Source organism: Ruegeria sp. O6 (genome assembly GCF_056535045.1).
In genome coordinates, this window is the sequence record NZ_JBQERM010000003.1 from 223815 (window position 1) to 281485 (window position 57671).

The 57671-nt window shown below is 57.2% G+C and carries 53 protein-coding genes and 1 tRNA gene (2 of these 54 cut by a window edge); 14 read left to right on the forward strand and 40 right to left on the reverse strand.

Going from position 1 to position 57671, the window contains the following annotated elements:
• On the forward strand, window positions 1-390 hold the end of the coding sequence (locus ACR0DY_RS06440) for a LysR family transcriptional regulator (protein WP_480545858.1). It extends 495 nt beyond the left edge of the window; the window shows 390 of its 885 coding nt (coding positions 496-885); its start codon lies beyond the left edge, outside the window; the stop codon is at window positions 388-390.
• A gap of 43 nt (window positions 391-433) precedes the next feature.
• Here ACR0DY_RS06440 and pheT read toward each other — a convergent pair whose 3' ends face one another.
• From pheT to ACR0DY_RS06475, 7 genes are all read right to left on the reverse strand, one after another.
• A complete protein-coding gene (gene pheT / locus ACR0DY_RS06445; RefSeq protein WP_480545856.1) occupies window positions 434-2830 on the reverse strand; it encodes a phenylalanine--tRNA ligase subunit beta in 2397 nt (798 codons plus the stop codon).
• Between the two features lie 78 nt (window positions 2831-2908).
• Entirely contained in the window at window positions 2909-3715 is an 807-nt protein-coding gene (locus tag ACR0DY_RS06450; protein WP_480483015.1) for a CE1 family esterase, read from the reverse strand.
• A 485-nt stretch (window positions 3716-4200) separates the two neighbouring features.
• The gene (pheS, locus tag ACR0DY_RS06455) at window positions 4201-5274 is read right to left on the reverse strand and encodes a phenylalanine--tRNA ligase subunit alpha (protein WP_480483013.1); all 1074 of its coding nucleotides are present in this window, start codon (window positions 5272-5274) and stop codon (window positions 4201-4203) included.
• Between the two features lie 71 nt (window positions 5275-5345).
• Entirely contained in the window at window positions 5346-6716 is a 1371-nt protein-coding gene (locus ACR0DY_RS06460; RefSeq protein WP_480483011.1) for a glutamate--cysteine ligase, read from the reverse strand.
• Window positions 6717-6782: 66 nt separating this feature from the next.
• Entirely contained in the window at window positions 6783-7310 is a 528-nt protein-coding gene (locus ACR0DY_RS06465; protein WP_480483009.1) for a hypothetical protein, read from the reverse strand.
• A complete protein-coding gene (locus ACR0DY_RS06470; protein ID WP_480483007.1) occupies window positions 7307-8152 on the reverse strand; it encodes a GNAT family N-acetyltransferase in 846 nt (281 codons plus the stop codon). The genes ACR0DY_RS06465 and ACR0DY_RS06470 overlap by 4 nt, the downstream gene beginning before the upstream one ends.
• Window positions 8149-8874 (reverse strand): 16S rRNA (uracil(1498)-N(3))-methyltransferase, encoded by a 726-nt coding sequence (locus tag ACR0DY_RS06475; RefSeq protein ID WP_480486558.1) that lies wholly within the window; start codon window positions 8872-8874, stop codon window positions 8149-8151. The genes ACR0DY_RS06470 and ACR0DY_RS06475 overlap by 4 nt, the downstream gene beginning before the upstream one ends.
• Before the next feature lie 11 nt (window positions 8875-8885).
• Here ACR0DY_RS06475 and ubiA point away from each other — a divergent pair, with 11 nt between their 5' ends.
• The 3 genes from ubiA to ACR0DY_RS06490 all read left to right on the forward strand — a co-directional run bounded on the left by ubiA (window position 8886) and on the right by ACR0DY_RS06490 (window position 12154).
• Window positions 8886-9848: a 4-hydroxybenzoate octaprenyltransferase gene (gene ubiA, locus ACR0DY_RS06480; RefSeq protein WP_480545855.1), complete on the forward strand. Its 963-nt coding sequence runs from the start codon at window positions 8886-8888 to the stop codon at window positions 9846-9848.
• A gap of 64 nt (window positions 9849-9912) precedes the next feature.
• A complete protein-coding gene (locus ACR0DY_RS06485) occupies window positions 9913-11832 on the forward strand; it encodes an OmpA family protein (protein ID WP_480897959.1) in 1920 nt (639 codons plus the stop codon).
• Window position 11833: 1 nt separating this feature from the next.
• Entirely contained in the window at window positions 11834-12154 is a 321-nt protein-coding gene (locus tag ACR0DY_RS06490; RefSeq protein WP_267365430.1) for a hypothetical protein, read from the forward strand.
• 55 nt (window positions 12155-12209) lie between these two features.
• On the opposite strand, the gene ACR0DY_RS06495 is transcribed toward ACR0DY_RS06490, so the two are convergent.
• From ACR0DY_RS06495 to pgsA, 3 genes are read right to left on the reverse strand one after another with little or no spacing between them, the layout of a single operon-like run.
• The gene (locus tag ACR0DY_RS06495) at window positions 12210-12653 is read right to left on the reverse strand and encodes a molybdenum cofactor biosynthesis protein MoaE (protein ID WP_480545851.1); all 444 of its coding nucleotides are present in this window, start codon (window positions 12651-12653) and stop codon (window positions 12210-12212) included.
• A 3-nt stretch (window positions 12654-12656) separates the two neighbouring features.
• Window positions 12657-12902, reverse strand: coding sequence for a molybdopterin converting factor subunit 1 (moaD, locus tag ACR0DY_RS06500; RefSeq protein WP_209506660.1), 246 nt, complete (start codon window positions 12900-12902; stop codon window positions 12657-12659).
• A 3-nt stretch (window positions 12903-12905) separates the two neighbouring features.
• The gene (pgsA, locus tag ACR0DY_RS06505) at window positions 12906-13574 is read right to left on the reverse strand and encodes a CDP-diacylglycerol--glycerol-3-phosphate 3-phosphatidyltransferase (protein WP_480494392.1); all 669 of its coding nucleotides are present in this window, start codon (window positions 13572-13574) and stop codon (window positions 12906-12908) included.
• A gap of 174 nt (window positions 13575-13748) precedes the next feature.
• On the opposite strand from pgsA, the gene ACR0DY_RS06510 reads away from it, so the two are divergent.
• Window positions 13749-14633 carry a DMT family transporter gene (locus tag ACR0DY_RS06510; protein WP_480482995.1) on the forward strand — a complete coding sequence of 295 codons (885 nt, stop codon included), beginning with the start codon at window positions 13749-13751 and terminating at the stop codon, window positions 14631-14633.
• Here the strand turns inward: ACR0DY_RS06510 and uvrC are convergent.
• From uvrC to ACR0DY_RS06540, 6 genes are all read right to left on the reverse strand, one after another.
• Window positions 14630-16492, reverse strand: a complete 1863-nt coding sequence (gene uvrC / locus ACR0DY_RS06515) for an excinuclease ABC subunit UvrC (RefSeq protein ID WP_480482993.1) — start codon at window positions 16490-16492, stop codon at window positions 14630-14632. The genes ACR0DY_RS06510 and uvrC overlap by 4 nt on opposite strands.
• Window positions 16493-16782: 290 nt before the next feature.
• Window positions 16783-17562, reverse strand: a complete 780-nt coding sequence (locus ACR0DY_RS06520; RefSeq protein ID WP_480482991.1) for an SDR family oxidoreductase — start codon at window positions 17560-17562, stop codon at window positions 16783-16785.
• A 21-nt stretch (window positions 17563-17583) separates the two neighbouring features.
• Window positions 17584-18546, reverse strand: a complete 963-nt coding sequence (locus ACR0DY_RS06525; protein WP_267365434.1) for a calcium/sodium antiporter — start codon at window positions 18544-18546, stop codon at window positions 17584-17586.
• A 171-nt stretch (window positions 18547-18717) separates the two neighbouring features.
• Window positions 18718-19515, reverse strand: a complete 798-nt coding sequence (locus ACR0DY_RS06530) for a S49 family peptidase (protein WP_480545849.1) — start codon at window positions 19513-19515, stop codon at window positions 18718-18720.
• 114 nt (window positions 19516-19629) lie between these two features.
• Window positions 19630-20391: an ABC transporter permease gene (locus tag ACR0DY_RS06535; RefSeq protein WP_480494402.1), complete on the reverse strand. Its 762-nt coding sequence runs from the start codon at window positions 20389-20391 to the stop codon at window positions 19630-19632.
• On the reverse strand, window positions 20388-21317 hold the full coding sequence (locus ACR0DY_RS06540) for an ABC transporter ATP-binding protein (RefSeq protein WP_480494404.1): 930 nt from the start codon (window positions 21315-21317) through the stop codon (window positions 20388-20390). Before ACR0DY_RS06540 ends, ACR0DY_RS06535 begins: the two co-directional genes overlap by 4 nt.
• A gap of 170 nt (window positions 21318-21487) precedes the next feature.
• On the opposite strand from ACR0DY_RS06540, the gene ACR0DY_RS06545 reads away from it, so the two are divergent.
• Window positions 21488-22576, forward strand: a complete 1089-nt coding sequence (locus ACR0DY_RS06545) for a CaiB/BaiF CoA transferase family protein (RefSeq protein ID WP_480545847.1) — start codon at window positions 21488-21490, stop codon at window positions 22574-22576.
• Window positions 22577-22657: 81 nt separating this feature from the next.
• Here ACR0DY_RS06545 and hemE read toward each other — a convergent pair whose 3' ends face one another.
• Window positions 22658-23692 carry a uroporphyrinogen decarboxylase gene (hemE, locus tag ACR0DY_RS06550; RefSeq protein ID WP_480482982.1) on the reverse strand — a complete coding sequence of 345 codons (1035 nt, stop codon included), beginning with the start codon at window positions 23690-23692 and terminating at the stop codon, window positions 22658-22660.
• A gap of 106 nt (window positions 23693-23798) precedes the next feature.
• Between hemE and hemC the strand changes: the two genes are divergently transcribed.
• Window positions 23799-24764, forward strand: a complete 966-nt coding sequence (hemC, locus tag ACR0DY_RS06555; protein ID WP_480482980.1) for a hydroxymethylbilane synthase — start codon at window positions 23799-23801, stop codon at window positions 24762-24764.
• Between the two features lie 223 nt (window positions 24765-24987).
• On the opposite strand, the gene ACR0DY_RS06560 is transcribed toward hemC, so the two are convergent.
• From ACR0DY_RS06560 to ACR0DY_RS06585, 6 genes are read right to left on the reverse strand one after another with little or no spacing between them, the layout of a single operon-like run.
• Window positions 24988-26259: an aspartate aminotransferase family protein gene (locus ACR0DY_RS06560; protein WP_480482978.1), complete on the reverse strand. Its 1272-nt coding sequence runs from the start codon at window positions 26257-26259 to the stop codon at window positions 24988-24990.
• Between the two features lies 1 nt (window position 26260).
• Window positions 26261-27364: a mandelate racemase/muconate lactonizing enzyme family protein gene (locus tag ACR0DY_RS06565; RefSeq protein ID WP_480897960.1), complete on the reverse strand. Its 1104-nt coding sequence runs from the start codon at window positions 27362-27364 to the stop codon at window positions 26261-26263.
• Window positions 27361-28467, reverse strand: a complete 1107-nt coding sequence (locus tag ACR0DY_RS06570; RefSeq protein ID WP_480897962.1) for a mandelate racemase/muconate lactonizing enzyme family protein — start codon at window positions 28465-28467, stop codon at window positions 27361-27363. The genes ACR0DY_RS06565 and ACR0DY_RS06570 overlap by 4 nt, the downstream gene beginning before the upstream one ends.
• On the reverse strand, window positions 28464-29042 hold the full coding sequence (locus tag ACR0DY_RS06575) for a dimethylsulfonioproprionate lyase family protein (protein ID WP_480539056.1): 579 nt from the start codon (window positions 29040-29042) through the stop codon (window positions 28464-28466). Before ACR0DY_RS06575 ends, ACR0DY_RS06570 begins: the two co-directional genes overlap by 4 nt.
• A complete protein-coding gene (locus ACR0DY_RS06580) occupies window positions 29039-30121 on the reverse strand; it encodes an alcohol dehydrogenase family protein (protein ID WP_480486535.1) in 1083 nt (360 codons plus the stop codon). The genes ACR0DY_RS06575 and ACR0DY_RS06580 overlap by 4 nt, the downstream gene beginning before the upstream one ends.
• Complete coding sequence (locus ACR0DY_RS06585; protein WP_480897964.1) at window positions 30121-32574, reverse strand: FAD-dependent oxidoreductase; 2454 nt, start codon at window positions 32572-32574, stop codon at window positions 30121-30123. Before ACR0DY_RS06585 ends, ACR0DY_RS06580 begins: the two co-directional genes overlap by 1 nt.
• A gap of 68 nt (window positions 32575-32642) precedes the next feature.
• On the opposite strand from ACR0DY_RS06585, the gene ACR0DY_RS06590 reads away from it, so the two are divergent.
• The 3 genes from ACR0DY_RS06590 (at window position 32643) to ACR0DY_RS06600 (ending at window position 35234) form a co-directional block, all read left to right on the forward strand.
• On the forward strand, window positions 32643-33530 hold the full coding sequence (locus ACR0DY_RS06590; protein WP_480897965.1) for a MurR/RpiR family transcriptional regulator: 888 nt from the start codon (window positions 32643-32645) through the stop codon (window positions 33528-33530).
• Complete coding sequence (locus ACR0DY_RS06595) at window positions 33527-34615, forward strand: aromatic ring-hydroxylating oxygenase subunit alpha (RefSeq protein ID WP_480897967.1); 1089 nt, start codon at window positions 33527-33529, stop codon at window positions 34613-34615. The genes ACR0DY_RS06590 and ACR0DY_RS06595 overlap by 4 nt, the downstream gene beginning before the upstream one ends.
• Window positions 34616-34850: 235 nt before the next feature.
• Window positions 34851-35234, forward strand: a complete 384-nt coding sequence (locus ACR0DY_RS06600) for a carboxymuconolactone decarboxylase family protein (RefSeq protein WP_480545833.1) — start codon at window positions 34851-34853, stop codon at window positions 35232-35234.
• Window positions 35235-35240: 6 nt separating this feature from the next.
• Here the strand turns inward: ACR0DY_RS06600 and ACR0DY_RS06605 are convergent, their stop codons facing one another.
• Window positions 35241-36860: a hypothetical protein gene (locus ACR0DY_RS06605; RefSeq protein ID WP_480482960.1), complete on the reverse strand. Its 1620-nt coding sequence runs from the start codon at window positions 36858-36860 to the stop codon at window positions 35241-35243.
• A 32-nt stretch (window positions 36861-36892) separates the two neighbouring features.
• The gene (locus ACR0DY_RS06610) at window positions 36893-37204 is read right to left on the reverse strand and encodes a hypothetical protein (RefSeq protein ID WP_480482958.1); all 312 of its coding nucleotides are present in this window, start codon (window positions 37202-37204) and stop codon (window positions 36893-36895) included.
• A gap of 68 nt (window positions 37205-37272) precedes the next feature.
• Between ACR0DY_RS06610 and ACR0DY_RS06615 the strand changes: the two genes are divergently transcribed.
• Window positions 37273-38214 (forward strand): YcaO-like family protein, encoded by a 942-nt coding sequence (locus ACR0DY_RS06615; protein WP_480482956.1) that lies wholly within the window; start codon window positions 37273-37275, stop codon window positions 38212-38214.
• 8 nt (window positions 38215-38222) lie between these two features.
• On the opposite strand, the gene ACR0DY_RS06620 is transcribed toward ACR0DY_RS06615, so the two are convergent.
• Entirely contained in the window at window positions 38223-39584 is a 1362-nt protein-coding gene (locus ACR0DY_RS06620) for a hypothetical protein (protein ID WP_480545832.1), read from the reverse strand.
• Window positions 39585-39615: 31 nt separating this feature from the next.
• Window positions 39616-41598, reverse strand: coding sequence for a phosphatase PAP2 family protein (locus ACR0DY_RS06625; RefSeq protein ID WP_480482952.1), 1983 nt, complete (start codon window positions 41596-41598; stop codon window positions 39616-39618).
• Between the two features lie 432 nt (window positions 41599-42030).
• Between ACR0DY_RS06625 and ACR0DY_RS06630 the strand changes: the two genes are divergently transcribed.
• Window positions 42031-42120: transfer RNA gene (locus ACR0DY_RS06630), tRNA-Ser, on the forward strand.
• 155 nt (window positions 42121-42275) lie between these two features.
• Here the strand turns inward: ACR0DY_RS06630 and ACR0DY_RS06635 are convergent.
• The 7 genes from ACR0DY_RS06635 to ACR0DY_RS06665 all read right to left on the reverse strand — a co-directional run bounded on the left by ACR0DY_RS06635 (window position 42276) and on the right by ACR0DY_RS06665 (window position 49482).
• On the reverse strand, window positions 42276-43016 hold the full coding sequence (locus tag ACR0DY_RS06635; protein ID WP_480482950.1) for an outer membrane protein: 741 nt from the start codon (window positions 43014-43016) through the stop codon (window positions 42276-42278).
• A gap of 211 nt (window positions 43017-43227) precedes the next feature.
• Window positions 43228-43983, reverse strand: coding sequence for an ABC transporter ATP-binding protein (locus ACR0DY_RS06640; RefSeq protein ID WP_209598733.1), 756 nt, complete (start codon window positions 43981-43983; stop codon window positions 43228-43230).
• Window position 43984: 1 nt separating this feature from the next.
• Window positions 43985-44833: an ABC transporter ATP-binding protein gene (locus tag ACR0DY_RS06645; RefSeq protein WP_209598734.1), complete on the reverse strand. Its 849-nt coding sequence runs from the start codon at window positions 44831-44833 to the stop codon at window positions 43985-43987.
• Window positions 44830-45741: an ABC transporter permease gene (locus ACR0DY_RS06650; protein ID WP_480545830.1), complete on the reverse strand. Its 912-nt coding sequence runs from the start codon at window positions 45739-45741 to the stop codon at window positions 44830-44832. The genes ACR0DY_RS06645 and ACR0DY_RS06650 overlap by 4 nt, the downstream gene beginning before the upstream one ends.
• Complete coding sequence (locus ACR0DY_RS06655) at window positions 45738-46796, reverse strand: ABC transporter permease (RefSeq protein ID WP_480486517.1); 1059 nt, start codon at window positions 46794-46796, stop codon at window positions 45738-45740. Before ACR0DY_RS06655 ends, ACR0DY_RS06650 begins: the two co-directional genes overlap by 4 nt.
• Window positions 46797-48392 carry an ABC transporter substrate-binding protein gene (locus ACR0DY_RS06660; protein WP_480486515.1) on the reverse strand — a complete coding sequence of 532 codons (1596 nt, stop codon included), beginning with the start codon at window positions 48390-48392 and terminating at the stop codon, window positions 46797-46799.
• 34 nt (window positions 48393-48426) lie between these two features.
• Complete coding sequence (locus ACR0DY_RS06665) at window positions 48427-49482, reverse strand: dipeptidase (protein ID WP_480486513.1); 1056 nt, start codon at window positions 49480-49482, stop codon at window positions 48427-48429.
• Between the two features lie 121 nt (window positions 49483-49603).
• Between ACR0DY_RS06665 and ACR0DY_RS06670 the strand changes: the two genes are divergently transcribed.
• A complete protein-coding gene (locus ACR0DY_RS06670; protein ID WP_480545829.1) occupies window positions 49604-50515 on the forward strand; it encodes a LysR family transcriptional regulator in 912 nt (303 codons plus the stop codon).
• A gap of 296 nt (window positions 50516-50811) precedes the next feature.
• Complete coding sequence (locus ACR0DY_RS06675) at window positions 50812-51210, forward strand: cupin domain-containing protein (protein ID WP_480482942.1); 399 nt, start codon at window positions 50812-50814, stop codon at window positions 51208-51210.
• Window positions 51211-51700: 490 nt separating this feature from the next.
• Here ACR0DY_RS06675 and ACR0DY_RS06680 read toward each other — a convergent pair whose 3' ends face one another.
• The 6 genes in view from ACR0DY_RS06680 to ACR0DY_RS06705 are tightly spaced (at most 20 nt apart) and all read right to left on the reverse strand, a layout consistent with a single transcriptional unit that may run on beyond the window.
• Complete coding sequence (locus ACR0DY_RS06680) at window positions 51701-53086, reverse strand: M20 family metallopeptidase (RefSeq protein ID WP_480486511.1); 1386 nt, start codon at window positions 53084-53086, stop codon at window positions 51701-51703.
• Between the two features lie 12 nt (window positions 53087-53098).
• Window positions 53099-54505 carry an amidohydrolase gene (locus ACR0DY_RS06685; protein WP_480897970.1) on the reverse strand — a complete coding sequence of 469 codons (1407 nt, stop codon included), beginning with the start codon at window positions 54503-54505 and terminating at the stop codon, window positions 53099-53101.
• A gap of 20 nt (window positions 54506-54525) precedes the next feature.
• Window positions 54526-55530: an ABC transporter ATP-binding protein gene (locus tag ACR0DY_RS06690; RefSeq protein WP_480473306.1), complete on the reverse strand. Its 1005-nt coding sequence runs from the start codon at window positions 55528-55530 to the stop codon at window positions 54526-54528.
• The gene (locus tag ACR0DY_RS06695; RefSeq protein WP_480897972.1) at window positions 55527-56504 is read right to left on the reverse strand and encodes an ABC transporter ATP-binding protein; all 978 of its coding nucleotides are present in this window, start codon (window positions 56502-56504) and stop codon (window positions 55527-55529) included. The genes ACR0DY_RS06690 and ACR0DY_RS06695 overlap by 4 nt, the downstream gene beginning before the upstream one ends.
• Window positions 56501-57424, reverse strand: a complete 924-nt coding sequence (locus ACR0DY_RS06700) for an ABC transporter permease (RefSeq protein WP_480472946.1) — start codon at window positions 57422-57424, stop codon at window positions 56501-56503. The genes ACR0DY_RS06695 and ACR0DY_RS06700 overlap by 4 nt, the downstream gene beginning before the upstream one ends.
• Window positions 57421-57671: the final stretch of an ABC transporter permease gene (locus ACR0DY_RS06705; protein ID WP_480547660.1), read on the reverse strand. 727 nt of this gene lie beyond the right edge of the window; only the last 251 of its 978 coding nucleotides appear in the window; its start codon lies off the right edge, out of view — the gene reads right to left on this strand; the stop codon is at window positions 57421-57423. The genes ACR0DY_RS06700 and ACR0DY_RS06705 overlap by 4 nt, the downstream gene beginning before the upstream one ends.

A 57671-nucleotide genomic window follows, 5' to 3' on the forward strand; every position in this document is an offset into this window, starting at 1 on the left:
GCGTCGGGGCATTTCTATGCAACCACAGAGTATCTCAACCGTGCGGGACGCCCGAAATCAAAGCAGGACCTTTCACGGCATGAGTTCATCAGCTTTGGCGACAACAATCAGATGATCGCCTATCTGAAGCCGCTTGGCATTCACCTGACCAACGAGAATTTCCGGCTTGGGTCTCAGAACGGAATAGTGGCTTGGGAATACGCCAAACAAGGCTTTGGCATAGCGCCCATGTCGCAGACCGTCGGTGATGCGGCACCAGGTATGGAGCGTGTGTGCCCCGGGATGGAGGCTATCACATTTCCGATCTGGTTGACCACGCATCGCGAGTTGCACACCAGCCGCCGCATCCGGCTGGTCTATGACTTACTGACCAAGTTCCTGTCCAAATAAAAAACGCGCCCGAAGGCGCGCTTTCCATTGGAGCCTCAGAGCTCTAACCGCGAAGGACCCCACCCGTCGCCTTGGCAACCTTGGCAATGATCTTCTCGGCCACAGCTTCGATGTCTTTTTCCTTCAGAGTCGCCTCGGTCGGTTGCAGGCGCACTGTAATGGCAAGGGACTTTTTGCCTTCGCCAAGGCTGCCGCCGATGAATTCGTCAAAGACACGCACGCCCTCAATCAGTGCCTTGTCAGCGCCTGCGGCTGCGTTTACCAGCGTCAGCGCTTCGACATCGGCATCGACGACAAAAGCAAAATCACGCTCGACCGCCTGCAAGTCGCGCAGTTCCAGCGCAGCGCGGGTGGCACCGGATTTGCGGGGCAAAGGCACTTCGTCCGGCCAGATGGTGAATGCCATTGCCGGACCTTTTATGTCCATGGCCTGCAAAATGCGTGGGTGCAGCTCTCCGAAGACACCCAGTACTTTTTTCGGGCCCAGACAGATTTTGCCATGACGACCCGGATGCCACCATGGATCGCCGTCGCGCAGAATCTGAACCTTTTCGGGCGCGCCAATGGCGGCCAGAACAGCCTCGACGTCTGCCTTGGCGTCGAACACGTCCACTGGGCGCGCAGCACCGTGCACATCCTTGGGGCCAGAACGTCCTACCAGCAGGCCGGTGATCTGGGTTTTCTGATCACCCGGCTCGCCATTGTGAAAGACCGGACCGACCTCGAACAGGGCGACGTCCGCGAATCCGCGCGCCTGATTGCGGGCGGCAGCCTGCAACAGGCCGGGCAGCAGATCGGGGCGCATATGGCTCATCTCGGATGAGATCGGGTTTTCCAGCATGGTCGTAGTATCGCCACCACCGAACAAAGCCGCCGAAGCCTGATCAATGAACGTATAACTGACGCATTCGTTATAACCCAGCGCCGCGCAGGTACGGCGCGCCATGGACTGACGGCGCTGCGCCGGGGTCATCACCGGTTTCGGTATCCCCTCGGTCACGCGCGGCAACGGCCGGCCTTGCAGCTTGGTCAAGGAAGCAATCCGCGCGACCTCTTCCACCAGATCAGCCTCGCCCAGGATATCCGGGCGCCAGCTGGGGACATGGGCCATCTCGCCTTCCAGACGAAAGCCCAGACGGGTCAGGGTCTGTCGCTGTTCGCTTTCGGGAATATCCATCCCGACCAGAGACTGCACCCTTTCCGCATTCAGCTTGTAGGCGCGCGCATGGTTCGGCGCTTTGCCAGCCTCAACCACGTTGGAGGCTTCTCCGCCGCAGATATCCAGAATCATCTGGGTCGCGTGTTCCAGCCCCTCGCGGGTGTATTCCGGGTCAACACCGCGCTCGAACCGATAGCGCGCGTCGGAATTGATCTTGAGCGCACGGCCTGTGAGCGCGATTTGCACATGATCCCAGAACGCGCTTTCGAGGAAAACGTTTACCGTTTCCTCGGTACATCCGGTTTCCTCACCGCCCATGATGCCCGCAATCGATTCCGGGCCTTTGTCATCCGAAATCACCATCATTCCGGGTTGCAGCGTGTATTCTTTTTCATCCAGCGCGACCAGCGTCTCTCCGCCTTTGGCGCGGTGCACCCGCAGGTTGCCCTGCACCTTGTCGGCGTCGAACACGTGCAACGGGCGGTTGTGATCGTAGGTCATGTAATTGGTGATATCCACCAGCGCCGAGATCGGACGCAGACCTATGGCCTTCAACTGATCCTGCAGCCATTGCGGGCTGGGGCCATTCTTCACGCCACGGATCAGACGACCGGTGAAATGCGGCGCTCCGTCCAGCGTGTCTTCTTCGATTGACACCTTGATCGGACACTCGAAATCACCCGGAACAGGCGTATAATCACGCTGCTTCAACGTGCCAATTCCACGCGCGGCCAGATCGCGCGCAATCCCTTCAACCCCCAGCGCATCCGGACGGTTCGGAGTGATCGCGATTTCGACCATCGGGTCGACTTTGGATGGGTCGTTTTCTGCAAGCCAGTCCACGAATGTATCACCCACTTCGCCCGAGGGCAGTTCGATGATGCCGTCATGTTCATCCGACAGCTCCAGCTCACGCTCGGACGCCATCATGCCAAAGCTCTCGATACCGCGGATCTTGCCGACGCTGATGGTCAGGTCCAGGCCAGGGATGTACATGCCCGGTTTGCAGACCACGACGGTGATCCCTTCACGCGCATTGGGCGCACCGCAGATGATCTGTAGCTCGCCCTCGTCCGTATCGACCTTGCAAACGCGCAGCTTGTCTGCGTCGGGGTGTTTTTCGGCGTGTTTCACATAGCCCAGTGTAAAACCTGCCAGCCGTTCGGCCGGGTTCACGATCTCTTCGACCTCAAGCCCGAGATCGGTCAGCGCCTCGGCGATTTCATCAACCGAAGCATCAGTGTCGAGGTGGTCTTTCAGCCAGGACAGAGTGAATTTCATTGCACGGGGCCTTTTTTGGCAAACATCCAGTCGGCACAGGCAATGGCAAAGAATGCGCCGGGGTGCAAGCTCTGCGCGTCACGGATACGTGGGGGTGCGGCCCAAAAGCTCATCCAGCTGCCATCCGATCCAGCCATGGGGGATGAAATGTCCACCGGGATGCGTGTCCAGCATCACCTGCCCCTGCGTGCAATCGGTCCATTCCACTCGGCTAAGGGTCAGGAACGGTTCCACACTCCAATCACCCCGCGGGGTGGCTGCATCGCAGCCGTATTTCTCACGCCACAGCGCCACCGGATACGTTGTATCGCCACCCGGACCAAACGGGAAATCCATCACCGTGTCATCTGTCCCATGGACATGCCGCACCTCTTGCGGGGCTTGCGGGCAGGTCTCGGTCTGGCGGAGTGTTCCGGCCACACCCAGCAGCGCCGCGATATCATCGCCGGTTTCGCAGACAAAGCGCCACGCCATCGCACTTCCAAAGGAATAGCCTGATACATAGATGCGGGTCGCGTCGATCGGATAGCGCCGGGCGACATCCTCAAGCACCCGGTCGGCAAAAGGCACATCATCCGAGCTTGCGGACCAGAAATCCCAGCTTTTGCCCAGACCGTTCGGGGCCACCAGCAGCACACCCCGACGTTTCGTGGCCCCGGCAATCCGTTCGTGGTTCACCACCACGGTCCCCTGCCGGGACCAGCCATGGAAATGCAGCAGCACCGGCAGAGGTGTTTCACCATCCCAGCCATCAGGTTCTAAAACGTGATACGAGCGGTCACCGAGATCACAGACAATATCGCCGTGGCATTCGGTTTTCCAGGGCCCCATGGCAAAGGCGGGCCCGGTCATCAGCAGAAGAAGGCAGAGCAATCGACAGATCATGCGCCCGACCCTAACGAGGCATTCCGCCCTGTCACTTAACATATCGGTGTGGTCCGAACGTAGGCCGGGCTTCAGCTCGGCACCCACCCATCGCACATGGCGGGCTGAAGCCCGCCCTACGTCAGGTCAAAGCATCAAGCCGCGCTTAGCAGCCAAACCAACTGCTCACCACCACTTCCAAAACCCGCAATTGCGTTTGTAAATGAGGTCCTGAGTTTTTTCTCTCTGAATTCTATCGCGCATCTGAAACACAGCAGGCCGCAAAAACTCGAAACCAGCAATTAGAATTCCGGGCAAGAACAGAAGTGCCGATGCAACAAAAGCAATCAGAACTGCAACCGGCTGGCTTTTCCAAACCCACAGCACAAAAGTTGGCGTCACAAACATCGCGAGGAACAAACACAAACACCAAAGCAGTGGATGCCTAGAAGCCTTTTGCCTCCACCAATCCTTATATGCGGTCAGCCAGTCGTCCGATGTGCTCTCTACCGCGACAAACCACCATGCAGGTTTGGCATATCCAGCGCTGCAAACCCGTAGTGGCGCAGCCAGCGCAGGTCGCTATCAAAGAACGCCCGCAAATCCGGAATGCCGTATTTCAGCATCGCCAGACGGTCGATGCCAATCCCGAACGCAAAACCCTGATAGACCTCGGGGTCGATCCCTCCAGCGGCGATCACCTTGGGGTGAACCATGCCGGAACCCAGAATCTCCATCCAGTCGTCGCCCTCGCCGATCTTCAGCTGGCCGTTATCCCACGAACAGCGGATATCGACCTCGGCCGACGGCTCGGTGAAGGGGAAGTGCGAGGCGCGGAAGCGCAGTTCGACATCATCGACCTCGAAGAATGCTTTCACGAACTCTTCCAGAACCCATTTCAGGTTCGCCATCGAGATGTCCTTGTCGATGGCCAGCCCCTCGACCTGATGGAACATCGGCGTGTGGGTCTGGTCGTAATCGGCGCGGTACACGCCGCCCGGACAGATTACGCGGATCGGTGCACCCTGTTTCTCCATCGAGCGAATCTGGACAGGCGAGGTATGGGTGCGCAGCACATGCGGCGGGCGGTCATCACCCTCGGCGCGGTGCATATAGAACGTGTCCATCTCGGCCCGTGCGGGGTGGTGACCGGGGATGTTCAGCGCGTCGAAATTGTACCAGTCGTCTTCAACACGCGGCCCTTCGGCCACCGAGAAGCCCAGTTCAGCAAAGATCGCGGTCAGTTCCTCGGTCGCCTGGCTGATCGGGTGGATTGACCCCTGACGGCGCGGGCGGGTCGGCAGGGTGACGTCCAGCCATTCGGTCCGCAGGCGCTCATCCAGTGCAACATCGGCCAGCGCGGCTTTCTTGGCGGACAGCGCCGAGTTAATCTCATCCTTCAGGGCATTCAGCGCCGGGCCTGCGACCTGACGTTCCTCGGGCGTCATCTTGCCCAGCTCGCGCATCTTCAGCGCGACCTCGCCTTTTTTGCCAACAGCCGCGACGCGGATCGCCTCAAGCGCGTTTTCGTCGCCTGCTTCGGCGATTTGGCCCAGATACTTTGCCTTAAGATCGTCCATGACGGCCCTCTGAATTTGGTCGAGAACCTGCTATCGGCCCCGCCCCGCGAATGCAAGCGGGACGGTGCGCATCAATAGCTGTATTCGGGATAAATCCGGGTCAGGTCGCCATTCCAGTCGCCATTGTAGTGTTCCAGCAACTCATCTGCCGGAACCTTGCCGGTGTCGATGCTTTCCTTCAACGCGTTCAGGAAATGCGTCTCATCCGGGACCAAACCACCAGCACCAGGGCGCGCACGGGCTTTCAGGCCCGCCTCGGAGATTGCCACAACTTCACGCGCCAGATCATGCATGTTGACGTTGCCAACCTGCGCTTGAAGCCCGTCTTTGGCCGCCGCAACACGCAGCGCCTCGCGCGTTTCAGCATCCCAGCCCTTGACCAGATCCCACGCCGCATCCAGCGCGGTTTGGTCATAGGTCAGCCCGACCCAGAAGGCGGGCAAGGCGCAAAGCCGTCGCCAAGGGCCACCATCCGCGCCGCGCATCTCCATGAACTTCTTGATCCGCGCTTCGGGAAAGGCCGTTGTCAGGTGATCGGCCCAATCCGACAGGGTCGGCGTTTCACCCGGCAATGCAGGCAACTCACCCTTGAGGAAATCTCGGAACGACATGCCCAGCGCATTAATGTACTGCCCGTCGCGGTAGACGAAATACATCGGCACATCGAGCGCGTATTGGACATAGCGTTCGAATCCAAAGCCATCCTCGAACACGAAGGGCAACATGCCCGTGCGCGCATCGTCCAGATGTCGCCAGATATGGCTGCGCCAGCTTTTCTGACCGTTCACTTTACCTTCGAAGAACGGAGAATTGGCAAACAGCGCCGTCGCTACCGGCTGCAATGCCAGCGCCACGCGCAGTTTCTGTACCATGTCGGCTTCGGACCCGAAGTCGATATTAACCTGAACGGTACACGTCCGCCGCATCATGGCGCGGCCCATGGTGCCGACTTTTTCCATATAATCGTTCATCAGCCGATACCGCCCCTTGGGCATCAGCGGCATCTGGTCATGCGTCCAGATCGGCGCCGCGCCCAGACCGATGAATCCCACACCGATCTCATCGGCGATATCCTTCACCTCGCGCAGGTGAGTGTTCACCTCATCGCAGGTTTCATGGATCGTCTCCAGAGGGGCACCCGACAGCTCCAGCGCGCCACCCGGTTCAAGGCTGACATTTGCGCCGTCCTTTTCAAGACCGATCAGATGACCGGATTCACGGACCTCTCCCCAGCCGTGGCGATCCCGCAACCCCTCCAACACGGCGACAATGGATCGCTTTCCTTCAAAAGGCAGAGGTTTCAGCGTGTCCTTGCAATAGCCGAATTTCTCATGCTCGGTGCCGATGCGCCAATCTTGCTTGGGTTTGCAACCCGATTCCAGATATTCGGCCAGTTGTTCATGGCGTTCGATCGGACCGCCGCCGGACTGAGGGATGGACATGAACCGTGCTCCGATCCTGCTGTGTCTGTTTTGAAGGTCAAGTGGTGGTCGTAAATGGCGCCAGTGTCAATGCAACGGCAGATGCGCCGGGCGCGACGGTGTACGTTCCCAGATAACGACCGGATGCTGCGATTTGCCGTTGAGTTCCGATAGCATTTGCTCGGTTTTGAGGCCCGGCAGGTTTGAGAATACGTCGAACAATGCCTCGGCTCCTTCTGCATTCACAGGAATGTGAAGCGCTGGCTGGCCCGGCTGATCCAGAACCCAATGTGCAGGGTCGGAGGTCGGGTCAAGGGCCAGACGCTCAATTTCGCGGGACGCGACGATGCCGCCATCCAAGGGGCCCAGATAAGTGATCTGACCTTCATCAATCGTCACGACACCTTGCCCCCCCACACCTGTTCTGAAGCGCGCGCGCTGTATGCCGATCACAGTCAAAGCCGCTGACATGACAATCAGAAACCAGCCTACCCAAGCCAGCAGCCCACCCGGCCCGCTGATCCAGCTCAGACCAAGGATCAGGACAAAAGCCGCAACCAGAACCTCGCGCCAACGCCAAAGCGCCAGTTTTGCCTCGGGTCGGATGAAACTCATGAGAGCACCCTTTGCGGTTCCTGCAGCAAAGCGACCTTGTACCAACCCACCTGTTGGAACCCAATCGCCTCATAGGCACGGGCGGCAGGTGCGTTGTTCGCAAATAGGATCGCGGCCGCCGCACCCTCGGATTTTGCTTTCTGCATCAATGCGGTCGTAACCCGTCGACCCAGGCCACGATTTCTGTTTTTACGTGGAACAAAAACACCACCGACCTGAACTTGGTCGTGAACCCTGGCATTCACGGATGCCATGGCAACCGGCGCGTCGCCTTCCATCAGGACAATCGCCCTGCCTGCGGTCATTTCCGCCTCGACGCGCTCTGCGGCAAGCTCACGCGCCTCTTCGCCTGCGGCCTGTCCGGTATCCTCGATGTAATCCGCGAACCAAGTGTGCAGTCTTGACCGATCCTCGGCGCGCAAATCGCGATAAGGAACAGGTGCCTCAGTCAGACCTCGCAGGTCACGTCGATAAAGCGGTTCATCGTGATTCAACCGGTACTTCGCCTTCCCCAATCCCAGAGCGCCCAACGTCAGCTCGACCTGAGGTGCATCTCCCGTCATACCCAAAACGGTTTCGCCTTCGATCATCCGCGCGAAACACTCGACAGCTTCGGTTTCGGCGTTGGGCAATTGAACCATCAGATAGCCCTTCTTGCCGAGCCCGAAGACACCCCGGACCTGATCCTCACCCCAGATGAAGTAGCGGCTGGAATATTCATTCGCATTCAACCCCACCCCGTGGGCCGCCAAATTGCTGCGCAAAAACATTGAACTGTCAGGGTAGCGGGACAGAAACCTCTCAAGCGCCGGGGCATCCGATTGAACCGCCTCGCGAATCACGACCAATCCCCCAATGCCTGCTGCCACATGGTCAATGCGGCCACCGCCGCTGTATCCGCCCGCAGAATACGCGGGCCAAGACTGACCACATGCGCATAGGGTAAAGCCGACAGCCGCGCACGCTCAGCGTTGGAAAACCCGCCCTCCGGGCCGATGAGAATCGCCCAGGCGCGCCCTTTTTCATTCGCTGCCAGCCGCAGGGCCGAACCGACCTCGGCTTCGTTGCAGAACATCAACTGTCGACCTTCAGGCCAGGTCTTCAGCACGCGGTCCAGCCGCTGAAGGTCTGCCACCTCGGGCACGTAGGTTCCTCCGCATTGTTCAGCGGCTTCGATTGCATGAGCCTGAAGCCGGTCTTGCCGGATACGGTCTGCGTTGGTGAATTCGGTCTGAACTGGCAGGATGCGAGCCGCGCCCATTTCAGCGGCTTTTTCAACAATGAAATCAGTGCGCGCCTTTTTGATCGGCGCAAACAGGAGCCACAGGTCGGGGGGCAGCTGCAAAGGTTTGGTCTGCCTGACACAGGTCAGAGCTCCGCCGCGTTTTCCGGACTCGGCCACCTCGGCCAGCCACTCTCCATCTTTGCCGTTAAACAGCGCCACTGCTCCGCCAACCGGCAGTCGCATGACGCCAAACAGATAGTGCGCCTGATCGCGCGTCAAAGGAACCGATTGCCCCTGACCCAAGGGCTGCTCTACATACAGTCTGATTTTCGCACTCATGAGACCTACATATGCAAGGCAATGCCCCAACACCAGATGGTCAAGTCGCCGATGCCGTCACCGGCAACTGGGTCGACACATATGCCCCAGCCTTTGCCCGACCGTATCTGCGCCTCAGCCGCGCGGACCGGCCCATCGGCACATGGCTGTTGCTGCTTCCATGTTGGTGGGGGCTGGCGCTGGCCATCCTGCATGACGGTCAACCGCGTTGGGAAGATCTGTGGATTGCCCTAGGCTGCGCATTCGGAGCTTTTTTGATGCGAGGTGCCGGTTGCACGTGGAACGACATTACAGACCGGGAATTCGACGCACAGGTTGAACGCACACGCTCGCGCCCGATACCGTCGGGGCAAGTCAGTGTCCGGCAAGCTGCGGCCTGGATGATACTGCAAAGCCTTCTGGCGCTCGGCATTCTTCTCAGCTTCAATCAGGCGGCGATTGCCATGGGTGTGTTATCTTTGCTGCCGGTGACCGTTTATCCGTTTGCCAAGCGGTTTACCTGGTGGCCTCAGGTTTTTTTGGGGCTGGCCTTCAACTGGGGCGCATTACTGGCTTGGACGGCGCATAGCGGGTCGCTCGGCTGGCCTGCTGTCACGCTGTACCTGTCCGGCATCGCCTGGACCCTGTTCTATGACACGATCTATGCACATCAGGATACCGACGATGATGAACTGGTCGGCATCAAATCCACCGCGCGCCTGTTCGGCACCGACACGGCGAAATGGCTGAAGTATTTTCTGGTCGCAACAGTATCGCTGATGGGGCTGGCCATTATTGATGCCGGGGTGCCTGACGCGTCAATTCTGGCGTTGGGGGTCGCGCTTTGCGGCCCCTGGGCCATGGGCTGGCACATGATGTGGCAATTGCGCGGGCTTGATACCGAAGACAACGCCAAGCTGCTGCTGCTGTTTCGGGCCAACCGCGATACCGGCTTTATTCCGCTGATCTTCCTTTGCGTCGCCTTGTTGCTCTGATTGCACCCGCTGAACGGGGCCTGTAAAGATCGGCGCAAACGCCTGAGGAGTGCCAAACCCAAACATGCGTCTGCCGTATTTTATCGCTGTTTCCCTGATCTTTCTTGTATCAGCTGGCCTGTCACTTCTGGCGGCCAGCTATGCTGTTACCGAGATCGAAGAATCATCGGAACTCGCTGTACGGCGCTCGCTGGACCTGAAAGGACACGATTGGGCCGAGGTCGAAGCCGATGGTTTGCGGGTGGTCCTGACCGGTACAGCGCCAGATGAAGCGACCCGCTTTAACGCTCTGACCGCCGCGGGAACCGAAGTTGATACATCCCGCGTAATCGACGAAATGGAGGTTATCGCAACTTCCGCCCTCGCAGCACCGCGCTTTTCGGTAGAAATCCTGCGAAATGACAGTGGAATTTCGGTGATAGGTCTGATCCCGGCCAGTGAGAACAGGGACAAGCTGATCCAACGGCTTGGCAATCTGGACAGATCTGTTGCCATTTCGGACCTGATGGAAACAGCAGATTACCCGAAGCCCAAAGGGTGGGATGCCGCAATATCTTACGCGTTGGAGGCCCTGACCCACCTGCCCCGCGCCAAAATTTCCGCCAACCCGGATCTGGTCAGGATCACGGCAATTGCCAACAGTCAGCAAGAAAAACAAAAACTGGAACGCGACCTGACCCGTAGGGCACCGCCCAGTCTGCGGGTTGGGCTGGCGATTTCAGCACCTCGCCCGGTCGTCACACCATTTACTTTGCGTTACCTGATCGACGAAGAAGGCGGGCATTTTGACGCCTGCTCGGCGCAGGATGAGAAGGCACGTGACCGAATCGTGGCCGCCGCGAAAAACGCCGGGTTGACGGGGCCTTATTCCTGCACCGTCGCCTTGGGCGAACCATCGCCACGCTGGCCAGAAGCAGCCGAGAAAAGCATTCAGGCGCTGTTCAGGATAGGCCAGGGTTCGGTCACCATGTCAGATGCGGACATTACCCTGATCGCAGCGGAGGGAACCGATCCTGCGGTGTTCGACCGGGTTGTGGGCGAGCTTGAAACCGAGCTGCCTGCGGTCTTCGCATTGCACGCCGTATTGCCCGAGCCTGAGACAACGAACCCAAATGGCCCGGTCGAGTTCTCGGCGACCCGCAGCCCTGAAGGGCTGGTGCAATTGCGCGGACGGCTGGGTGATGAAACTCTGCGCGACATGGTCGACAGCTACGCGCGCGCGGCCTTTGGATCCGATCAGGTATATACTGCCACCCGCATCGTTTCGGATCTCCCGGCGGACTGGCCTGTACGTGTTCTGGCCGGTCTGGAGGCTTTGGGTCAGCTCCACAACGGCGTATTGACCGTTACACCCGATACGGTCGAACTGATCGGCCTCAGCCACGAAGAAGACGCCAAGGCCCGCATCGCAGGTCAATTGTCCGACAAGTTGGGCGAGGGGCAGGAATACACCCTGACCATCACCTATCAGCCCCCACCGGAACCCGAGGACGCCCTGCCCGACCCGGAAGTCTGCGAGGCCCAAATTGCTGAAATTCAGGCCACCAGCAAAATCGCCTTTGAGCCCGGATCGGCCACGATTGCATCAGACTCGCGCGATGTGGTGAACCAGATTGCGGATATCCTGCGCGACTGCGGTCCGATCCGTATGGAGATTCAGGGCCACACTGACAGTCAGGGCCGTGAAGAGATGAACCAACAACTCAGCCAGGCGCGGGCGCAATCCATTCTGAACGAGCTGCGCGGGCGGCGCATTCCTACCAGCAGCTACACCGCCGTGGGGTATGGGGAAACGCAACCCATCGCTGACAACGACACCGAAGAGGGTCGGGTAGAAAACCGCCGGATCGAGTTCCGTCTGATCCGCCCTGAGCCTGTTGAGAGTAGAGAAACAGGCCTTGAAGCGCTTGAGGCCGAGGCTGCGACTTCCGCAGAGGACCAAACCGACACGACCGCACCAGATGCGGATGCAGGGGACCAGTAAGTTGAACAGAACAGAATTCGTCATTGTAACTGCCATTATCCTGTTCGCCGCCTTCTGCATGGGCTGGTTTGCCAACTGGTTGGCGCACCGCCTGTCCCGAGTAAGTCAAAGCGACGTTGCCGATCTGGACCGGATGAGTCAGGAGTTGCACGAGGCCGAGGAAACCCGCGATCAGGCCATCACCTATTTGCAGCAACGTGAGGCCGAATTGACAAACCAGCTGACCCAGACAGAGGCCGAGCTGGCAGCCGCTATGGATGGCCTGCGGGCCGCGCGTCAGGAGGCCGAAGAACTGCGCGGGCGGATCAATAACGCGGATTAAGCATACGACCTTGCGCCGCCGCCCAAGTTTGCAAGAATAAACGGTCGCTAAATCACTACCACCGGGTCAGCGCGTCTTCGTCTTCGTCTTTAGCTGCGACCCATTCCGCACCAGAGTGGGTGATTTCCTTCTTCCAGAAGGGTGCGCGAGACTTCAGATAATCCATCAGATATTCCGCTGCCTCAAACGCATCTTTACGATGCGGTGCAGCGGTCGCCACCATCATGATCCTGTCTCCCGGGGACAGGCGGCCATGACGATGGATCACCAGGACGTCACCCAATGACCACCGCTCCTTGGCTTCCTGGGCAATCTTGGTCAGCGCCCGTTCCGTCATACCCGGATAGTGTTCAATCTCCATCACATCCAGATCACCGCTTGCCAGGTCGCGCACAACGCCAGTGAAGGTGACAATGGCTCCGTTGGCATCATCCCCGGCGGCAAAAGCATTGGCCTCGGCGCCCAGATCGAATGCTTCCTGCTGAACAGCGATCCGCATCGCTCAACCGCCCGTCATTGGTGGAAAAAACGCCACTTCCCGAACGCCCGACAGCGAGGCGTCAAAATCCGACAACTCCTGATCCAGTGCAACGCGCAGGGCGGACAAATCGGCAAATGCCGCGGCATAGCGTTCTTCCCGCGCGCTCAACTCGGCCACCAGATCATTGACAGTGACTGCCTGCGTCTCGACTTTTTCCTTTGGCAAACCGATACGTTCGCGTACCCATGCAAAATACAGCACATCCATCCCTCAGATCTCCTTCAGATGTGGCATGGCTTTACGTAGGTAATCATAGCCGGTGATCAATGTCAGCGCCGCCGCAATCCACAGCAACCACAGCCCGATCTGGCCTGCCCAGAACATACCATGGATGTTCCAGCGCAGGTGATTCACATCTTCAACCTGGCCCGCGATAATCTGTTCTACCAGCGCGGCGTCCATGCCGAAACTCGCCATCACGGCATAGTGTTCAAAGATGCCCTGCGAGAACAGCACGGCGATGGCGATCATCTGCGCTGTAGTTTTCCACTTGGCAAGCTTTGTAACCTTCAGCGTCCCCGCCACATCGCCCAGATATTCGCGCAGGCCCGAGACAAAAACCTCGCGGAACAGGATCACGGTGGCGGGTAGCACCAGCCATGGCGTCCAGTGTTCGGTCGAATAGCCAACCAGAATCATCAGCGCGATCACCACCATTGCCTTGTCGGCAATCGGATCCAGCATCGCGCCCATCTTGGTTTCCTGTTTCCACGCACGGGCCAGATAGCCATCAAACCAATCGGTGATCGCCGCCGACAGGAACAGGATCAAAGCGAACCAGTCCGCATAGGGCCGGGTGAAGTACAAAAACATAACGGCCAGACCGGGCGCAGCCAGCAGGCGTAGAACCGTCAGGATATTGGGCAAATTCCACTTCATGGCTTGGACCCTATATCGCCGGTTCAAGACAGAAAAGACAAACCGGTAAAAAACTACATCACTCACAACAGCTTGGTCAAAGCGCCGCAGGTCCGACCCTTTGGACCTCGTGCACTTGGCGTTTCACGTCTTTGCAGTCAGATTGCCCGTCGACTGCAAAGCGGAACGTACAGGATGACAGCGCATATTCAAACCGACGCCCGGTCGAACATGATCGGCAGCCTGTGGATGGTGGCCGCAATGGCGGGCTTTGCGCTGGAGGATGCGTTGCTGAAAGCAGCATCGACCGCGCTTCCGATCTGGCAGGTACTGGTGCTGTTCGGGACCGGCGGGTCCATAATATTTGCCGCGCTGGCGTCAGCTCGTGGGAAACGCCTGACACACCCGGACGTTCTTTCCCGCCCGATGAAAGTTCGGGTGCTGTTCGAAGTCTTTGGTCGGCTATTCTATGTGCTCGCCATTGCGTTGACGCCCTTGTCCTCGGCCACCGTGATCTTGCAAGCAACGCCTTTGGTTGTGGTCGCAGGCGCGGCATTATTCTTTGGTGAAGCGGTTGGTTGGCGGCGATGGAGCGCGATTTTTGTCGGTATGATCGGAGTCGTCATTATTCTGCAACCGACCGGGGACAGTTTTTCACTGCTGTCGATGCTGGCCGTGCTGGGTATGTTAGGGTTCGCAGGGCGTGATCTGGCCAGCCGCGCGGCCCCTGCGACCCTTGGAACCGAAGTACTGGGGTTTTATGGTTTCCTCAGCATTATCGTCGCGGGCCTTGCCTATCGGGTGTGGGAAGGCGCACCCATGACACCGGTTAGCACGCACACCAGCCTGCATCTGACGGGCGCGGTTCTGATGGGCGTCATGGCCTATGCCGCGCTCATGAACGCAATGCGCACGGGTGAAGTGTCAGCCGTGACCCCGTTCCGCTATACGCGACTGCTGTTCGGTATCGGGTTGGGTATCGCCCTGTTCGGCGAAAGCCTGGACCGTACTATGTGGGTCGGCAGCGCGCTTATTGTGGCCTCGGGCCTCTATATCCTGTGGCGGGGGCGACAGGTCTAACCCTTGTCGTGGAAGAAATCATAGACTTTCTGAGCCAACCCGGCCGAGATTCCCTCGACCGCTTTCAGGTCTGCCAGATTGGCCCGGCTTACCGCTTTGGCGCTGCCGAAGTGAGTCAGCAATGCGCGCTTGCGTGCAGCCCCGACGCCCGGAATTTCATCCAGCGGCGTGGCACCAACGGCCTTGGCGCGTTTCGCGCGATGGGTGCCAATGGCAAAACGGTGCGCCTCGTCCCTTAACCGTTGAATAAAGTACAAGACCGGATTGTTGCGTTTTAGGGCAAAGGGGCGCTGGCCGATCCGGTGAAACTCTTCCTTGCCGTGGTCACGGTCGACCCCTTTGGCAACACCGACCATCGGAATGTCTTCGACCCCGTGGGCCTGCATGATCTCGTGCACGGCGCTGACCTGTCCGGCACCGCCATCGATCAACAGCAGGTCGGGCCAAAGCCCTTTATCCCGATCCGGGTCTTCTTTTTGCAGGCGGGTGAAGCGACGGTTCAGAACCTCTTTCATCATGCCGAAATCATCACCCGGCGTCAGGTCGTCGCCGCGAATGTTGAACTTGCGATAGGCGTTTTTCATGAACCCGTCGGGCCCTGCCACGATCATACCACCCACCGCGTTAGTGCCTTGGATATGAGAGTTATCGTAGACCTCAATCCGTCCCGGTGGACTATCCAGATCAAACGCCTCTGCCACCCCGCGCAGCAACTTGGCCTGCGTGGCGCTTTCCGACATGCGCCTGGCCAGAGACTCTCGCGCATTGCGCAAGGCACCTGCAACCAGTTCCTGTTTCTCACCACGCAGCGGGACAAGGATTTCGACTTTGCGCCCGGCTTTCTCGGACAAAGCCTCCTGCATTAAATCGGCGTTTTCGATCCCGTCCGACAAGATCAACTGCCGTGGTGGTTCCTTGTTGTCGTAGAACTGGCCAAGGAAAGCCTCCATCACTTCGGCATGTGATACATCCGGGCCAACACGCGGATAAAAGTCCTTGTTGCCCCAGTTCTGGTTGGCCCGGATGAAGAATACCTGAACACAGGCTTGCCCGCTGTCCATATAAAGGCCGATCACATCCGCCTCGGTCACGCCACGAGGGTTGATGCCTTGCGCGGTCTGTACCTGCGTCAGCGCCCGGATGCGGTCGCGCAGACCGGCGGCGCGTTCGAACTCCATAGCCTCGGACGCCGCCATCATCTGTTCAGCCAGTTCCTCCTGCACCTTGGTCGAGCGCCCCGACAGGAAACGTTCTGCATCCTTGACGCTTTCACTGTAATCTTGCGCCGAAATCAAACCGACACACGGCCCGGAACACCGTTTGATCTGATAAAGCAGACAGGGCCGCGTGCGGCTGTCGAACATGGAATCCGAACAGTTACGCAGCAGGAATGCCTTTTGCAGCTGGTTCAATGTGCGGTTTACAGCACCCGCGCTGGCAAATGGTCCGAAATAGGCGCCTTTTTCCTTCTTCGCCCCACGGTGTTTTTTGATCTGCGGAAAGTCATGATCCTTGGCGACCAGGATGTTCGGAAAGCTTTTGTCGTCCCGCAGCAGCACATTGTATTTCGGTTTAAGCTGCTTGATCAGGTTCTGCTCCAGCAGCAGCGCTTCGGTTTCCGTTCTTGTGGTTAGAAACATCATCGAAGCGGTCGAGGAAATCATCTTCTCGATCCGGCCCGAGTGACCCGGCCTTGTATAGTTCGACACCCGCGCCTTCAGGTTTCGCGCCTTGCCCACGTATAAAACCCGACTGTCGGCATCCAGCATCCGGTACACCCCGGGTGAGCTGTCCAGCGTCTTTGCGTAGCGCTGAATGCAGGCATAACCGGTCAGGGACGATTCACTGTGGGTAGTCATGGGATTCCGATATGATTCTCTTATACTGGCTGCAATCTTGCGGGCTTCAGATCAAGAGAAAACAAATCCACGATTCCTGTGGATAAGTGTGAAGATAAGTTTTCACAGCCTTAGAATTTCCCTTGTTTCATTACCACTTCATTAACATGCACAAAAAATAGGCACATTATCAAGATGCTGATTTTTAACGATATTTTTTCACACATTTAGCAAGTGTATGAAAAAAAAGACATTTTTGTAACACGCAGGTAACACAAACGTGCGCGGTGCAAAACTTGCAGCGATATTGCTTATTCAACTCCCAGAACGTCCGGTGTTTTCCACCCCAGGTGTTGGCCGCCATCCACGCATATCAGTTGCCCCGTTACTGCGTGTGCATCCAGAAAATATCCCAAGGCGGCGGTGATATCCGACGGATTTGACCCACGTTCCAGAACAGTATTCGTTCGTTGCGCCTGGAAATGCTCAGCGCTTTGACGATGCCCCTGTACCGTCGGTCCGGGTCCGATGGCATTGACCCGGATTGCAGGGGACAGCGCCTGTGCCGAGGTACGGGTCAGCGTCCATAGCCCCATTTTGGCGATGGTGTAAGACATGAACTCGGGTGTCAGCTTGCGTACACGCATGTCCACCATGTTGATGATCAGACCGGTCGCAACTGGTTCGCCATTTTCGTCCGTGTTCGGGGCCAGCCCCTGCCCGGCCATGGCTTGGGTCAAAACGAACGGTGCCCGCAGATTGCTGTCGAGATGGCGGTCCCAGCTTTGGCGGGTCGCGGTGTGAACGCTGTCATACTCAAAGATCGAGGCGTTGTTCACCAGACAGGTGATCGGCCCGCCCAGAGCCTCGGCTGCTTTGGGCAGCAGATCCTGCACCTCTGCCTCATCCAGCAGATCAGCCTGCAATGCCACTGACCGTCGGCCCATAGCCTGTACCTCCGCCACAGTCTCGTGCGCGGGGCGTTCTGAGGACGCATAATGAACGGCGACATCATATCCACGACCCGCCAGATAAAGCGCCATGGCCCGACCCAGACGAATACCGGCACCGGTCACTAAAGCTCGGGTCATGCTTCACCTCGTTTTGTCAGATCACACCAGCAATACAGTGACATAAAGCGCATAAAGGAAGGTCAGCACCAGCCCCCAACCGCGAGAGATATCCTGCTTGAAAACAACAAAGGGAACCAGAAGCAGCGATGCGCCCAGCATGACCCAAAGGTCAAAATGCAGGAAACCGGGATCGACCGGGATACGCCCGAACCAGGTTGCAATCCCGATAATGGCCAGAAGATTGAACATGTTCGAGCCAATCACGTTGCCAAGGGCCACATCGGCCTGTCGGCGCAAAGCGGCCATCACGGTTGTCGCCAGTTCGGGTAAAGACGTTCCAACCGCAATTAGGGTCAGACCGATAACCGTTTCACTGACACCATATGTCCGGGCGATGACCGTCGCATTTTCCACCAGCAGGTGCGCCCCCATAGGAAGGCCCACAAGGCCGAGGATCAGGTAAACCGATACCTTCCAGTAAGGCATGTCAGGATCAGCTTCTTCCAGACCTTCAAGGTCGTCGTCATCGGCACAGGCTTCCCCACAGGCCTTGCGGTGCGCCTTTGCTTCACGAAACGCATTCATCAGAACCAGGCCCAAAGCCGCCAGCAGGATCAGGCCGCTGACGACGGTGAATGTTCCACAAAACGCCAACCCTATGAACAGGGCCGTCGCCATCAGCATGAATGCATAGTTCCTACGGCTGTCGCATTCGCTGGTATGGATCGTTGCCAGCATCGCAGGAAGACCAAGAACCAACAGGATGTTGGCCGTGTTTGATCCGACAACATTGCCCAGCGCAATACCCGGTGCGTGTTCCTTGACGGCACTGATAGCAATCAGCAACTCGGGCGCGGACGTGCCGAAGGCCACAATCGTAAGGCTGACGATCAAGGCCGGAACACCTAAACGCAGGCTCAGGTTCACTGCGCCACGCACCAAGGCATCGCCTGCCAGCAACAGGATCAACAGGCCAAGACCAGACAGCAGCCACGTGGTGATCAAGCCCGGCCTCCTTTTCCACAGGCACAGGGGCCTTTTCCGATGCGATAGCGACCGCATCGCGGACATTTCGCCGAACTTAGCTTCTTTTGCCCAGGAAACCGCAGCTTGCCGAACATTGCCAATACGCCCATTGCGATCAGAAATAGAGTGACAGCCTTTACGATCACGTCACAAACCGAAACGCGCGTAGGCTGCCCGCTCCTCTAACCCTGCGATAGCATCCTGCGCCAGGCTGGCACCAAACCGGGTCCAGATCGGTTTTTTCACGCCATAGCGGCGAAATTTGACCTTGTCACCGAAACGGTCCTGCACCTTTGGCTTCAGATGGGCGATGCCGTCGATAAGCCCCAGTTCCTGCGCGCGACGCGCCAGCCAGACCTCGCCCGTGAACAGGTCAGCTTCCTGATTCAGCTTGTCCCCGCGCCGATCTTTGACGTGCGCAATGAAATTCTCGTGGATATCGCCCAATAACCCTTGCAGGCGGGCTACATCCTCTTTCTTTTCCGGTGAAAACGGGTCGAGCATGGACTTCGATTTCCCGGCGGTATGGACCCGCCGCTCAAATCCCTGCCGCGCCAGAAAGACATGCGCGCCAAATCCAGCCGAGATCACACCGATCGATCCCAGTACGGAACTGTCATCGGCCCAGATCTCATCCGCTGCGGCGGCCAGCCAATACCCACCGGATGCAGCGACGTCTTCGACAAAAGCGATGACCGGCACGTCCTGTTCTTCGGACAAACGCCGAATGCGCGCACCGATCATTGAACTTTGGACAGGGGATCCGCCCGGTGAATTGATCTCAAGCGCCACGGCCGCAGGTTTTCCCTTGCGAAAGGCTTTCTCGAGAACCGGCGCAAGCGTGGCGTCGTTCAAGGACCCGCGCCCGGCCATTCCAATGGCGCCGGACAGGCGGACAACGGCCACACAGGGGTGTTTTTTGACGAACGGCAGGCTGAGCTTCATGGGTGCCGATGTAGAGTGCCACCAACCCGTAAACAAGGGACTCTTCGAACCTTGAACGCGACGTGAACCAGATTCACACACTCGATGGGCAAAAATGCAACGCACCGGCGTGGGTTAGCTGCGAATGCGCCAGCCAGTTTTGAAGATCCAGCCAATGACCGCCAGACACACCCCAGTAAAGGCTATGATGGCCAGCAAACTCATGGCGATGGGCACATCCGCAAGCCCGAAAAACGACCAGCGAAACCCCGAGATCAGATAGACGACCGGATTGAACAACGTGATCGTCTGCCACAGAGGCGGCAGCATCGAGATTGAATAAAACGTACCGCCAAGGAAGATAAGTGGCGTGACCACAAGTTGCGGTACCAGAGACATCTGTTCAAAATTACTGGCCCATATCCCGATGATAAAGCCCAGCAACGAGAAGCTGAGACATGACAGGATCAAAAACGCCGCCATGGCAAAGGGGTGTTCGATCCGTATGTCGACGAAGAAGGTCGACGTGGCCAGAATGACCAGTCCCACGAACAGCGCTTTGCTGGCCGCCGCACCAACATACCCAATCACGATTTCGAAAAAATTCACCGGCGCCGACAGCAGCTCGTAAATGGTGCCCAGAAACTTTGGGAAATAAATTCCGAAAGACGCGTTCGAGATCGAAAGCATCACCACCGACAGCATGATCAAGCCCGGCACAATGAACGCGCCGTAGGATACGCCCTCGACCTCCTGAATTCGACTGCCGATGGCGGTGCCAAAAACCACGAAATACAGCGAGGTGGAAAGAACCGGTGACAGGAAGCTTTGCGCCAGGGTGCGAAAGAAGCGAGCCATTTCGAACCGGTAGATTGCAGCGATTGCGGTCCAGTTCATGCCGCCTCTCCGGATACCAGGTTTACAAATATCTCTTCCAGGCTCGATTGCCGTGTCTGCACATCGCGCAATACCAGCCCGGCCTGCGACACGTCATTCAACAGGGTCGTTATCCCCGTGCGATCCGCATGGGTATCGTAGGTATAGATCAGGCTATCCCCCGCGCCGTTAAGGGTCAGATTGTGGCTGGCCAAATCATCGGGAATCCTGGCGATTGGCTCAGTCAGCATGACGACAATCTGCTTTTTGCCCATCTGCGCCATAAGCGTGTCTTTATCCTGCACCAAAAGCAACTCACCCTTGTCAATAACGCCGACGCGATCCGCGATGGCTTCGGCCTCTTCGATATAGTGGGTGGTCAGAATGATGGTGACACCGTCCCGTTTCAGCTCGGCCACGATTTCCCACATATCCTTGCGCAGCTCGACATCCACACCCGCCGTCGGTTCATCCAGAAACAAAACACGTGGTTCATGCGCCAAGGCCTTGGCGATCAGCACGCGGCGTTTCATGCCGCCCGACAACTCCTTGATTGCGTTCTTGCGCTTTTCCCACAGCGAAAGCTTGCGCAGAATGTCCTCGATCCGGGCGTTGTCTTTGCCCAGCCCAAACAATCCGCGTGACAGCCGAACCGTGTTCCAGACCTTTTCAAACGGTTCCAGCGCAATCTCTTGCGGGACAAGCCCGATCATTCTGCGCGCTGCGCGATAGTCCGACTGAATGTCGTGCCCGCCGACTGAAACCGTACCGGATGTTGGCGTGGTTATTCCGCAGATCGTCGAGATCAGAGTAGTTTTTCCCGCCCCATTCGGCCCCAGAAGCGCAAGAATTTCGCCTTCTTCAATGTCCAGAGACACACCTTTCAGCGCCTCGAACCCATCGGCGTAGGATTTGCGCAGATCTCTGATGGATAAAATGGTCGTCATATCCGCTCCCCGTTCTGGCCCAGACCCTATCGCCCCGAACACAGGGATAACAGGCCCATTCCGCACCATGTGATGAACAACTGCCAAAAGGAAGACCGCCCGCGCCAGCAATCATCCGGCTTGCAATCCCGACACCAGCCAGCAAACTCTGCCGGAAACGGAGGGCCTTGATGCTGAACGGAATACGTGTTGTCGAACTCGAAGGTCTGGGCCCCGGCCCGTTTAGTGCCATGTTACTGGCAGATCTGGGCGCTGACGTGATAACAGTCCACCGCAAAGGGGGCGCCGCAACACCGGGTATGCCGGAACGTTCCCTGCTGGACCGGGGCAAAAGATCCATCGCACTTGATCTGAAGAACGCCAATGATCTGGATACCGCACTTCGCCTTATTGACACAGCCGATGCCCTGATCGAAGGATTCCGCCCCGGTGTGATGGAAAAACTGGGGCTCGGCCCGGATACCTGCCTGACCCGCAATCCAAAACTGGTCTATGGGCGCATGACTGGCTGGGGGCAGGATAGCCCGCTGGCCGACACGGCGGGGCATGACCTGAATTACATCGCCCTGTCCGGAGCGCTCTGGTATGCATCACGTCCCGGCCAAGCACCGCAGACCCCGCCAACTTTGGTGGGCGATATCGGCGGTGGGGCCATGTATCTTGTGGCAGGCGTTCTGGCAGGGCTCATCAATGCGCAACGCACTGGCGCAGGTACTGTCGTTGACGCGGCAATCTATGACGGCTCGGCCCATATGATGAACCTGTTGATGACAATGCGCCAAACCGGCAACCTGTCTGAAACCCGGGGTCAAAGCCTGTTGGACGGTCCCCACTGGAGCAGAACCTACGCCTGCGCCTGCGGTGGTTTTATTTCCGTTCAATGCCTCGAACCAAAATTCTACATGCAATTTCTGAGCTTAATGGGCCTCACAAACGATACCGAGTTTCAACGGCAATACGACCGTAATCTATGGCCTTCGCTTTCACGCCGTCTGACCGATATTTTCGCCAGTCAACCACGCGACCATTGGGAGGCCCTGTTTCGAGGAACAGATGCCTGCGTTGCCCCAGTTCTCAGCCCGGACGAAGCCCGCTCACACCCGATGAACACCCATCGCAACTGCTGGCAGGATTTTGACGGCGCATTTCAGGCCGCCGCCGCCCCACGGTTTTCAGGCCATGACTGGACCCCGAAACCCAGTCCCATACGCGGCGAGCATACCAAGGACATCCTCGCAGAGCTCGACAGCCTGAGCTGATCCGCACTTCATCTGGCGCAAAATATCCCGGGGGATGAATTGGCCGCAGGCCAAGAAGGGGGCTGGCCCCCTTTAATCTGACTACCGCCCGCGCACCGTATCGATCATCAACTGAACATTCTCAGGATCGGCATCCGGCGTGATCCCATGACCCAGGTTGAAGATGTGTGGCCCGTTCGAGAACGCCTCGACAATCCGCCGCGTCTCTTCCACCAGAGCCTGTCCACCGGTCACCATATGCGACGAGGCCAGGTTTCCCTGTACACAACCATCAATCTGTACATGTCTGGCGGCCCAATCGGGCGACACCGAGTTGTCCAGCGCGACGCAATCCACGCCAGTCGTCTTGGCAAATCCAATATACCCCTCCCCCGCCTCGCGCGGGAAACCAATCACCGGAATGCCGGGATGACGCTCCTTGATGGCCTGCGTAATCACACGGCATGGTTCCACAGCGTATCTGCGAAACGCCTCACCTTTCAGGGAACCCGCCCAGCTGTCGAAAATCTTGACCACCTCAGCCCCGGCGTCGATCTGAGCCGACAGATACTCGATTGTTGCGGCCGTGATGCGATCCAGCAGCGCCTCGAATAAAACAGTATCGCTTTCTCGCAGAGCGTGAGCTGGTCCCTGATCGGGTGTTCCACGCCCGGCGATCATGTAGGTCGCGACTGTCCAGGGCGCGCCGGCAAACCCGATCAACGCGGTCTCAGACGGCAATTCTCGCGACAGGATCCGAACCGTTTCATAAACGGGCGACAATGTCTCATGAATCGCGTCAACCGGTTTCAGCGCATCAAACTCCGCTTGCCGCGTGATGGTCGATAAACGTGGGCCTTCACCGGTCACGAACCATAAATCCGCACCCAGCGCCTGCGGTACCAGCAGGATATCGGCAAACAGGATCGCAGCATCAAACCCATAGCGCCGGATTGGCTGCAATGTGACTTCGGCGGCCAGTTCCGGGTTATAGCATAATGACAGAAAATCCCCAGCCTGGGCACGGGTAGCCCGGTATTCCGGCAGATACCGACCCGCCTGGCGCATCATCCAGATTGGCGGCACATCCTGTACTTCGCCCGCCAGCGCCCTCAGCAGTTTCTTTGTCTCGGCCATATTCGCCCCCAGTCTTCCGGTTTTGGCAACGGGTCGTCCTTCGGCGGCAATTTGTCAAGCTCAGCCCCCATTGTCAGGGCAATGTGACGCGACTAAAGCTGTGCACATGACTTTGACCCTGCCCACCCCCGCATCGCCCCTCAGAATCGGCACTCGTGGTTCGCCGCTGGCTCTGGCTCAGGCCTATGAAACGCGCCAACGTCTGAGCGATGCCTTCGATCTACCCGAAGCGGCCTTTGAAATCGTCGTGATCAAGACAACTGGCGACAATCGCGCTATGATCGATGCAGATCGTCCCCTGAAGGAAATCGGCAACAAGGGCCTGTTCACCAAGGAAATCGAAGAGGCGATGTTGCGCGCCGAAATCGATATCGCCGTGCATTCAACGAAAGACATGCCTGTTGAGCAGCCCGAAGGGCTGGTTCTGGACACATTCCTTCCGCGCGAGGATGTGCGTGACGCTTTCATCTCGCCGCGCCTTAACTCGATCCACGATCTGCCTGAAGGGGCCGTCGTGGGCACCTCGTCTTTGCGGCGCCGGGCACAGCTGCTGAACCGGCGGCCGGATCTGAAAGTGGTCGAGTTTCGCGGGAACGTGCAGACGCGGCTGAAAAAGCTGGAAGCCAGGGTCGCGGATTGCACTTTTCTGGCCATGGCTGGCATTCGCCGTCTGGGCATGGACGAGATTCCAGCCAGCGCCATTTCTCCGGATGACATGCTGCCCGCGATTGCACAGGGTACCATTGGCATCGAACGGCGTAGCAACGATATACGCGCGGCTGAAATGCTTGAAGCGATTCATCACGCGGAAACAGGATGGCGGCTGGCCGCCGAACGCACCTTGCTGGCCGCGCTGGACGGGTCTTGCGAAACTCCGATCGCTGGCCTGGCGGAACTGGACGGAGACAACTTAAGGCTGCGCGGCGAAGTCCTGCGCCCAGATGGGTCGGACACCGTGAACAGAGAAGTGACCGGTTCTGTCAAAGACGGGCCAGAAATGGCCCGCACGATGGCAGCGGAACTGTTGGAACAGGCGGGTCCAGGTTTTTTTGATTGGAAAAATTCAAATTAATTTAAGGCAGTGTGAACTTGATCACTGTGACCGCCGAGATTCTCGGGCATTAAAGTGACATACCGATGAGGAAGTCGGGTCAGTCTCGAAAGTATCGAAAAGTTTTCAGATTGCCGGTGATTTAATCAGTATTCGAGGGGGCGAGGCTGACCCCCGACTTCCAAAGGTAGCGGGTCGCTGTTGAACTCAACAGCGACCCGTTTACGTTGTATACATCCAACCTTCAGGAAATGGCATCAACCGCGTGACGGACGGCGATGCGTGTCTGTTCCAGATCCGCATCGGTGATCGCCAGCGACGGATAAAGCTTGCCCGGAGACTTGAAGATTCCATGGGCGCGCAGCACCGCATTATAAGTGGCGTTACGCTGTGGATCATCATGGTTTGCGCTGCGATAGTCACGACATTCGGCGTTGGTGAAATAGATGTCAAACAAAGTCTCGTCACCGCATATCCGATGCGCAATACCCGCTTCATTCAAGGCGTCCGTCTGAATCTGCTGCAAGTGTTTTCCAATTGCGCGCAAACGCTCGTACGCGCTATCACGCCGCAGAATCTCCATCGTCTTCAGCCCAGCGGCCGAGGCGACCGGATTCCCTGATAGGGTCCCCAACTGCATCAGCCAACCTTCTTCCCCGACCTTCGATTTATCGAAATGCTTCATGATCTCGACGCTGGCACCGAGCGCAGCCAGAGGGAAGCCACCGCCCGTGATCTTACCCAGAGTGCAGATATCCGGTGTGACCCCGTATCGTTCCTGCGCCCCGCCATAAGCCAGCCGAAATCCGGTGACGATCTCATCAAAGATCAGCAACACACCACGTTGATCACACAGGGTTCGAAGGCCCTGCAAATATCCCGGCATTGGCGGAATGATCCGTTGCAAAGGCTCGACCATAATCGCGGCAACATCGTCATTTTCCTCCAGCAAAGCAGCGACGGCTTCCAGATCGTTAAAGGGCGCGATCAGCATCTGCTCGGCCACGCTGTCGGGGATACCGGCGCTGTCGGGAACAGCCTGCGGGAAATTAACTCTGCGGCTTGGGGCAAGGCTCATCTGCGCCTCGGCGCTCATACCGTGGTAACCGCCTTCAAACTTCAGGATCTTGCTGCGCCCGGTATAAGCCCGCGCCAGGCGAATCGCATACATGTCGGCTTCGCCTCCCGACGCGACAAAGCGCACCTGCTCGCAGCAGGGAACGGCGTCGATGATGGCCTCGGCCAATTCGATGCCCTTGCTGTTGTTTGCAAAAAACGTCATCCCTTTTGGCAACTGTTCCAATACGGCTTCCATCACCTCGGGGTGGCCATGGCCCAGCAGCATCGGACCCGACCCTATCAGGTAATCGACATATTCGTTGCCGTCCTCGTCCCAGACACGGCTGCCTTCACCACGGGCGATGATGATGCCCGGATCGAAGTTGCCGAAACCGCCAGCTGGAAGAACCTCTTTTGCGCGTGCTATCCACTCGGACTGTGTCTGGATCTTCAGCATCTCAATCAATCTCCAAAATCGGGGTGCCAAGAATTTCGAGGTCAGGGGTCACACCTAATCCCGGACCTTCGGGCGGAGCAATCCGGCCGTTTTCACGGTTTGGTGCATCAGGACACAGACGCGGGGCCACGTACGACGACAAGTCACACGTGTTCATCAGGGAGCTCTTCGGCGTCGACGCCGCAAAGTGGAGTGAAGCCGCGGTAATAATATCAGACCCCCATGTGCATTCCGCGCAAATCTCGGCGCCCAGATGCACGGTCAGGTCCCGCGCACGACGCATTGCCGACAATCCGCCGAATTTTGAAAGTTTAAGCGCCACCGCATCCATGCACCCGAGGTCATGCGCACGCATCAGCGAGGCAAGATCAAAGGCACTCTCGTCGATTTTCATCGGAAGACCGGTAGCCTGACGGACAGCGGCACAGTCCTCCAGCGTTTTGCAGGGCTGTTCCAACATCACGTCCAGATGTGCCACCGCACGCCCGGTACGGGTCGCCTGCAATCGCGATGCTCCACAATTCCAGTCACCGTAAACCAATGGCCCGGTTCCCACGGCTTCGCGCACTTTGATCAACCGTTCGGCATCCGCCTGCCAATCGCCCTCGACGCCCAGCTTAACCTGAAACTGGCGGATACCAGTTTGAAAAGCGGATTTAGAAATGCGCGCCATCTCGTCCGGCGCAATGCAAGTGATTGAATGATAGAGCGGCATATCCGCCTGCGCTCGCCCACCCAACACCGCATAAACCGGCATCCCTGCCGCCTGACCGAACAGGTCCCAAAGCGCGATATCGACGATCGATTTCGCGTATTGATGCCCTTGCAGAAACCCGTCCAGCTTGCGCATGGGGGCGTCTGCACCAAATGGGGTAATCCCGAGGATTTCAGGCGCCATCTCAGCAATGGCACCTGGCACCCCGTCCGCATAGGCCGGCAGGTAATGCGGGATCGGGCAGACCTCACCCCACCCCCTGTGACCGGTGTCCGTTTCAAGGCTCAGGACATGGGATTTCACAGTGGCGCAGGTCTTACCTTCAGCCATATGGTACGTTTCGTGACTTGTCAGATCAACAGACCAGAGCGTTATCTTGTTGATTTTCAAGCGTATACTCCCACTGGATCACCCAATGTGCTTTCATCCGGATGAACACCGAGCCCGGGTTCTTCTGGCAGGTGCAAATGGCCATCAACATTCCGAGGCCCACGCCCACCGGCAATATCGACCGTGATCATGTCCTGACAGGCCCATACTGCAAGGCAGTTGTCATCCGGGATGGTCGCGGCCAGATGCAATGCTTCGGTATCGGCCAGAACCGTACCGCCTGTGGCCATTACAAACATGTCTATCCCATGGGCCAGCGCGATATCCCGCATGCGCGCAGCCTTGGTCAGCCCGCCGACGCGGTTCAACTTGATCCCGAAAATCTGAGCCAGACCATCGCGGGCAATACGGGCCGCATCCTGCAAAGTCACAAGGCTTTCGTCCACTGAAACGGGTGACGGGTGAAGCCCCGAGATTGCAGCAATGTCATCCAGCGTCTCACAAGGTTGTTCGAACATGACATTCAGGTCCGCGCAGGTGCTCATCACACGCAACGCTTGCTGACGCGTCCAGCCACGATTGACATCATAAAGAACGATCTCGCCGGGTCGCCGAATACTCTCGACATCGCGAACACGCGCGATGTCCCGTTCAACGTCACCACCGATCTTCACAGAATGGGCGATGTAGCCCCGCTGGCGGTACCGCTCTATGACCGCGCGCGTTTCGTCGACGGATTTCGCCCCGACCGAGGACGCTATCGGGCGCGGTGTCCGCGATCCACCCCCCATCAGATCGGCAATCGGCACACCCGCCACCTGACCCGCGATATCCCAGCAGGCCATATCAATAGGGCTTTTGGTATAAAGGTGCCCGGGCAAGGCAAGATCCATAGCCCGTTCCACATCCAGAACCCGCCGCGGATCAAGGCCCAGAATGAACGGCGCCATCGTTTCAATTCCGGCGCGGATACCCGGACCATGCGCGGGCACATAGGTATGGCCCCATGGCGTCCCTTCACCCCAGCCAACAAACCCCGCATCGGTTTCGATTTTCACGAGTGTCGCGTCAAGCGTTTCGAATTTCAGTCGCCCACCAGACAACCAATATGGATGCTCCAGTGGGAGGTCGACGTGAAATACTGTGATAGATTTGATCTTCATGCGATATCCATCCGGGGCAGATCACCCATGCCTTCACCGCGCCACAGAACATAAGTCAGGATCTGCTGATCTGTGGTGACCATGGCATGACTTTGCCAGCTTGCGTGCAAGCGTGTTTGATTGGCTCCAAGATATGTTTCGTTCCCATTGACCTTGAACAACGCACCTCCGCCAAGAATGAGGTAGAGTTCTTCGGCCTGATGGCTGTGCCAATCGTAATTCAGGCCAGCCCCCCAATACGCGATGTAGCCACGCAGCAGGGTCGAGTGAAAATGTCCGGTAGGACCTAACAACTCATAATAGCCGTATCGGTTCAGGAAATCCGCACCAACTTCGTCTTCGGTGTAGGTGTGTTTCCAATGTGCCAGATGCGCCGTCGCTTTGACCGCCGCGATCAAGTCACGGGTTGGCGTGTCTTCAACAAGATCGAAGGCTGCCACCAGCCTCGTTGCGGGAATGGGTGCGGCATCCAACCCCGTCGGGGTCAGATCACCCGGCCAAGGCGCGAACGCAGCAAGGTCCGGATGCGCATGGTGCATTTGCCGGGCAGCTTCGAGAACATCGTCAAGCGTCATGGCATCACCACGATGTTGCCGGTGTGCTCTTTCGCGATGAACGCGGCTTGTGCTTCTCGGAGTTCCTTCAGCGCGTATGTCGCGGCAAGCGCTGGCTTGATCTCACCAGCCTCGATGTATGTTACGAGGTTCTTCATGACCTGAGGGTCAATGACGGTCGAACCGGTGAAGGTCAGGTCGCGCAGGTAGAATGTGCGCAGATCAAGTTCGACGATCGGGCCTGCAATTGCGCCCGAACAGGTATAGCGGCCACCCCGTTCCAAAATGTCGATCAGGTTCGGCCAGTATGGTCCGCCCACGACATCTGCGACCACACTGATCTTTTCTACGCCCAGCGCCTCGCGCAGGTTCGCAGGAGCGCGTGGCAGAATGACGTCAGGGCCAAGCCTGGCCACGTCCGCGTGTTTGGATTCGGATGCCATCGCGATCACACGCGCGCCGCGCCGTTTGGCCAGTTGCACAAGCGCACCGCCCACACCGCCGGAAGCACCTGGAACCAAAACCGTATCCTCGCCGGTCACATTGGCACGGGTCAACATGCCTTCGGCGGTGGAGTAAGAGCAGGAAAAAGTTGCCAGTTCAGCATCCGTCAGGTTCGAGGTGATTGCCACAGCATTCACCGCCAGAGTTGTCGCGTATTCGGCAAAACCACCATCCCGTTCCGAGCCGAAATAACCAGTCTTGTCCATATTGTCGGGTTCCACCGGATCGCGCAGCCAGCCATCCGTGATGACACGCTCGCCAATACGTGCCTGGTCAACACCTTCGCCGACGGAAACGATATGCCCGCAGATATCGGCCCCTTGAATTCGCGGGAAGGTGATCGGATTACCGCCCCAGGTGGGATCTTCTTCGCCAACCTCTTCAAACGCACCACCGGTCGTTGCGGCTGTGACCGTCTTGGAGTACCAACCCGACCGCGTGTTGACGTCCGTATTGTTCAGGCCACATGCCGCAACCTTGATCAGCACTTCACCCTCCGCAGGTTCAGGACGCGGCCATTTATCGTGCCAAACTATCTGCTCTAACCCTCCGTGGCCCATCGTGACCATGGCTTTCATTGTGGCGGGCAGGCTCATCAGGCGGTCTCCACTACTGCGTCTGTGCGGGGCAGCAGGCTGTCTGGATCGTAGGCGGGCTTATCCAGTACTCGGGCCGAACGCGGCTTGCCGTGAATCACGACCTCCAACTCGGTTCCCGCTTTTGCTGCTTCGGATTTGATGTATGCAAAGGCCAATATCTTACCTACCGTGTGGCCGAATACGACCGAAGCTGTCGAGCCTATGACACGCCCGTCCAGCGTCACCGCCTCGCCTCCATGGCCATCAATTTCGCCATCCGGCTCGACTTGCAGATAGGCACATACCCATGGCAGATCGGTGTTCAACGTCTTGTCCTTGCCCAGGTAGCCCTTGTCCGTACGGGCAAAGCGCAGCACATCAGCTTCTGCCAGCGTGACTTCGTTTGTCAGCTCGCCTGCCCCTTTGAAGCCCTTCTCCATCCGCATCACGTTCATGGCGAAACTGCCATAGTCCGCAATGCCATACGCCTCACCCGCAGCCCATAGCGCATTGTAGACGTCGAGGCAGGCAGCGTTGGGCATATGCAGCTCCCAACCCAGTTCGCCCGCATAAGATATGCGAAACGCCCAGAGTTTATGACCGGCAATGGTGACCTCTTGCGCCGACAGCCAGCGGAACCCGGCATTGCTCAGATCGGTAGCCGTACAGCGCGCCAGAACTTCGCGTGATCTGGGGCCGTTCAGCGACAAGGCCGACCATTCTGACGACAGCGCGTTGATCTGCACATCTTCACCCTTGCGATGATGCGCCAGATGATCAAGCAAGCGCTGTTCGAAGAACGCTGCACAGACCAGATAGAAGCGGTCTTCGGCCATGCGGACAATCGTTGTCTCTAACTCGATCCGGCCACGACGGTTCAACATATGGGTCAGCGTGATCGAGCCAACCTTTTGCGGCATCCTGTTAGCAGTCAACCGATCCAACAGGGTATAGGCATCGGACCCCGATACTTCGACTTTGGTGAAGGCGGTGACATCCATGATGCCGACACGTTCGCGCACTGCCTTGACCTCGGCCGCGACCATGTCGTCGGCAGGAGTGCGGCGGAAGGAATAGTGATCGCGTTGTTCCACACCATCGCGGGCGAACCAGCGGGGGCGTTCGAAGCCATAGACTTCTTCATGTACCGCGCCCTTGGATTTCAGCAACTCGTACAGTGGCGACGGCTTGATCGGACGCCCTGCAAGCCGATTGAAGTGTGGAAACGGGATTTCGTGCCGCAAGCAGTAATCTTCTTCCGCTTTGATCACTTGCCAGTCTTTGGTGGCATAGCTGCCAAAGCGGCGCGGATCGAAATCCCGCATCGAGATATCGGCAGCCCCATGCACCATCCAGCGCGCCAGTTCGCGGGCCAGACCCGGGCCCCAACCGATCCCAATCTGCGTCCCGCAACAGCACCAGTAATTTCGCACACCCGGTGCAGGACCGATCAGGGGGTTGCCGTCCGGCGGATGTGATATCGCCCCATGCACATCGCGTTGAATACCCAGTTCTGCAAAGATCGGCATCCGGTTCAGGCTTTCCTCTAGCCATGGCATTACCCGGTCATAATCCGCGTCGAACAACCAGTTCTCGTACTCCCACGGGCAATGATCATGCCAGACCGAGTTCGGATTCTCTTTCTCGTATATTCCGATCAGGCCGCGCTGCTGCTCCATCCGGATATAACCCGAGACTTTGCGGTCATCGCGGATCACCGGCAGTTCCTTGTCCAAGTTCTGGAATTCGGGCACTGGCTCAGTCACGAAATAATGGTGCGTCATTGACGTCATGGGCAGTTGCAGCCCGGACCATTCGCCCATCTGGCGCGCGTAGGTGCCGCCCGCGTTCACCACATGCTCACAGATGATGGTGCCCTGTTCGGTCTCAACAATCCATTCACCGTTTGCGCCCTGCGTGATGTTCGTCGCCCGGCAACTGCGGAAGATGCGCACGCCTTTCTGGCGTGCCCCGGTTGCCATCGCCATGGTCACGTTTGTCGGGTCCACATGCCCGTCATCCGGCGTGTGCAGAGCGCCAAGAACACCTTCAAGGTTATAAAACGGATGCAGTTCGGCCACCTTCTCGGGACCGACAAGTTCGATATTGAAGCCCAGCGACCGGCCCACCGACAGCGTGTGGCGCAGCCAATCCATCTCATCCTCGGTATAAGCAAGACGGAACGAGCCGCAGCCATGCCATGTGACGGGCTGGCCTGTCTCGGCCTCAAGCAGGCCGGAATACAAACCGATGTTATAATCGACGCATTTGCCCAGACCAAAGCTTGAGGTTGAATGCGTAATCTGCCCTGCTGCATGCCATGTACTGCCGCTGGTCAGCTCGGCCTTTTCCAGCAGAACAGTCTCTTCGCCCCAGCCTTCATGGGCCAGATGGTAGGCCAGACCAACGCCCATGACGCCGCCCCCGACGATGACCACGCGTGCGTGTGACGGCAGTTCATTCCCGGACATGATTTTTCCTCTTCCCGAGTCGCTTTTCTGCTCGACAGGCTAATTCCACATTTGTACCATCGTCAATCATGAATGACACAAATGTATCATCAACTGTTCTGGACCGCCTGACCGAAGAGTGGGACGCCCTGACCCCTGAGGCGCAGAAAGCCGCGCGGTACGTTCTGGAAAACCCTACGGATGTGGGGGTCTCAACCGTGCGCGAAATCGCCGAGGCGGCAAAGGTCAAACCCAACACATTCGTGCGCATGGCACGGCAAGTGGGGTTTGAAGGGTACGAAGATTTTCGCGAACCCTTTCGCGACGCGATCCGAAAAGGGCGCGTGTCGTTTCCAGACCGTGCCAGATGGCTTCAGGACATCGGCAAATCCGGTGAATTGGGCGGCCTGTATGCCGATATGATCGGCGCCGCGATCCGGAATATCGAGGAAACATTTGCAGGGATCGACGCAAACCGCCTGAAATCTGCTGCCGAAGTCATCTGGAATTCTCGCCAGATTTTCACACTCGGCGTAGGCGTCAACAACTCCAACGCGCGCAACTTTACTTATCTGGCTTCGACCGGGATGAAGCAGTTTCATGCAATCCCCCGCCCCGGTTCAACCCCAATGGACGATCTGGCCTGGGCCGATGAGCAGGACGTGCTGATTGCGATCACCTGTCATCCCTACCGCACCGAAGTGATCGAGGCGGTCAAACTGGCACGTCAGCAGGGCCTGACTGTCATAGGTATCTCGGACAGTCCGGCCAGCCCTGTGATCCGGAACGCCCATCACGGGTTTGTCGTCGCAGCAGATACCCCGCAGTTTTTCCCGTCATCCGTTTCGACCATCGCGCTGCTGGAAACGCTGCTGTCTTTCGTGATCGCGGTATCCAGCGACGAGATCGTCGAACGAGTCGAACGTTTCCATCGTCGTCGCCATCAGCTTGGCATCTATGCGGAGGAACCCGAATGAACGTACCGCTGACCCACTCACTGGACGCGCGCTACTATACCGACCCTGCCATTTTCGAGAAGGAGATGCAGGGGCTTTTGGCCCGAACATGGCAATTCGCAGGCCATGTCGCGCAGGTTCGGGAAACAGGGGATTACTTTGCTTTTGAGATCGCCGGGCAAAACCTGTTCTGCATTCGCGGGCGCGATGGCGAAATTCGCACTTTCTATAACGTCTGCCAGCACCGTGCGCATGAAATGATCTCGGGCGCAGGAAACACCCGCGTCGTCGTCTGCCCTTACCACGCGTGGACCTATGAATTGTCCGGCCAGCTGCGCGCGGGTCCAAATATCAAATCCGTCCCCGGATTTGACCGCAGTGCGATCTGCCTGACGGCGGTCCGGACCGAAATCTTCAATGGGTTTATCTTCGTCAATCTCGACGACAAGGCAGCGCCGATGGATGACTGGTATCCCGGAGTGCGGCAGGAAATCCGTGCATTCGTCCCGCATATCGACGAACTCGAGCCGCTGGAGTGGGTCGAGATTCCGGAAAATTGCAACTGGAAGGTCAGCGTCGAGAATTACTCCGAGTGTTATCACTGTCCGACCAACCACCCGACATTCGCTGAAGGTGTCGTCAAGCCCGAAACCTACGACATCCAACCCGATGCAGGCGGCGGTTTCGTGCTGCGCCACACGACCGAATGTCAGAGTCTCGACAAGATGACCTACCCTATCGACCTGTCAGTGCCTCATGCGGGCGATTACCAGTCTTGGTTCCTGTGGCCGATGTTTTCGTTCCAGTGCTATCCGGGCAATGTGCTGAACACATATCACTGGCGCGCAAGTGACACGGATCACTGCACCGTCTGGCGTGGTTGGTACACCGAAGGTGGTTCGGAAAGCGCGGTGATCAGGCAATTGGCCGTTCAGGACAGGGAAACAACGGTCGAAGAAGACATCCGGCTTGTGGAATCCGTGCATCGCGGACTCAGATCCCGCGGTTACCGCCCCGGCCCGCTGGTGCTGGATCCGGGCTGCGGTGTGATGTCCGAACACTCAATCGCCAAGTTGCAACAATGGATGCGCGAGGCCGTGGAATGAAACCCACCCCAGGCAGACATAACCTGTTTGCCCTGCCCTTGTGCGGGTAGATCAACCACGCTGATGCCCAAGGAATGGCACCCTTGCAAAATCGACCGGTTTTTGCCCAAAGCACTTAGGTATATCGACATAGTGGACATGCCGGACCGGGTATACAGGTACACCACCGGATGAAATCATACTACGATCCCGCATACAAACACCGCCTGACACGCTGTAAAATCGGAGACCCGCAATGGCCGACTTATTTGACGAAAACCTGTTCCTGAAAGGGTTGGAACAACGGAAGAATACACTGGGCGCAGAGTATGTGGAAAAGAACCTTGCAGCAGCAGATGATTTTACGCGCCCGTTTCAGGAAGCCATGACCGCCTGGTGCTGGGGTTTTGGCTGGGGGGATGACGTGATCGACGCAAAAACGCGATCGATGATGAACCTGTCCATGATCGGCGCTTTGGGAAAGATGCATGAATGGGAAATCCACTGCCGGGGTGCCATCACCAACGGGGTGACCAAAGAAGAAATACGCGCCATCATCCACGTGGTCGGGATTTATTGCGGCGTTCCGCAGGCGTTGGAGTGTTTCCGCGTCGCCCGCAAAGTGCTGGACGACAATTAGACGCCATCACAGACCTGCTTCGGCCAACAGTCGTGCACCTTCGTCATAGTATTTTCTGTTTTTGAAACAGCCCGGCCAGGCCCAGCGCTCTGCCGTGAAACCGGGCTGCAATTCCAGGATGCGACGGGCGTGCCGGCGTGCCAGTGACTGGTTGCCAGCGGCGGCGGACAACATGCATAACACAACCCGCGCCCGCACGCTGCCGGGGTCCACTCGCAAGACATTATGCGCGTGCTGCCATGCTGCCTTGTCTCCGGAGAGGGCAAGGGTCATGGACAGGTTCGCCTCGATCCAGATCGGCGGGTGCGGCGTTAACGCGAGGGCCTGCCGATACGTGGCTATTCCGTCCTCAAGCCGGTCATCATACATCAACAAGACACCATAATAGCCCAGCAATTCGGGGCTGCTGTGGAACCTCTCAAGTACCTTGCGCATCAGCTGGCAAGCCTCGGCAGTATGGCCAGCAACACTGTGGGTAAACGCTTCGAGTGCGGCGCAATAAGGATCCGCCGGGTGTTTTTCACGCATGACGGCGCAGTCGGCCTCGACCAGAGCCAGCGTTTTTTCCGGCGAATCTTCCATGCCCAACCGGATCAGATCCAGGCGGCAGAATCCGACAGCGATCCGCGCAGGCAGATAGTCCGGATCGCGCTGCAAACAGACCTCATACTGGCGGATGGCACGAAACAGGCCGTCCTTGGTCGTAAGGCTTTCCTGAATGCGACCATTCTGAAATGCCGTCCAAACTTCGGTGGATGTGGCGCGTGCTGACCAGATGTCGGACCAGTGACCATCCCGCAGCCGTAGTTGAAGCGCTTCGACAACTTTCATTGCGATTTCTTCAACGGCGTCAAACGTATCCTTTTCCCGAAACCGGAAACGTTCGGTCCATAGGCACACCTGATCCACGGTTGATGTTAATTGTGCCGCCACCCGCAGTCCTTCGGCCGCTACCACGCTGCCGCTTAGCATATAGCCGTCGACAGGCCCTTCTTGCCTGCGCGCATCACGCAATTCGATGACATCCGACAACGTACCCAAGAGGAAAAGCAATTCGTCCCGTATCGACGCCGCCGCAACGTTGATATTGTTATCGTCACCAATTACTTCAAACGGCTCGACTACAATTGCAGGTCTCTGATGCCCCCAATGGGATGGAAAGCGCGCGCCAACCGGGACAGGCGCATTTTCATCAAAACCAACGTCCCAATACGCTTGCCGTTCAACTGCCAACCAGTCTTCAAATTCCGGGTCTGCAACATCCAACCCTTCCAGAAGCTCGGCGCGATCCGGTTGAAGCGGTTCATCAAACAAATCAATTTCAAGCGCTTTCAGGTCGATGGAGACATTCTCGCGCCCGATGTCCAAAAACCCCAGACCGAACCCGGCCAGATGCTTGGTCAGGACACTAAGTTCCTTGCGCAACGAGGCCGCACCCTGTGCAGGTGAGCTTTTGCTCCAAAGCTTGTCTTGCAGCCAGGCCCTGCTGCGAACAGCATTCTTAGACAACAACACCAAGGCGAGAAGCGCTTTCGCCTTGGTGCCGCGTGGTGTTGCATCCTGGCCGTCGTTGCAAATCACCTGAAACGGACCGGTCAGGAATATCTTGGTTTTTGCCTTACTCAAATAAACTCCTCAGGCAAGTTCAGATACTGCGATCAGGAACCACAGCCATAAACGACAATGCCACCCATCGCTTCATAGGCCAGCTTGCAGCACCATGACTCGTGATCGGGATTTGGGTCTGGCTCTTTATCGCTCAGATCAGGGATTACGATATGAACCTTGTTCTTGGAATCATAAACAAACTCCACTGCAGGATTACCGACATCAGCAAGGATTTCATGAATCTGTCGCTCAGCCGCGTCGCGACCCTCTTGTGATCCCAGCGCGTTGCTCCGGGCGGCGTTCAGAACTTCACACCCAAGATCCTTAAGTGTGTATTTCGGATTAATAGTCAAACGAGCCATACTAAAAGTCCTTTCTTAACAACCACAACCATTTGTATAACCCGTTACATACCTATCCGGAAACAAAAATGACCGACGCGCTGATTGAACTGGCCGAAAACGCAGGGATTATTTCCGGACCTTCTTTTGCTGAATTTCCCAAAAGTGCTCCGATCCACACCGCCTTTCGCATGATCAATTTGCGAAACGGAACAGTGCCACCCGCTGGCGCAATGAAACATCGCGTGTCCTTTGGCACAGCGCGTAACCGGAACGAAGCCGCGCGGCTTTCGGGATTCGAGGCGATCGAACGTTATGCGCTGCAATACAGCGCGGATTCGCCTGAAACCCGCGAAAGCCTGATTTCATCGGATGGTGCCACGCATGTTCTGCCAAATGATGCCCTTGCTCTGGGTGCGCAGGGCAGCAACGGACAGATCACGTCGAAGGGGGCCGCAGCGGGACCAACGCATGAGGCCGCTGCGCTGTGGGCGGTGCTTGAATGTCTGGAACACGCGCTTGGACCACACGGGTTCGACCAGGTGTTGCCCGAAACAGCGTTGCCGCGCGACGTGACCAGCTGGCTGAACACCTACCTGCGTCATCTGAGCGTTCACGTTCGGATGGTTTCGGGCGTCGGCCTGCTATTGCGTGCGGTCTGCGCCGATGCGGATGGCGGGCGACCAACCTATGGAACGGCTTTTTCCGCCGATCTGACGACAGGTGTCTGGCACGCGGCATGCGAAGCGGTTGTGTCCTGGCGCAACATGGTGACCCTTGACCACACCGGCGTGACAGATGACGCGATGAATGAGGAACAGGCGCGCTTGTTCCGACTGTATCGCGGCGCGCGAACCGATCGCCCGACAACTCCGGCATCCTTTTTCGATGTGGACGCCTGGCAGAGTCCCGACCCGACGCTGATGACTGTATTGACAGCGGCGGCCAACGCTGCCGGTCGCCCGATTGCCATATTCGATATGACCGCGCCGGAAATACCTTTGCCCGTTGTCAAAGCCGTGCCGGTTTGAAACCTTTGTCAGTGACTGAATTGGCGAGTTAGCGCCAGTTTGCCAGAGACCTCGGTTTCAGTCCGGTCCGCAAATTCAGAAATCTGTTTGCATCGTTGGGTTTCCGGCAGTCCACAAACGATGTCGCTTGGATCAACTGGCGGGACTTCAACAAATTCGACCCTTGTGATCGCGCGTGGATTGGCCGTCACTGTTATCAAAGGGCCAACCTCGATCAGGCCGGCAAGCGCATAACCCGACGCAGGCCGTGCGGTCGACCCTGTTCCCATGGTGATATCGTCCAGAAACCGCGGATCATCGTCGCCCGGCCCGAACTCAAGGCGCATGGGCATTCCCGCTTCACCGCGCGGATAACGCACCCAATCTGTCGGCACATTCACCGCATCCACGAAGAGTTCGGACATGTGAAACGCCCGAATATAAAGCCCCAGAGGATTCGCGAACGCCATCGCGCGCCCTGTCGGTGTCGCTGTGCCCCTGGAGAAGGCCAGATCAAGGGCTTCACCCGCCAACCCAGATCCCGCATGGCGACAATACAAATCCTTCCGGTCGGCAAAATGTAACACTTCATCAAGCCGCGCGGGCCTTCTGTTTTCACCATTGCCGACAACATATGGGAATGAGGAAAGATGCATTGTAGCGATCAGGTCGCTCAGGCTGTTCGTTTCTCTGATCATGAACAAAGCATGTTCGATATTCAACGGATGCTCTGGTGGGTGGGCAAAATCTGTTCCCACCAGTCTTTTGTGAAAACGAGCAATGCGTTGAGGCACATCCAATGCGCACCAGTCTGCTCGCGAAACCCCGAACAACTCTTCGCAGGAATATGAACATCTGGATACGGTTTCAACGACCGAAAGGAAGTGATCCAGATCGAACACTGCCATGGTTCTCCACCACTCCATCAGTTCGGTCGTAGCGACAAAGCGCTTCGGCCGCATTTTGCCGTCGGAACCGGGCCGTAAAATCAGCGCATATTCCAGAAATTCATTGTGCAGCTCAGCCCTGCTTGCCCAACCCTGATCCGAAAGACTGGCGGCCAGATCCTCGCCCAGACAATCCCGGGGCTCGCGCGGGTTGGCAGACCATTTGAACCCCGTCGATATCTGACCATCGACGATGTCGTCTGGGTCCATGACCAGGAACGGGCTCACTCCATTGCCATCAAAGAACCCTTCAATTCTCGAGTTCCAGTCCGACAGGGCGGCTTCACTCACCCCCCTATCGGCGCAACCTGGAGATTGAAAAACAGCCATCACCGAACACCGATCTGTATCTGAAACGCAGGGCTGATCTGCCATCAATACTTGCCACGGCAGTTCCAGCCTGGTTCGAGAGATCATCATCGTTGACGGGTACGTAAGCATCATGAAAAATCTCCCTCCGAAAAAATCTGAAACCTCATCCGCCCCAACCTGCCTGCTCTGGCAGGTGGCGGGTCCACCACAATTCAGGCGAACTATTGGCTACGTGGATTTCACTGCCAGAAGACCGTTTTCCCGAGATGCTGAGATGATCGCCGTCAAAAGTCTCCAGCGACACTTTCGATGACGTCGGTGATTTTGCCATATGCTCTGCCAGTATTCCGACCGCGATACGCTCACCCATCCGGATACTGTCGAAATAATCGCTATAGAAATGAACCCCTGCCAGATTGCGCCCAAGTGCAATATTCGCAGCCAGCTTGTTCAGCTCGCCATTCAGCGTCAGGCAGTCTGCACTGTCTTCCGGTCGGGTCGAGTCGATCAGGGTCTTACCCCCCGCAGCTGGCACAAGGACCCGAGGCAGACCAGCCGCAGCCAAAGAAACCCGTAATCCATCCAAAGCGTGCGTTCTGAAGAAAGCCTTGAGCACTGTGACGCATGCCCCGGCAACGGCACCATGAGCCGCCCCATAAGACGGGTGCATTGGCGACCCTTCGGGGTAAGCAACCGGAAGCAGCAAGTTACGGTCATTTCGCGGCAAGCCCTTATGGGAAATGGCGTTATGCGCAAACCGCTTCACCGAAGGCGAAGCGGCGATTGCATCCATAAGGCTGAAACCTTCGCTTGTCGCCGCTTCGAGTTTTCCCAGATGGGTCGCGGCAAAAGGCTCGGCCGCGCCAAGGGTTGCGCCGTGACCGTTCGCCATCAAACTCGTAACACTGCCCAGCTTTTCAGGCCGGGCACGATTGTGCACCTGAAACGTCTGGCGTTTCGCGGCCCTCAGGGCCCGTGCCCCGGCTTCCGTCAACAGGGACAGTACGTGCGCGCCGCCCCAGGCAGAGCCTGGATCACGCACACCGGCATATCCATCCTCGGGCAAACCTTCATCTGTCGGCGTGCCCTGTCCCAGCATCAGCAGGCAGGCATTGAAAAAAGCCTGATAAATTCTGTCAAAATGCACGTAAGAGGCAAGGTCACGCGGTGTTTCAATGAATTTCGTTCCCTCGCTCTCAAAGGCTTGTTCAGCCGTCGTGTCCGCCCCGTTTTGAACGTCCAGCCACTCAGCCCAATCCCGCAGATAGTCCACGCCCGCCGCCTGCGGCTGGATTTTCTGGTCGATCCTCAAAGCGCCGAAGGGAACAGCCCCGACGGCCATTGCCTGCGTCAGCTTTTGCTTTTGTCGGCGCGCTTGATCTGCTGTCAGTGGATCGTGGCCTTGTACCAGGAACTGCGACAGATACGGTCCCTGTGCACAGCCCTGTGAGCAACCGCGAAACAGGGTTTGAGGGGTCAGGCCGCCACCGTCCCGAACCCGCCGCGCCGCCGAAACCTTTCCAATCTCTGCGCCATCAGCGTCCCGAGGGCTGCCATCGCGACGGAACCATTCCATCTGACAAAGGGCACCCGCCACGTTGGCCGCATCACCGGCACCATCCCTGATGGATTCGAACGGCACATCCCGCAGATAGGCCATCGCGTAAATCTCGGCCATCTCCGCCGCCAACTCATCCGATCCAAGCCGGGGCGCGGGTGCAATTCCCACCCCCCCCGCGTCACATCCGTTGAGACCAAGCCGATGGCCCAGGATTGGCCCTTCCCACGCACGCCACCTAAATTCACCACCCTCTGATGGCGCGGTGCGGAAGGGCCCGGAATAGGCTGGCGTGTCGAACAACGCCAACCGATTGCCATGATTGTCGGTGCAGGTCGGATCCGCCACTTCTTCCAGAAACTCGGTATAGACCTGCGCGTCGACAATTCCGTTCACGTCATGACGCAAACCCTTCGAGAAATTCGTGGGCCATGTCCCTTCAAAAAGGTCCGATTCACCGTTGTGATCCTTGAAAACCTCCTGAGTGGAACGCGCCAACACACTCAAACGGCGTCGACCCCGGCCTACCTTTTGATTGGCTTCGTCAGGGTTCTGCCATGGTTCAGACGGAACGGTATGTTGCGACATGATGTTCTCCTCAACGACGAAAGAACGATTCGCATCACGGCGTTACCGGATCGTGACTTCCAAAAAGAGAATGTGTTTTCTATGCTTTTTCAATAAGTTGTTGGGTTCGCACTGGCGCACGGAACGCAATCACGCAAAAACTCGTGACCCGGTTCCACGTTGCAAAGCCAACCGAGCACTTGAACTCCGCTGTAGACTTGCCACGTTCAAATTCTCGTACATCAGGCCAGATGCCACAGGCAAGGCCCGCGATTCTAAGGATATTACGAACTGCATCGGGCCTGAAGAAAGTGAACCCGTACTTACAAATGGTGTATGCAAACCGGTGCGATTCCGTTCTATTTCAAAGAGTTCGGACAGATCTGCAAAAAAAACCAAACTTTGCGGAATTGACCTTGTATTTCCGTTGCTTGCACGGATATACCCGTCGGCGGAGACGTGGCCGAGTGGTCGAAGGCGCTCCCCTGCTAAGGGAGTAGGCCCGGAAGGGTCTCGAGGGTTCGAATCCCTTCGTCTCCGCCATTTACCAAAGTAAAAAATAATCATAAAAAGCAAAAGCTTATTTGAAATCAGACAGTGCGTTTCTGGACTATCGAGCGACGACAGCCCTTAGAAACAACCGCGTTCAGCCGCTGTTGCAACATAGGTTAGTATCAGGGATGCGCCTGACGTTGTCTTCAGAACCTGTACGTTGCGCCCAGCAGCGGGCCGGACTGGTCAAACCTGAAATCATTGCCGTTGATCTCATGATCGAAGGAAATATACCGGTAGCCGCCGCGGATCAGCCATCTGTCATTGATTTCATAATCTGCAGTCAGCAAAACTTGCCAGGTTTCGCTACCGCTCCGAAACCCGCCATAATCCACGAACCCGCTCCCTGACCATTTGTCAGATATCCGAACTCTTGCACGGGCAGCGACGACCGGATCAGTCCAGTTGTCGTCGGTCGTCACACTTCGCCCAGCAGCGACCCCAGGTTGCAATCGGAACGTGGTTTCCGTGCTGAACCACCTGAACCCGCCTGCTAAGGCCACGCTGATCGCGGGTGTCTCATAAACATGGTAACCGACATAGCCGCTGAGAAACTGCGTGGTGGCAGAGGTATCCAAACTCGAAAACGCCGGGCCGGGAGTTGAGTTACTAAACGCCAAATCGGTGTAGTTGTAATCCGCAAGCAACAACCAGCGCCCGTTAGACGCGGAAATACTGCCCATAAACGCAAAATCCAGGTTTTCGAGAGCGTCTGAAAAACTCAACGTGCCGTCGATTGTTCCACTTGGTGTTGCAAGAGAAATGTCCGTTTCGGCCATGAACAGATAAGCTGTGCCCGAAAAAGACCAATCAGATTGCTGGGCTGAAACAGGTGGCGCGATCAGTAACGCAACCGCAATCGCCAAGTTTTGCACCTTGCTTTTCATCAGTGACCTCGTTGCTAAAATTTATATTGCATTTCCTGCATGCTTCACGGTTACACAATTTGTAAACGTTTCCAATATCTCGATCGCTGTAGTGTTGTCGCGTTCCCTATCGAAATAGGGATGAATCCACACCAGAAATGCCAAAGGATCCTATTGTCTGACCCCCGAATTAATCGTGTGAAGGACAAACCCCAGATTGAATGAACATTCGTTATTGGTTCGGAGCAACAGACGCGGTCAACAATTGCTTGGAATACTCGTGGCTTGGGTTCCCCAAACGCAAAGTTTCCGAGGACATGACCTCAACAATTTCACCATTCCTCATAACCGCCAACTGCTCGCACATATGTGCGATAACCGGAAGATCGTGAGACACCATCAGATAGGTCAATCCGCGCTGTTTGCGCAGGTCAGTCAACAGGTTGAGAACCTCGGCCTGAACGCTGACATCCAAAGCTGACGTGGGTTCGTCTAAAAGCAAGATATCCGGCTCACCTGCCAAGGCCCTTGCGATTGCCACGCGTTGTCGTTGACCACCGGAAAGCTGGTGTGGATACCGGAACCGGAATCTTTGCCCAAGTCCGACGTCGTTGAGCAAATCGCTCACGCGTTTATCGATATCCCCAAACCCATGCAGATGAATAGTTTCACTGAGGACCTGATCAACAGTGTGCCGCGGATGCAAAGAGGCGTAGGGGTCTTGAAACACCATTTGGACGGTTCGAAAGAATGATCGATCCCGCCGGGACCCGGATATCGCGTGGCCTTCTACGCGGATTGTGCCCGACCATTGCGGCGCAAGTCCGGTTATTGCCCTCAGAATTGTCGACTTGCCGGACCCGCTTTCGCCCACAAGGCCAAAACTCTCGCCTTGAGCGACTTCAAGGTTTGCGTCTTTCACCGCATCGACCCGGTCGTGTGCATGACCAAACCAGACATTCAGATGGTTGATTTCCAGTGCCTTCATTTCAGCCCCTCACGCTCGGGGCTTCGGACCACGACGGATCGCGTGTGAGAACACTCAGGTGAGTGCATTTTTCGTCAAGGCGCGGCAGCGAGTTCAGCAAGCCCTGGGTATAGGGATGTTGGGCCTGATGCAGCTTGTCAGCCTCGCAAACCTCGACGATCCGACCTGAATACATGATGAGGACACGGTCGCAGAATTCAGACACCAGATTCAGGTCGTGGCTGATGAATATCAGACCCATCCCCCGCTCCTTGACCAATCCATCCATGATGTTCAGCACCTGCCGCTGAACGCTGACATCAAGCGCCGAAGTTGGTTCATCGGCAATCAGTATCTTGGGATTGGGAATCAACATCATCGCAATCATAATGCGCTGCCCCATACCCCCAGACACCTCATGCGGGTACGTTCGCATCACCCGCTCAGGATCACGGATTGAGACGTTATCCAACATCTCGATAGCCATCTTCTTAGCATGGGCCTTCGAGCCGGAATTGTGCTGAAGGTATGCTTCCATGAGTTGCTCGCCAACGGTGACCACCGGGTTCAGAGAAAACTTGGGGTCCTGCATCACCATGGAGATCTGCTTCCCTCGCACCTCACGCATCTCGCGCTCGCTGAGCTTCATCAGGTCTCGGCCTTCCAAATTGATGTGTTTGGCCTCCACGATACCCGGATTTCGGATCAGGCGCAGAATGGCCCGTCCCGTCATCGACTTGCCCGAGCCGCTTTCGCCGACGATCCCCAGACGCTCGCGCCCCAGCGAAAACGACACGCCCCGCACGGCGTCAAACACGCCCTGACGGGTTGGGAAACGAACCCACAGATCTTCGATGTCGAGTAAGTTCATTGCCCACCGTCCTTTGGATCAAGCGCGTCCCGCAGCCCGTCACCCAACAGGTTGAAAGCCAGCGAAACCGTGAAAATTGCGAGCCCCGGCACCGTGGCCACCCACCAGTGATCAAGGATGAACCTTCGACCCTCGGATATCATGGCACCCCATTCCGGGCTTGGAGGTTGTGCCCCCAACCCCAGAAAACCAAGACCGGCTGCAGCCAAAATGATCCCGGCCATATCCAGCGTGACCCGCACGATCAAAGATGAGATGCAAAGCGGCCAGATATGCCGGGTGATGATCCGCAATGGCCCGGCACCCTGAAGGCGGATCGCGTTGATATAGTCGGTTGACCGGATGGTCAGGGTTTCTGCACGCGCCATACGCGCATAGGGCGGCCACGCCGTGAGTGAGATCGCCAGAACCGCGTTTTCAATCCCTGCCCCAAGCGCCGCGACAAATGCCAGCGCCAGAACAAGTCGTGGAAAAGCGAGGAAAATATCCGTGATGCGCATTAGGATCACATCCGTCCATCCCCCCACATATCCCGCAACCGTCCCGACCAGAAGCCCCGCAATCGGTGCGATGAGCGCCACAAGAGCTACGATGTACAGTGTAATTCGCGCCCCAAAGATCAGGCGTGACAGAATATCCCGCCCCAGGCTGTCGGTTCCCAACAGGTGCCCTTCAGCCCCGATGGGGAGAAGTCGGCTGGACAGGCTCTGAACAAAGGGATCGTGCGGCGCGAGAAAAGGCGCAAAGACCGCTGTCAGAACAAGGACGACAAGAATCGCCAACCCGACCATTGCCATCGAGTTTGATCGCAAAGTCAGCCAGCCTTTGTAGAAGCTGGCCAATCTGGCATGGCGGCGCGAAGTCGGCTCGTCGGTCAGCAGCCACTGGCGCAAGGTCATGTCGCTCATTTCGACCTCGGATCAAAGAAACGGTAAAGAAGGTCCGAGAATATGTTCAGGCAGATAAAGATCAGCCCGACCACAACGGTTCCTCCAAGAACGGCATTCATATCGGCGCTCAGCAAAGCCGTCGTGATATAGCTGCCGATCCCCGGCCAGCTAAAGATGATCTCGGTCAGAACTGACCCTTCCAACAAGTTGGCATAGCTTAGTGCGATCACTGTGATCAGCTGCACCCGGATATTTTTGAAGGCGTGGCGCCAGATAACTTGTCTTTCAGACAGCCCTTTAACGCGAGCGGTGATGACATACTCGGCCGACAACTGCTCCAGCATGAAGGATCGGGTCATCCGGCTGATATAGGCAAGCGAATAGTACCCCAGCAAAGCTGCGGGCAGGATGATATGGGACAACGCATTGCGGAAGACATCCCAATCCTGAGCCAAGGCACTGTCTAGCAAGATCAGCCCTGTTCGCGTGGGAACAAGGTCTTCATAGAAGATATCCAGGCGGCCCGGGCCACCAACCCAGCCGAGTATCCCGTAGAAGACCAGAAGCCCCATGAGCCCCAGCCAGAAGATTGGCATTGAATACCCGACAAGCGCGACCACACGGGCGATCTGATCGATCCATGATCCGCGCTTGACTGCGGCGATCACACCAAGCGGAACACCCAGAAATATTCCAATCAGAACGCCCAAAGTCGCCAATTCCAGCGTGGCAGGGAAGACGCGGGCAATATCCTGAGAAACCGGGCGGGCATTCAGAAGTGAATCGCCAAAATCGCCGTGCAGAACATCCCAAAGGTAATATCCAAATTGAACCAACAGCGGTTTATCAAGACCAAGCTGTTGATAGACCGCATCATAAGTCGATTGCGATGCGCGTTCGCCTACGATCGCCAGCACCGGGTCGATCGGCATCACGCGACCGATGATGAAGGTCACAAAAAGCAGACCCAGCATTGTAATTGCGATGGTGCCAAGAGTTTTCAGGATACTCTTGATCCAATGGATAAGAGGCGCCGAGCGGCGCCCCTCAGTTGGTCTTTCGGCCAGTGCCATTTACTTGGTCACCTGCCAATACGACGCCGAAGTGATCGCCTGACCGGTTGAGAAATTCGTCACGTTTTCACGCAGGGCCGATTGCTCAATCTGCTGGAACATGATGACAAATGGCGAAGTCTCGCGGAACTCGGCCTGGATTTCCTTGTACATGTCAGCCCGTTTCGCGGTGTCGTTTTCGACAACAGCCGCATCCGTTTTCTCGGTCAGCCCGCCGGTATCCCAAGAATTCCGCCAAGCCAGCAATCCTGTGGCATTGGCTTCGTCCGAATTATCCGGGTTATAGGCAAAGGTACCTGCGTTCGTCTGCGGGTCGGGATAGTCCGGCCCCCATGCGCCAAGGTAAACATCCAGTTCCCGCGCACGATACCGCGCCAAAATTTGTTTGGCGGTCCCCACGGTGATGTTCATCGTGATGCCAACCTGACTCAGCGCATTCTGTAGCGACTGGGCGATTTCGATCCGTTCCTGCGCTTCACGCACACCTACTTCAATCTCAAGCCCGCTTACACCTGCTTCATCCAGCAGGGCCTTGGCCTTTTCCACATCAAAGCTAAACGGCGTCTCGTCAGAGGCACCGAGATAGGTTTGGGGCAGGAAATTCTGGTGGATCGTGTATTGCCCTTTCAGGAAGCTGTCGCGCATCCCTTCATAGTCAACCAGATACTTGAACGCCTGCCGAACCTGAGGCTTGCTCAGCTCGGGATGTTTCTGGCTCAGCGAAACATACATCAGGCGGCCCTTAAGCTCGTCTGCAATCTTTACGCCGGCAACAGATGAAGCGCCGGCAACATCTTCTGGATTCAGGTTGCGCGCGACATCGATATCACCACGTTCCAGCAACAGGCGCTGGCTGGCGCTTTCCTGAACGTGGCGGACAACCACACGCTCCATGGCCGGAGCACCCAAATAGAAAGCGGGGTTCGACTTCAGTGTTACGCTTTCATTGGGTTTCCAGCTGACCAGGCTATAAGCCCCAGATCCAGCAGTATTGGTCTTGAGCCATTCATTACCCAAGTCGCCATCCTTGTCGTGTTCCATCACCGTCTTCTTATCGACAATGCCGCCGATGGTAGCGGTCAGACAGTTCAGAACGAAGGATGTCGCATAGGGTTTGTCCGTCGTGATCGTCAGAGTGTTGCCGTCCGCGACAATCGTTTGTTCGACATTTTCCGGCGTGAACCCAAACTGAGTCAGGATAAAGGCCGGGGTCTTGTTTAGAATGATCGCCCGACGCAGTGAAAATTCAACATCTTCTGCCGTCACCGGATTACCAGAGTGAAAGGTCAACCCTTCCCTGATATTGAAGGTAATCGATTTGCCGTCTTCAGACACATCCCAACTTTCAGCGATGTCGGGCTGATAGCCAGCATCCAGATTGAGCGGGTCGAAGTTCACCAGCTTCTGATAGACATTCCGGCTGACATCCGAACCCGCAAACTCAAAGCTTTCGGCCGGGTCCAACGTCGTGATGTCGTCGATACGATGCGCGATAACCAGCATGTTCGGCGGCGTTTCGGCCATTGCCGAAGTCGAGGTCACGGCCAGCGCCAATCCTAGCGCCGCACCGGTAAGCAATCTGTTAAATGCGTTCATTTTGTCCTCTCTGTCATCAAGTCTTCACTAACGGTTACGAGCCCCAGGTCTTCTCAAGAACACGCAACCAGTTTTCGTGGCAGAGCTTCTTGATGAGCTCTTCGCCGTATCCATGGGTCACCATGGCATCTCTCAATCGAGGCAGCATCGAGATGTCCTTCACGTCGTCCGGCACGACCGCCCCGTCATAATCGGACCCAAGCCCGACCCGGTCTTCACCCATTATCCCGATCAGGTGGTCAAGGTGCTTCAGAACCTGCATCAACGGCACATCGGACAGCATCCGACCATCCTCACGCAGAAACGCAGTGGCAAAGTTCAACCCGACCATCCCGTCGCTTTCCGCGATGGTGCGAAGCTGATCATCGGTCAGATTTCGCGCGTGCGGACAGATGGCGTGGGCATTCGAATGCGTTGCGACCAAAGGCGCATCCGAATACCGCGCTACATCCCAGAAACCTTTTTCATTGAGGTGGGACAAATCCAACATGATACCCAGCGCATTGCATCGCTGCACAAGCCGCAGTCCATGATCCGTCAATCCAAGGCCAGTGTCCGGCCCCGATGGATATCTAAACGGCACACCATGGCCAAAAATGTTGGGTCGGCTCCACACGGGCCCCAATGATCGCAACCCCGCCGCATGAAACACGTCAAGCGAATGCAGATCGGCATCAATCGGCTCGGCGCCCTCGATGTGAAAAATGGCCGCAATCTGGCCTAGCGCCATGCTGTTTCGAATATCCGAAACTGATCGAACCACTTTCAACGCCCCCAAACGTTCCAGTTCCAGCAGTATGGCAATCTGCCCCAGCGCTGAGGGCAGAGCATCTTCGGCGTCTATATGATTGGGAAGCGGCAGGTCATAGCTAGGCTGGACCATTTCTTCCATTTTAGCATCGGCATCGATAGGCGAAGGGACCCAGACGGCAAAGAAGCCTCCGCCAAATCCACCGGCCTTGGATTTAACAGAGTCGATTGCACCTTCGAGCCCGGTCAGGAAGCGGCCCGCTTCGGGCAGACCGCCTGACGAGGCCAGTTTTGACAGAACATCATTGTGCCCATCAAAGATAAGAGGGGAGGTGCTCAAACTCGTTTTTCCCAGGTTAGTGTCATTTCGACACACGCTAACAGACGCAATCATCATGATTGCAAAAAATCTTGATGAGTTTTACTCATAGAGCTAGTCGGAATCATGCGGGCGCCCAGCGATGAAGAAACCTCGCAACTGGCATTCTCTGCCGGAATACCAGGCGCTCCGTGCGCTCATGCAGTCTGGAACAACGGCCGCTGCCGCACGACAGCTCGGCTTATCTCAGTCCGCGGTCAGTCGCTCGGTCAGCAGCTTAGAGGATCGACTGGGCAGAACACTGTTCGAACGGGATGCAGGCAGATTGCGACCGACGCAAGAAGCCGTAAGGCTGAATATGCGATTGGATCCTTTGTTCGAGGCATTGGACAGGATCGATGGTCCGGGCGAAACTGTGCAGGAAACACTGCGCCTCGTTGCACCGCCCAGCTATGCTCATCGATACATCGTTTCCCTCATCGCCAGTTTCATTCGCGGGAATCCCGGTTTTTTCGTGAACCTTGAGGTGACAACGTCGGATATGGTCACGCTTGGCGTGCTTGAGAACCGATTTGATCTTGCCGTGACCGGGATTGAACAAAGCCGCGCTGGCATCAAACTTATACCATTTCGCGAGTCACCAGCCGTTTGCGTCATGCGACCCGAACATCCTCTGTCTGAACGCACCGTTCTGACGCCTTCAGACTTGCATGAGCAAGAGCTGATCGCGCTGACGTATCGACATGGGCGGCGCGGGCAGCTGGACCGGTTGCTTCATCAAGTGCGCGCTAAACCGAGGATCGTTGCCGAAGTTTCAACCTCATTCGCCGCTGCCGACATGGCGCGCGAAGGATTGGGGCTGTCTGTTATCAATCCCTTTCCCGTCTACCATTACCGATCTCCCGACCTGGCATTTGTCCGATTTGAATCTCTTATGCGGTACCGGGGCCATTTTGTGGTCTCTGATCAAAAACCGGTTCCAAGGATCGCACGGGCATTCATGCGGCATCTGCGATTGAATACCCCTCCGGACCCTTTCTCTGACCCGAGGTAATGAAATCTTTCCAAAGGTCTTCAATGGCAATACGCCATGTGACCGCCCAACAGGGAAGATTTTGGAGGAGGGTCGAGGTACGGACCTGTCATGGCTACGTGCACAGTTTGGTATGAGTAACGTCCGCAAACGTGGGTTTCTTCGTCCTTATGTATCTCAGGCCGTATCACCCGGTATGCGGTTCGTTCATAAGGCTCGTTAGAATCTCCGCCCAAAACCCGCTTCTGATTTCCCTACGTTTCCAGGCGAAGCTGGCGTATCATTCTCTCGCTCAAATCTTAGGAAGGAATACCTAGATGGCGGATTGTGCGAAACTGCACCCCGGCGAAACCTATTCCGGGAAACAGGGGTTCGATTACTTCGAAGGCATCGCCAGACAGACGGTAGGAAGCCAAGCTATCTGCATGCATCTGCTCACGGTCCCGCCCGGAGGGCGCGCCAGGGCGCATAAACATGAGACACATGAAACCGCGATTTATGTGATTTCCGGGTCTGCTAAGATGTATTGGGGCGACAGGCTAGAACACGTTATGGAAACGCAAGCAGGAGACCTGATCTATATACCATCAAACACTCCGCACCTTCCGTTCAACGATGGGAATGAACCCGCAGTTGCAGTTATCGCACGCACGGACCCGAACGAACAGGAAAGCGTTGTTCTGATGCCGGAACTTGAAGACCTTGTACCAGGGTGACGCAAAATACCGTTGGGGACCAGCAGCGTATTTTTTAGTCCCTAATGCTTCCAGAGAGCTTCCAGTTGTGCAGTGGCCCTGAACGCAGAAAGCGCCCCTTGGGGCGCTAAGTGTTTGATATCTAACTAGGAAGTATTGGTTGCGGGAGCAGGATTTGGCCTTTGCCGAACGTCTGTGGAACTAAGAATCTAGTAGGCCAATTTTACACATGCCCTAGCTGCTTAAATTAATGACCGCGTTGGGAGGGATGGCAGACCCAGAGTTGAAAAGCGCTGAAGATGTCTTGCGGATTTTCCCGCAATTGGCACGCTTGTGCCGGAAGGCTGCAGACAGCCAGAAGCAGACATGCCTAAATTGAAGTCTGGGCGGGAAGCTGACTTTCGCTGCATATGCGAGAGCAACTCTACCAATCTGTGAAAGCGGTCATTTACAGTCAGATATGCGATACACGCCCGATCCAGGTACGGATGAAGTCCTTTGTGGCGCGGGATCAGAGCGACCTGGCAAGGTCGCCAATATCCCAAAAAAGCCCGGCCATTGCGCGCAATGCATCACGCGAAACTGACTTTAACACGTGCTCGTTTGGCGCGTGCTGCGAACAGCCGCGATAGGAGTGCGGCACCCAAACCGTTGGGAGACCGAGCAAATCGGAAAAGACCTCGTTGGGCAAGGAACCGGCGAGATTTGGCAGGACATGGGGTGGCTTCCCACACGTTTTTTCAAGCGAACGCGCGACAAAAGACACCCACGGATGGTTGGGCGACGTTCGCGTTGCATCAAAGAAGCTGCGGTCATGAGGCTTGATCTGAACGATCTCAAAACCTCTCGCATCAAGGTGGCGTCGAAGGGCGGGCAGGATATCGGATTGGTTAGTGCCAACAACGAAGCGGAGCTGGCAGGCGGCTATGGCAAATCCCGAGATCGCGTTGACCGGTGCCTCGGGGACACCGCTTTTCATTGCGAGGACCGCAAAACTGTTCCAGCCGAAGACGCGTTCGGCCGGTGTCAGGCCTTCCTCTCCCCAATTCTCGTCAATCTTCGGACCACCATCCCCGCCAACCGGCAAGTTGCGCAGGGTGTCCCGGATGTCTTCAGTCAGGCTGGTCGGCCGCCATTCTGGTATTTGGATTTGGCCCCGCACATCGGTGATCGTCGAGAGGGCTTGTGCAAGGATCATCGCGGGGTCGGCAAGCAAACCGCCCCAGTTACCCGAATGGTGCGCGCCGTCTCTTAGATCAACGATGAGGTCGAACGAATTGCCGCCCCTTGCCCCCATGAACAACGTGGGCGTGTCGGACTGAAGGCGCGGCCCGTCCGATGCGATCAGGACGTCTGCGGCTAGGTTGTCCTTGTGCTTGGCGCAAAACTCCGACAACCCCGGTGATCCCATTTCTTCGCCCATTTCAATGAGAATGCGCATGTTGAAGCCGAGCGCTCCACGGGCCTCAATGACAGCGCTCAGCGCCGCCAAATTGATGAGATGCTGCCCCTTATTGTCGGCTGTTCCGCGTCCATAGAGGCGGTCGCACTCATCAACCAGTCGAAATGGGTGAAGCCCGTCGCGCCATTGATCCGTTTGCGCGCGGATCACGTCGCCATGCCCGTAGGACAGGATTGTCGGACGCGTGTCGTCCTCGATGCGCTCTGCAACCAAGATCGGTCCGGCATCGTGCACAGGGTTCGGGTAGATTTCACAGGAGAACCCGAGTCTGCTCAGGCGCGGAACGAGGGCTTCCTCAAGATAGCGCGGAAGTTCCGCGGCTTTCTCTGGTGTCTGGCTCTCTGTCTCATGGGCAACCAGTTCGCTAAGATCGGTTGCAAATCGACCGCTGTCAAAATATTCGGCGGCGTTGTCTATGGCAGCAGCGCGGGTCATGGTCACTTTCCCTCAGACAGGTGGGCGCACGTCGTCAGGGATCGGACATGTATACGGCGTTTCGCCCAGATGGTCTTGATGTGTCGCGCGCGCCGCGTCGATGCGTGACGGGTCCTCAACCAGTCGACAAGCTGTCGCGGCCATTGCTTTTGCCGCGTAGACCATGCCTTTGTGAGCCGCGGGCGCCTTGCCTTGTGCCACTGTTTGCCACGTATGAAACGGCGTTCCTATAGCACAGGTGGCAACTCGTGCCTGAACGGTTGGGACTGCCCAACTCACGTCGCCAACATCTGTCGAGCCTTCGCCGCCATCGCTGTGGCGATCAAGAGGTGCGATGAAGTCGCAGAGTGCGAGATTTTTTTTGGGCTTAGCACCGATCCGCTTGAAGGTCGTATTGATGTCAGCGGCGGTTAATGTGGTCTGAATGTCGCGGGCAAAACTGAGATCTGCCTCGTCAAAGGCGACGGGTCCAAGTTTCTCTAGCTCGTGCTGCATGGTTTCTTCCAAAGGACGGTTGCCAAGCAGGTTTGAAACGCCGGAAAAGACCTGGCTGGTAACTTGCGTTCCTGTCATCAGCGCCGCGCCGTCCGCAATCTTTCGGACGCGCGTAACCAAATCGGCGAGGTCCGGTAGCGAGCTGGCGCGGACGAGTTGGCGCACTGTGGCCTTGGCCTGCACCACGTTCGGCGCAACACCACCTGCATCGAGATAGGCGTAGTGAACCCGGGCGCTGTCGGGCATGTGCTCGCGCAGGTAATTTACACCGATGTTCATCAGTTCAACCGCATCAAGCGCGGACCGACCCAATTCCGGTGCACCCGCCGCATGGGCAGCTTTTCCATGAAAAGTGAAATCGATCCGGGTGTTCGCGAGCGATCTGGCCTCATTCACGCCTGTGAAGGTCGCTGGATGCCACGAGATGGCTGCGTCGACATCATCGAACAGTCCTTCGCGCACCATGTATGTCTTGGCCGCGCCCCCTTCTTCAGCGGGGCAGCCATAGTATCGCACACGGCCCTTGATGCCGTTTTCGGCCAGCCAGTCTTTCACCGCCGTCGCGGCCAAGAGTGCGGCGGCCCCTAAAAGATTGTGACCACACCCATGCCCGTTGCCGCCCTCTTCAAGCGGCTGATGTTCAGCCACACCTGGCGCCTGGCTCAGATATGGCAGCGCATCGAACTCGCCGAGGATGGCAATCACCGGACCCTCGTCTCCTGCTTCGCCAATCACGGCCGTAGGAATGCCAGCTGCGTTCTCTGTTATCTTGAAGCCCTGAGCGCGTAACATCTGCACATGTTCGGCGACGGACTTGTACTCGGCATAAAGCGTCTCGGGCGTGTCAAAGACTCGATCTGACAAGGCGATAAAATCATCACGATGGCGGTCGACGTGGTCCCAGATCGGATCGGCGTTTTTCAAGGGGCTCTCCAGCTTCTCGTTCAAACGGTTTCGGCGTGTTCCAGCAGGCAAGCCGTTTCGCGCCCGCCGCGCCCCGCTTTCAGTTCAGGAACAGTGGTGCGGCACTCAGCGGTCGCCACCGGGCAACGCGGGTGGAAGGTACATCCAGATGGCGGATCGAGCGGCGACGGAATTTCCCCCTCAATCGGGGCAAACTCACGCCGGCGCTGATCAAGGCGCGGAGCCTCTGCAAGCAGCGCTTTCGTGTAGGGATGGCGTGGGTCCGAAAAAATTTCCTCAGTCGATGCGCTCTCGACAATGCGGCCCAGATACATGATCGCCACGCGGTCGGCGATGTGTTCGACGACGCTCAGGTCATGGCTGATGAACAGATAGGTCAGGCCCAGCTCTTCGCGCAGATCCATGAACAAGTTGATAACCTGCGCCTGGATCGACACGTCCAGCGCAGCGATGGCTTCGTCGCAGACAAGGAACTTCGGCTTCACGGCGAGCGCACGTGCAATTCCAATCCGTTGCCTCTGACCGCCGGAAAACTGATGCGCGTAACGCCGCTTGAGCGACGGGTCGAGGCCGACCTTGCGCATCACGTCGTCCACGTATTCCGCACTCTCTGCCTTGCGGACGATCCCATGCATACGCGGTGCTTCGCCGATGATATCTTCGACGCGCATTCGCGGATTTAGGCTGGCAAAGGGGTCCTGGAAGATCATCTGAATTGCGAGGGTCGCCGCGCGTTTGTCGGTGCCGTTCAACGTCGCAACATCTTTGCCTCCGTAGAACATCTGTCCGTCACTTGCAGGGTGAATGCCGGCAACAACACGTCCCAAAGTGGACTTGCCGCAGCCGGATTCGCCGACCAATCCCAGAACCTCACCCTTTTGAATCGACAGGTTCACGTTATCGACAGCATGGACCGTTTCTTCCCGGATGTTTGCGCCAAGTCGCTGTGCGATTTTCCCCGCGACGTCCAAACGTTTGGTGAAGCGCTTCGAAACGCCTCGGATTTCAACGAGCGGCTCACTCAAAGCGTCGTCTCCTTGGTGCGTTGCGGATTGAAACAGCGAAGGCTGCGGCCATCCACGTCCTTAATCGGGGGGCGCTTGGAACACGCTGCCGTTCGGGCCTGACAACGCGGTCCAAAGGCGCATCCTTCAGGCAGGGCGAGCATGTTTGGCGTCATCCCTTCGATCTGGAACAAACGCTGCCCGCGCCGGTTCGCCGTCGGAACCGATCCGAGAAGCCCGACCGTATAGGGATGCAACGGACGGTCGATAACATCGTCGATACTGCCTTGCTCAACGATCCGTCCTGCGTACGTCACCGAAATCCGGTCCGCGAGCCCTGCCACAACGGCAAGGTCATGCGTGATCCAGATCATCGCGGTTCCCGTGCGTTTCGTCAGCTTCTGTGCCTCGTGGATGATCTGCGCCTGAATTGTCACGTCGAGCGCTGTCGTCGGCTCGTCGGCAATAATGAGGTCCGGCTGGTTCAAGAAGGCTGTCGCAATCGCCACGCGCTGCCGCATCCCACCGGAAAGCTGATGCGGATAGGCTTGCAATCGCTCTTCCGGCGATGGGATGCCAACCAAACCAAGCGCATCACGGCTTCTTTCCCAGGCGGTTTGGCGGCTTACGTTTTCATGGGCGAGAATGGCCTCGATCATCTGCGTATCGACGCGCAGGACCGGGTTGAGAGTCATCATCGGATCCTGAAAGATCATCGAGATTCGGTTGCCACGCAAGGTCTTGAGTCGCTCTTCCGGTGCGTTCGCGATCTCGTCACCATTAAAACGGATTGACCCATCGACGATGCGCCCGGGAGGATCGATCAGCCCAAGGATGGAAAACCCGGTGATCGACTTGCCCGACCCGGACTCACCCACCAGACCCATTACCTCGCCCTTGGAGACGGTGAAATCCACACCATCTACGGCCTTGACCACACCCGCGTGCGTGAAGAAGTGGGTCTTTAGCCCGCTGACTTCGAGTACTGCCGTCATTTCTTCAACCTCGGGTTCAAAACATCGCGCAAATGGTCGCCCACAAGGTTGATGGACACGACCGTCAGCAAGAGCGCGATGCCGGGGAAAACGGATATCCAGTAGCGCCCGGACAGCATGTACTCGAAGCCATTTGCGATCAGCACCCCAATCGACGGTTCAGTCTGTGGAAGGCCTACGCCAAGAAACGAAAGCGTCGCTTCCAATGAGATTGCGCTGGCGGTTTGCACCGTGCCAACGACGATCAGAGGCGCCATGCAATTCGGAAGGATATGGCGAAAGACGATCCGGGGTCGCGATATTCCAAGGCATTGCGCGGCTTCGACATATTCCTTGCCACGCTCGACAAGCGCGGTCGCGCGAACCGTGCGGGCGTAATAAGCCCATTGCGCGATCACGAGGGCGAGGATGATCTTGTCGACACCCTTACCAAGTGCCGCAACCATCATCAGCGCAACAAGCGATGCCGGGAACGACAGTTGAAGATCCACGATGCGCATGATGAACGCTTCGGTCCGGCCTCCGGCGTAGGCCGCGACCAGACCGATCGCCATACCGATCAGAAGGGCAATCACCCCAGATGCAAGCCCAACGGTCAGAGAAATACGCAAGCCATAGAGAATTGCCGAGTAGAGATCGCGTCCAGACCCGTCCGAACCGAGCCACATCGTGTATCCGTCGAATGCTTCGGAACCTGGAGGCAAGCGCCCATCCATGACGCTGACCTGGCCAAGATCGTAGGGGTTCTGCGGCGTGATCCAGGGTGCCAGGATGGCCAGCAGAACGATGATCAGGAATATGCCGAGCGCCGCTGTTGCGATCCTGCTTTCGAAGAACTCGGCCCGAAATCGCTGGAACGGCGTCTCGACTTTAGGGGACTTGGCGGGGGTCAGAGAATGATCTGTGACGGTGTCGGTCATGCGCCCTGATCCTGCAAACGAACCCTCGGATCGAGGATCGAGTAGAGTATGTCGACGATCAGATTGATCAGCACGAAGAACAGTACGATGATCATCAGATAGGCGACGACGACAGGCCGATCCAATTGCAGTATTGCGTCGATCAGCAGTTTGCCCATTCCCGGCCACGCGAAGATTGATTCAGTCACCACCGAGAACCCGATCAAACTACCGAATTCGAGGCCCATGACGGTCACTACCGGGATCA

Excerpts from the sequence above, each read along its gene's own strand:
- ACR0DY_RS06510 (WP_480482995.1), top strand. The coding sequence starts at position 13,749 with ATGACAGCGCATATTCAAACCGACGCCCGGTCGAACATGATCGGCAGC.
- ACR0DY_RS06625 (WP_480482952.1), bottom strand. The coding sequence starts at position 41,598 with ATGTCGCAACATACCGTTCCGTCTGAACCATGGCAGAACCCTGACGAA.
- ACR0DY_RS06485 (WP_480897959.1), top strand. The coding sequence starts at position 9,913 with ATGCGTCTGCCGTATTTTATCGCTGTTTCCCTGATCTTTCTTGTATCA.
- ACR0DY_RS06620 (WP_480545832.1), bottom strand. The coding sequence starts at position 39,584 with ATGATGCTTACGTACCCGTCAACGATGATGATCTCTCGAACCAGGCTG.
- ACR0DY_RS06650 (WP_480545830.1), bottom strand. The coding sequence starts at position 45,741 with ATGAGCGACATGACCTTGCGCCAGTGGCTGCTGACCGACGAGCCGACT.
- ACR0DY_RS06465 (WP_480483009.1), bottom strand. The coding sequence starts at position 7,310 with ATGAGTTTCATCCGACCCGAGGCAAAACTGGCGCTTTGGCGTTGGCGC.
- ACR0DY_RS06590 (WP_480897965.1), top strand. The coding sequence starts at position 32,643 with ATGAATGACACAAATGTATCATCAACTGTTCTGGACCGCCTGACCGAA.
- hemC (WP_480482980.1), top strand. The coding sequence starts at position 23,799 with ATGACTTTGACCCTGCCCACCCCCGCATCGCCCCTCAGAATCGGCACT.
- ubiA (WP_480545855.1), top strand. The coding sequence starts at position 8,886 with ATGCAAGGCAATGCCCCAACACCAGATGGTCAAGTCGCCGATGCCGTC.
- ACR0DY_RS06495 (WP_480545851.1), bottom strand. The coding sequence starts at position 12,653 with ATGCGGATCGCTGTTCAGCAGGAAGCATTCGATCTGGGCGCCGAGGCC.
- ACR0DY_RS06675 (WP_480482942.1), top strand. The coding sequence starts at position 50,812 with ATGGCGGATTGTGCGAAACTGCACCCCGGCGAAACCTATTCCGGGAAA.
- ACR0DY_RS06680 (WP_480486511.1), bottom strand. The coding sequence starts at position 53,086 with ATGACCCGCGCTGCTGCCATAGACAACGCCGCCGAATATTTTGACAGC.
- pgsA (WP_480494392.1), bottom strand. The coding sequence starts at position 13,574 with ATGAAGTGGAATTTGCCCAATATCCTGACGGTTCTACGCCTGCTGGCT.
- ACR0DY_RS06540 (WP_480494404.1), bottom strand. The coding sequence starts at position 21,317 with ATGACGACCATTTTATCCATCAGAGATCTGCGCAAATCCTACGCCGAT.
- ACR0DY_RS06530 (WP_480545849.1), bottom strand. The coding sequence starts at position 19,515 with ATGAAGCTCAGCCTGCCGTTCGTCAAAAAACACCCCTGTGTGGCCGTT.
- ACR0DY_RS06585 (WP_480897964.1), bottom strand. The coding sequence starts at position 32,574 with ATGTCCGGGAATGAACTGCCGTCACACGCACGCGTGGTCATCGTCGGG.
- uvrC (WP_480482993.1), bottom strand. The coding sequence starts at position 16,492 with ATGACTACCCACAGTGAATCGTCCCTGACCGGTTATGCCTGCATTCAG.
- ACR0DY_RS06595 (WP_480897967.1), top strand. The coding sequence starts at position 33,527 with ATGAACGTACCGCTGACCCACTCACTGGACGCGCGCTACTATACCGAC.
- ACR0DY_RS06610 (WP_480482958.1), bottom strand. The coding sequence starts at position 37,204 with ATGGCTCGTTTGACTATTAATCCGAAATACACACTTAAGGATCTTGGG.
- ACR0DY_RS06450 (WP_480483015.1), bottom strand. The coding sequence starts at position 3,715 with ATGATCTGTCGATTGCTCTGCCTTCTTCTGCTGATGACCGGGCCCGCC.
- ACR0DY_RS06580 (WP_480486535.1), bottom strand. The coding sequence starts at position 30,121 with ATGAGCCTGCCCGCCACAATGAAAGCCATGGTCACGATGGGCCACGGA.
- ACR0DY_RS06460 (WP_480483011.1), bottom strand. The coding sequence starts at position 6,716 with ATGTCCATCCCTCAGTCCGGCGGCGGTCCGATCGAACGCCATGAACAA.
- pheS (WP_480483013.1), bottom strand. The coding sequence starts at position 5,274 with ATGGACGATCTTAAGGCAAAGTATCTGGGCCAAATCGCCGAAGCAGGC.
- hemE (WP_480482982.1), bottom strand. The coding sequence starts at position 23,692 with ATGGCCGAGACAAAGAAACTGCTGAGGGCGCTGGCGGGCGAAGTACAG.
- ACR0DY_RS06660 (WP_480486515.1), bottom strand. The coding sequence starts at position 48,392 with ATGAACGCATTTAACAGATTGCTTACCGGTGCGGCGCTAGGATTGGCG.
- ACR0DY_RS06535 (WP_480494402.1), bottom strand. The coding sequence starts at position 20,391 with ATGAACTGGACCGCAATCGCTGCAATCTACCGGTTCGAAATGGCTCGC.
- ACR0DY_RS06600 (WP_480545833.1), top strand. The coding sequence starts at position 34,851 with ATGGCCGACTTATTTGACGAAAACCTGTTCCTGAAAGGGTTGGAACAA.
- ACR0DY_RS06545 (WP_480545847.1), top strand. The coding sequence starts at position 21,488 with ATGCTGAACGGAATACGTGTTGTCGAACTCGAAGGTCTGGGCCCCGGC.
- ACR0DY_RS06645 (WP_209598734.1), bottom strand. The coding sequence starts at position 44,833 with ATGAACTTACTCGACATCGAAGATCTGTGGGTTCGTTTCCCAACCCGT.
- ACR0DY_RS06695 (WP_480897972.1), bottom strand. The coding sequence starts at position 56,504 with ATGACGGCAGTACTCGAAGTCAGCGGGCTAAAGACCCACTTCTTCACG.
- moaD (WP_209506660.1), bottom strand. The coding sequence starts at position 12,902 with ATGGATGTGCTGTATTTTGCATGGGTACGCGAACGTATCGGTTTGCCA.
- ACR0DY_RS06475 (WP_480486558.1), bottom strand. The coding sequence starts at position 8,874 with ATGAGTGCGAAAATCAGACTGTATGTAGAGCAGCCCTTGGGTCAGGGG.
- ACR0DY_RS06635 (WP_480482950.1), bottom strand. The coding sequence starts at position 43,016 with ATGAAAAGCAAGGTGCAAAACTTGGCGATTGCGGTTGCGTTACTGATC.
- ACR0DY_RS06520 (WP_480482991.1), bottom strand. The coding sequence starts at position 17,562 with ATGACCCGAGCTTTAGTGACCGGTGCCGGTATTCGTCTGGGTCGGGCC.
- ACR0DY_RS06640 (WP_209598733.1), bottom strand. The coding sequence starts at position 43,983 with ATGAAGGCACTGGAAATCAACCATCTGAATGTCTGGTTTGGTCATGCA.
- ACR0DY_RS06570 (WP_480897962.1), bottom strand. The coding sequence starts at position 28,467 with ATGAAGATCAAATCTATCACAGTATTTCACGTCGACCTCCCACTGGAG.
- ACR0DY_RS06615 (WP_480482956.1), top strand. The coding sequence starts at position 37,273 with ATGACCGACGCGCTGATTGAACTGGCCGAAAACGCAGGGATTATTTCC.
- pheT (WP_480545856.1), bottom strand. The coding sequence starts at position 2,830 with ATGAAATTCACTCTGTCCTGGCTGAAAGACCACCTCGACACTGATGCT.
- ACR0DY_RS06575 (WP_480539056.1), bottom strand. The coding sequence starts at position 29,042 with ATGACGCTTGACGATGTTCTCGAAGCTGCCCGGCAAATGCACCATGCG.
- ACR0DY_RS06655 (WP_480486517.1), bottom strand. The coding sequence starts at position 46,796 with ATGGCACTGGCCGAAAGACCAACTGAGGGGCGCCGCTCGGCGCCTCTT.
- ACR0DY_RS06700 (WP_480472946.1), bottom strand. The coding sequence starts at position 57,424 with ATGACCGACACCGTCACAGATCATTCTCTGACCCCCGCCAAGTCCCCT.
- ACR0DY_RS06560 (WP_480482978.1), bottom strand. The coding sequence starts at position 26,259 with ATGCTGAAGATCCAGACACAGTCCGAGTGGATAGCACGCGCAAAAGAG.
- ACR0DY_RS06670 (WP_480545829.1), top strand. The coding sequence starts at position 49,604 with ATGAAGAAACCTCGCAACTGGCATTCTCTGCCGGAATACCAGGCGCTC.